Source organism: Streptomyces sp. SYSU D01066-1 (assembly GCF_054956795.1).
In genome coordinates, this window is the sequence record NZ_JBUDHV010000015.1 from 57672 (window position 1) to 115118 (window position 57447).

The following is a 57447-nucleotide window of genomic DNA, read 5'->3' on the forward strand; positions in this document are numbered from 1 at the left end:
CTGTCGGACCCCGGCGCCCCGGTGGAGCTCCAGCAGCTCGGCAAGACCCTGCTCGCCACCAACGAGCGCAGCGAGCAGCTGGTCGAGGGGCTGCTGCTGCTCGCCCGCAGCGACAACCAGATCGTGGAGCGCAAGCCGGTCGACCTCGCCGAGGTCGCGACCCAGGCCGTCGACCAGACGCTCACCGAGGCCGAGGCCAAGGGCGTCGAGCTGCGCGGCCGGCGCGCGCCCGCCGTCGTCCAGGGCAACGGCGTCCTGCTGGAGCGCATCGCCCTGAACCTGGTGCAGAACGCCGTGCGGTACAACATCGCCGAGGGCGGCTGGGTCGAGGTCACCACCGAGGTGGAACACGGCCAGGCGGTCCTCGTGGTGACGAACACCGGCCCGGTGGTGCCGGCGTACGAGATCGACAACATCTTCGAGCCGTTCCGGCGGCTGCGCACGGAGCGGACCGGCAGCGACAAGGGGGTCGGCCTCGGGCTGTCCATCGTCCGTTCCGTGGCGCGGGCGCACGGCGGCCACATCTACGCCCAGCCGCGCGAGGGAGGTGGGCTCGTGATGAGGGTGACCCTGCCGGTCTGAGGCGGTGCGCCGATCTGAGATCATGACGCCGATCGCCGCTCCGAGGTCCGGGCTTGTTCGCTTTGCGCGGAATTCCCGGGCCGCGACCCCGGCGCTCTTCTGTGTGATCGATCACAGCGACGCTTTTCCCGCCGTCTACTCTCCGTGGCCGGAAACCCGGCCGTAAAGCCGGGAAAGTCCGGGTTTTCAAGGGTCTTGATCACGGGAAGTACACGGTGAGACGCCTTTGGCGTGAGGTATTCGGACCGTGTACGGTCCCCATCGCCATCCAAGCCGATCACTCGAGCGGAGTCCGGTTGGGTGTCGATTGAGTAACAGACCTTGATGTGAGGCAAAATCTCCGCCTCGGGTCGGGCACAAGTCCGGCCTCTCACGCGTTACGTGCGCTGGAGACACCGCAGACACCCAGAGGGGGAGAGCGACATGGCAACCGATTACGACACTCCACGCAAGACCGACGACGACGTCGACTCGGACAGTCTCGAAGAGCTGAAGGCCCGCCGGAACGACAAGTCGGCTTCCGCCGTGGACGTCGACGAGTTCGAGGCCGCCGAAGGCCTCGAACTTCCCGGAGCCGACCTCTCGAACGAGGAGCTGGCGGTCCGGGTACTGCCCAAGCAGCAGGACGAGTTCACTTGCATGAGCTGCTTCCTGGTGCACCACCGCAGCCAGCTGGCCCGGGAGAAGAACGGCCAGCCGATCTGCCGCGACTGCGACTGAGGCGGGGTCGGCCGTGACTGGCTCGACCCCTCCCTGGAAGCGCCGCTTCTCCAAGCGGGGAGCGGACCAAGGGCCGTCCGACGGCCCCCACCGCGCGCGTGACGACGAGCGGGGCCCGGCCCTCCCGGGGACGGCCCCGCTCGAACCGGCTGCCGACCGGACTGACCTCCCGGTGCCGGTACCGACCGAGGTGCCCGCTGCCCGACGCCGGGCGGCGGTGCTCCGGCAGAAGGCGACGGCGGGCGCCCGCAAGGGCGGCGACCGCGCCAGGGCGGCCCTGGCGCACCTCGCCGACCGCGTCATCGAGATCGCCCCGCGGGTCCCCGTACGGGACCTGGCGACGCTCCGCCGGCAGTTCCCCGGCCTCGGGCCCGAGGAACTGGCCGACCGGCTGGTGGCCGGTGCCACCAAGGCCACGGCGACCGTCGGCGCGGGCGTCGGCGCGGCGGCGATGCTGCCCGTGCCGCCCGCCATGCCCACCGAGCTGGCCGCCGAGGTGACCGGTGTCGCGGCCATCGAGCTGAAGCTGATCGCCGAACTCCACGAGGTCTACGGCGTACGCCCGCCCGGCGGCCTCACCCAGCGCAGCACCGCGTATCTGAACGCCTGGTCCGACGAGCGCGGCATCGACGTCACCAAGCCGTCGACGTTCGGCACGGCCGTGAACGGCCACCTGAAGCGCCAGCTGCGCCAGCAGATCATGAAGCGGATGGTGCGCAACCTGCCCAATCTGATGCCGTTCATGGTCGGAGCCGCCGTCGGCGCGGTCATGAACCGCCGCGACACCCACAAGCTCGCCGCCCGCGTCCGGGCCGACCTGCGCAGGAACCAGGTGCCCTGGGAGGAACTGCCCGCCCTGCCGCCCCTGGAGACTCCGCGGGACGCGCTGGAGCTGGATGTCCGGGAGCGGGGCGAGGAGGAGGACCGCTGACGCGAGGGCCGGGACCGGCGTCGCGGGAAGGCCGCCGGCCGGACGGCCCGGGAGCGGCGTCGCGGAAGAGGGCCGCCGGCTGAGGACCGCTGACGCGAGGGCCGGGAGCGGCGTCACCGGCGGGCCGCCGACCGCGCGGGCCGGGACCGGCGTGACGGGGGAAAGGGCCGCCGGTCAGGTACGCCCGGGAGCGGCGCGACGGGCGAGGCCGCCGACCGCACGGGCCGGCAGCGGCGCGACCAGATGGCCGCCGCGGCGACCGGGAGGGCAGCGGCGCGGCGGGAAGGGCGAGGCCCCGGGAAGCCGCTGGCTACGCGGCGGCCTTCGCCGCCGCCAGCGCCTCGGCCAGCCGCTCGGGCTCGCGGGTCGACAGGTACAGGTACGGCGTCGGGTCGTCGGGGTCGGTGACCTCCACGCGCAGCGCCGTCGGGATGTAGGCGCGCAGCAGCAGGAAGGCGCGGGTGTCGGCCTTGTACGTGCGCCAGGCACGGGCCTCCTCCGCGTCCATCACCGTCGCCTCGCCCAGCGCCGTGACCGGGATCCTCGCCTCGCCCGCGATCAGCGAGCCGCCCACGACCCGGATGCGGACCGAGCCGTACGAACTGGCGACGACCGCCGCCGCGGCCGTGCCGCAGGCCAGGCCGCCGAGGATCGGGAGGGTGCCGAAGGGCACCAGGACGACGGCGATCGCGAGACCCACCAGGAAGCACAGCAGCCACGCGGAGCGGGGCGTGGTGAGGCGTTCTTCATACGGGGCGGCGGAGAGCTGCATGGAGCCAAGCTTGGCACGGGTTCGCGGCGGATCCGCAGCCAGGTCGGACAGGTAAGGTCTGCGCCTGTGAGTGGTACTTCCCCGGCCCTTCAGCCCCCCGCTGACGCGGTGGAACCCGTACGGCACCCCGACGCGCCCGCCCCCGGCGAGCTGCTCGGCGCCCACTACGGGCAGTGCTTCGGCTGCGGCGGCGACCAGCCCCACGGACTGCACCTGGCGGCGCGGGCCGGCGAGGGCGTGACGATCACCGCCGAGTTCACCGTCCAGCCCGCCCACCAGGGCGCCCCCGGCCTCGCGCACGGCGGGGTGCTGGCCAGCGCCCTGGACGAGACGCTGGGCTCGCTCGGCTGGCTGCTGCGCACGATCGCGGTGACCGGGCGGCTGGAGACCGACTTCCTGCTGCCCGTGCCGGTCGGCGCCACCCTGCACCTGGCGGCCGAGGTGACCGCGGTGGCCGGCCGCAAGATCTACTCCACCGCCACCGGCCGGATCGGCGGCCCCGACGGCCCCGTCGCGGTCCGCGCGGAGGCCCTCTTCATCGAGGTCAAGGTCGAGCACTTCACCGACCACGGCCGGCCGGAGGAGATCCGGGCCGCGCTGGACGACCCGGACCAGGTGCGCCGGGCCCGCGCCTTCGAGGTGAACCCGTGAGCCGCGCCCCGCTGGAGGTCCTGCTCCGGCGCGTCGATCCGGACGTACCGCTTCCGACGTACGCGCACCCCGGGGACGCGGGCGCGGATCTGCGGACCACCGTCGCGTGCGCACTGGCGCCCGGCGAGCGGGCCGTCCTGCCCACGGGGGTGTCGGTCGCCCTGCCGGAGGGGTACGCGGCCTTCGTGCACCCCCGTTCCGGCCTCGCGGCCCGCTGCGGTGTCGCCCTCGTGAATGCCCCGGGGACGATTGATGCCGGGTACCGTGGGGAGATCAAGGTGATCGTGGTGAATCTCGACCCGCGCGAGGCCGTGCGGTTCGAGCGCTTCGACCGGATTGCCCAACTGGTCGTCCAGCAGATCGAGAGGGTCCGCTTCCGCCAGGTCGCGGAACTTCCCGATGCGGCACGGGCCGAGGGGGGCTTCGGGTCCACCGGCGGACACGCCGGCGCGGACCCGGCAAGCGGCACAAGCGGTCGGGCCGTCGAAGGCGGTCCGACGGGTGGGAATCGATACGCTTCGGTCGTATCCGACCGGGAAGGACAGTGACGTGTTCGGACGTCGCAAGAAGAAGGGTGCCGCCGAGGGCGCGGCCGGCGAGGCCGAGCAGGTCGTCGACAGCGTCGACACCGAGGCGGACGACGAGGGCACCCGCGTACGGCTGGAGCCGGAGCCGCGGCCCGACGGACCCTGGGACAGCACCGAGGTCCGTGACCCGGCCGAGGGCCGGGTGGACCTGGGCGGCCTGTTCGTGCCCGGCGTCGACGGCATGGAACTGCGGGTGGAGGTCGCGGGCGACGCGATCGTCGCGGCCACCGTCGTGCTGCGCGACAGCGCCATCCAGCTCCAGGCGTTCGCCGCCCCCAAGCGCGAGGGCATCTGGAGCGAGGTCCGCGAGGAGATCGCCTCCGGCATCACCCAGCAGGGCGGCATCATCGACGAGGTCGAGGGTCCCCTCGGCTGGGAGCTGCGGGCCCAGGTGCCGGTCAAGCTGCCGGACGGCACCAGCGGCTTCCAGGTCGTGCGGTTCGTCGGCGTGGACGGCCCCCGCTGGTTCCTGCGCGGTGTGATCTCCGGGCAGGGCGCGGTGCAGCCGCAGGCGGCCGGCCTCCTCGAACAGATCTTCCGGGACACGGTCGTGGTCCGCGGCGAAGGCCCGATGGCCCCCCGCGACCCCATCGTGCTGAAGCTGCCGAACGACGCGCAGATGGTCCCCGAGGGCGTCCAGCAGGAAGAGGGCTCCCGCTTCGCCGGCGGCATGGGCCAGCTCCAGCGCGGACCGGAGATCACCGAGGTCCGCTGACCGGTGTCGCGCGGCGGCGTGCCCCGGCGGGACACGCCGCCGCGAAGGGCCGCGTACCCGGTGGGGTACGCGGCCCTCGTCGTCGGCGCGGGGACCCGCCCTTCGCGTCAGGGTTGCGTCAAAGACGCCTCGGGCGTCGCGGTCCGCCCGGTTCGTCCCGGCCGCCGGCCGTAGGGTCGACGCTGCCGGCAGCACCCGGCGGACAGCGGAGGACGAGGGGGACATGGGACGCGGCAGGCTTCGGATCTACCTCGGCGCGGCGCCGGGCGTCGGCAAGACGTACGCCATGCTGTCCGAGGCGCACCGGCGGGTGGAGCGCGGCACCGACTGCGCCGTGGCCTTCGTGGAGCACCACGGCCGTCCGCGCACCGAGGTGATGCTGCGCGGTCTGGAGCAGGTGCCGCGCCGGACGGTGGAGTACCGCGGCAGGCTCTTCGAGGAGACGGACCTGGACGCGGTGCTGGCCCGGCGCCCCCGGGTGGCCCTGGTGGACGAGCTGGCCCACACCAACGTCCCCGGCGTGCGCAACGCCAAGCGCTGGCAGGACGTGGAGGAACTGCTGGCCGCCGGGATCGACGTCATCTCCACCGTCAACATCCAGCACCTGGAGTCGCTCGGCGACGTCGTCGAGGCCATCACCGGAGTACGGCAGCGCGAGACCGTGCCGGACGAGGTGGTGCGCCGCGCGGACCAGATCGAGCTGGTCGACATGGACCCCGAGGCACTGCGCCGCCGCATGGCGCACGGCAACGTCTACCAGCCCGACAAGGTCGACGCGGCCCTGTCGAACTACTTCCGCCCCGGCAACCTCACCGCCCTGCGGGAGCTGGCCCTGCTGTGGGTGGCCGACCGGGTCGACGCGTACCTGAAGCAGTACCGCAGCGACCACCGGGTGTCGCGGATCTGGGGCTCCCGGGAGCGGATCGTGGTCGGGCTGACCGGCGGCCCCGAGGGCCGGACGCTGATCCGGCGGGCCGCGCGCCTGGCGGAGAAGGGCGCCGGCGGCGAGGTGCTCGCCGTCTACATAGCCCGCGGCGACGGGCTGACCTCCGCCTCCCCGAAGGAACTGGCGGTGCAGCGCACCCTGGTCGAGGACCTGGGCGGCACCTTCCACCACGTCGTCGGCGACGACATACCGGCCGCCCTGCTGGACTTCGCGCGCGGGGTCAACGCCACCCAGATCGTGCTGGGCTCCTCCCGCCGCAAGACCTGGCAGTACGTCTTCGGCCCCGGCGTCGGCGCCACGGTCGCCCGCGAGTCGGGACCCGACCTCGACGTGCACATCGTCACCCACGAGGAGGTCGCCAAGGGCCGCGGACTGCCCGTGGCCCGCGGGGCCCGGCTGGGCCGGTGGCGGCTGCTGTGGGGCTGGCTCGCCGGCCTCGGCGGCCCGCTGCTGCTGACGCCCGTGCTGGACGGCGTCCACCTCGGCCTCGCCAACGACGTCCTGCTCTACCTGGCGCTCACCGTCGCCGCCGCGCTGCTGGGCGGGCTCTACCCGGCGCTCGCCTCGGCCGCGGTCGGCTCCCTGCTGCTGAACTGGTTCTTCACCCCGCCGGTCAGCCGCATCACCATCTCCGACCCCGAGAACATCCTGGCGCTGGCGGTGTTCGTCGGCGTCGCCGTCTCCGTCGCCTCGGTCGTCGACCTGGCCGCCCGGCGCACCCACCAGGCGGCCCGGCTGCGCGCCGAGTCGGAGATCCTCTCCTTCCTCGCCGGCGACGTGCTGCGCGGCGAGACCAGCCTGGAGGCCCTGCTGGAACGGGTGCGGGAGACCTTCGGCCTGGAGTCGGCCGCCCTCCTGGAGCGCGAGAGCGACGTGGCGCCCTGGACCTGCGCCGGCCGGGCCGGCCAGGGACCGCCCGTCGAACGCCCCGAGGACGCGGACGTGGACATGCCGGTCGGCGACCACATGGCGCTGGCCCTGACCGGCCGGGTGCTGCCCGCCGAGGACCGCCGGGTGCTCGCCGCCTTCGCCGCCCAGGCCGCCGTCGTACTGGACCGGCGGCGGCTGCGCGAGGAGGCCGACCGGGCCCGCGCGCTGGCCGAGGGCAACCGCATCCGCACCGCCCTGCTGGCCGCCGTCAGCCACGACCTGCGGACCCCGCTGGCCGGGATCAAGGCGGCCGTCTCCAGTCTGCGCTCCGACGACGTGGCGTGGTCCGAGGAGGACCGGGCCGAGCTGCTGGCGGGCATCGAGGAGGGCGCCGACCGCCTCGACCACCTGGTGGGCAACCTGCTCGACATGTCCCGGCTCCAGACCGGCACGGTCACCCCGCTGATCCGCGAGACCGACCTCGACGAGGTGGTGCCGATGGCACTGGTCGGGGTCGCCGAGGCCGACGTGGAGGCGGACATCCCCGAGACGCTGCCCATGGTCGCCGTCGACCCCGGACTGCTGGAGCGGTCGGTGGCCAACCTGGTCGAGAACGCCGTCAAGTACAGCCCGCCCGGCACCGGAGTCCTGGTCGCCGCCAGCGCCCTCGGCGACCGGGTCGAGGTCCGGGTCGTCGACCGGGGGCCCGGCGTGCCGGACGAGGCCAAGGGCCGCATATTCGAACCCTTCCAACGGTACGGGGACGTCCCGCGCGGCGCCGGGGTCGGGCTCGGCCTGGCCGTGGCCCGCGGTTTCGCCGAGGCCATGGGCGGCACCCTCGCCGCCGAGGACACTCCCGGCGGCGGCCTCACCATGGTCCTCACGGTGCGCGCGGCGGGACCGGCCGTCCGGCCCCGTGGTGCTTCCCCGAGCGAAAGGCAGGCCGCCCGATGACCCGGGTGCTCGTGATCGACGACGAGCCGCAGATCGTGCGTGCCCTCGTGATCAACCTCAAGGCGCGCCAGTACGAGGTCGACGCCGCCCACGACGGCGCCACCGCGCTCCAGCTCGCCGCCGCCCGCCACCCCGACGTGATCGTCCTCGACCTGGGCCTGCCCGACATGGACGGCGTCGACGTGATCAAGGGGCTGCGCGGCTGGACCCGGGTGCCCGTCCTGGTGCTGTCCGCCCGGCACTCCTCCGACGAGAAGGTGGAGGCGCTGGACGCGGGCGCCGACGACTACGTCACCAAGCCCTTCGGCATGGACGAACTGCTGGCCCGGCTGCGGGCCGCGGTCCGCCGGGCCGAGCCGGTGACGGACGGCACGGACCACGTGATCGTGGACACCGGCGGCTTCAGCGTCGACCTGGCCGCCAAGAAGGTCGTCCGGGGCGGCGAGGACGTACGGCTGACCCCCACCGAATGGCATCTGCTGGAGGTGCTGGTGCGCAACACCGGGCGGCTGGTCAGCCAGAAACAGCTGCTCCAGGAGGTGTGGGGGCCGTCGTACGGCACGGAGACGAACTACCTGCGGGTCTACATGGCGCAGCTGCGCCGCAAGCTGGAGGCGGACCCCGCCCACCCGCGGCACTTCGTCACCGAACCCGGCATGGGATACCGGTTCGAGAAGTGAGCGTTTTGGCCGCCTCCCCGGCACGAGCCTGGCCGTCGGCGCTGTCGGCGCGTCCCGGTACGCTTCAGACATGAGTGTTGTTCCTCGTTCCGGCAAGCCGGTGGGCCGGTTCCGGCGCATGTTCGACCGGCTCTCCTCCTCGCAGGAGGACCTGGAGTCGGAGGAGCTGCGGGAGGACGCCGAGACCACCGGCTGCACCCGCATCGGCGACTGCCAGGACCGGCAGATCGTCACGGTTACTGGTACCTTGCGCACGGTCACGCTGCGCCCGCGGGCGGGAGTCCCGGCGCTGGAGGCCGAGTTGTTCGACGGCTCCGCGGCCCTGGACGTCGTGTGGCTGGGCAGGCGTTCCATCACGGGCATAGAACCGGGACGCAAGCTCATCGCATCGGGCCGGATCTCCATGAGCCGGGGCCGCCGGGTGCTGTTCAATCCCAAGTACGAACTGCGACCCCTCGGACGGGAGTAGCCGGTGACGTCCCTCGACAAGCCGACTGAGGACATGGAAGACACGGAAGCGGACGATGCCCGGGCGGTGACGGAGGCCGCCCTCTTCGAAGCCTTCGGCGGCGTGCGGGGCATGATCGAGACGGTTCTGCCGGGTCTGCTCTTCGTCACGATCTACACGGTCGACAAGGACCTGCGCATGTCGGCGATCGCGGCGCTGGCCGTGTCGGTGGTGCTGGTCGTGGTCCGCCTGGCGATGAAGGACACCGTCAAGCACGCCTTCAGCGGTGTCTTCGGGGTGGCCTTCGGCGTCGTCTTCGCGATGATGACCGGGAACGCCAAGGACTTCTACCTGCCCGGCATGCTCTACACCCTCGGGCTGGGCCTGGCGTACATCGTCACGACGCTCGCCGGTGTCCCGCTGATCGGCCTGGTCCTCGGCCCGGTCTTCAAGGAGAACCTCTCCTGGCGCACCCGCAACCCGGGCCGCAAGAAGGCGTACGCCAAGGCCAGTTGGGCCTGGGGGCTGATCCTGCTGGCCAAGTGCGCGGTCCTCTTCCCGCTGTACTGGTGGGCGGACACCACCCAGCTCGGCTGGGTCCTGGTGGCCCTGAAGATCCCGCCCTTCCTGCTCGCCGTCTGGCTGACCTGGGTCTTCCTGGCGAAGGCGCCCGCGCCGATCGACGTGTTCGCGGAGATGGAGGCGGAGGAGGAGCGGCGGAAGGCCGAGGAGGCGGAGCGGGCCGCCTCCGGCGCGCACCCCGAGGGCGGCCGTCACCGCAAGGGGTGACCACAGCGCCCCGAAGGGCGCGCGGAACCGCGCGACCAGCCACGACGCACCCGCGACTGGCGTGACACCGCGGGCCGGGGGGCGCCCGGAACGCTTCGGGCACCCCCGGCCCCGCTCAGTCGGCGGAGCCGTCCCGCCGGGCCGACAGCAGGTCCTCCAGCTGTCCCTCCCGGTCCTGCGCCGCGACGAAGAGCAGCTCGTCGCCCGACTCCAGCGAGTCCTCCTGCGACGGCGCCAGGACCCGGGTGCCGCGGATGATGGTGACCAGGGACGTGTCCTGCGGCCACTGCACATCGCCGACCCGCGTGCCGGCCAGCGCGGACTCCTCCGGCAGCGTCAGCTCCACGAGGTTCGCGTCACCGTGGCTGAAGCGCAGCAGCCGCACCAGGTCGCCGACGCTCACCGCCTCCTCGACCAGGGCCGACATCAGCCGCGGCGTGGAGACGGCGACGTCCACGCCCCACGCCTCGTTGAACAGCCACTCGTTCTTCGGGTTGTTCACCCGGGCGACGACGCGCGGGACGCCGTACTCCGTCTTGGCCAGCAGCGAGACCACCAGGTTGACCTTGTCGTCGCCGGTCGCGGCGATGACCACGTTGCAGCGCTGCAGCGCCGCCTCGTCCAGGGACGTGATCTCGCACGCGTCCGCGAGCAGCCACTCCGCCATCGGCACGCGCTCCACCGAGATGGCGGTCGGCGCCTTGTCGACGAGGAGCACCTCGTGACCGTTCTCCAGCAGTTCGCCGGCGATCGAACGGCCGACCGCGCCGGCTCCGGCAATGGCGACCCTCATCAGTGACCGCCCTCCTCTTCGGGACCCTTGGCGAACGCCGCCTCGACCTTGTCGACCTCGTCGGTGCGCATCATCACGTGCACCAGGTCGCCCTCCTGCAGCACCGTCTGCGAGCTGGGCAGGATCGCCTCCCCGAGCCGGGTGAGGAACGCCACCCGCACGCCGGTCTCGTCCTGGAGCCGGCTGACCTTGTGGCCGACCCAGGAGGCCGCCGTGTGGACCTCGGCGAGCTGGACCCCGCCGGTGGGGTCGCGCCACAGCGGCTCGGCGCCCGAGGGCAGCAGGCGGCGCAGCATCTGGTCGGCCGTCCAGCGGACGGTCGCGACGGTGGGGATGCCCAGGCGCTGGTAGACCTCGGCGCGGCGGGGGTCGTAGATGCGGGCGGCGACGTGCTCGACGTCGAACATCTCACGGGCCACCCGGGCGGCGATGATGTTGGAGTTGTCACCGCTGGAGACGGCGGCGAAGGCGCCTGCCTCCTCGATGCCCGCCTCGCGCAGGGTGTCCTGGTCGAAGCCGACGCCGGTGACCCGGCGGCCGCTGAACGAGGAGCCCAGGCGGCGGAAGGCGGTGGGGTCCTGGTCGATCACGGCGACCGTGTGCCCCTGCTGTTCCAGGGCGTGGGCGAGAGCGGAGCCCACGCGCCCGCAGCCCATGATGACAATATGCATCGCGTCACACCGTGCTTCCTGCGGGCCCTGTGGCAGGCCTTCCGACCTGTGTGGCTGTCGTGCTCATGTCTCTCTTTCGGCTCACCTGGCGGCATGGCGCGGCCAGTGCGCGGGCCGCGGGGGACCATCATGCCGGTGACCGTCGGCCCTGACCCCTCCAGGGGGCCGGGACGCCGGGTTCCCCCGTCCGGGACCAACGTATCGGCGGGACGCGGAGCGGGGGAGGGCTCGGGGGCTACGGACGGGCCGAGGACCGGCGGCGGCCGGTGAGCCCGCGGCGCTCGCGGCGCCCGATGAGCCCACGGCGCCCGGTGGGCTCGCGGCGCCTGGTGAGCCCACGGCGTCCGATGAGCCCGCGCCGTCCGATGAGCCGCCGACGACCGGTGGGCCGCCGCCGGCCGATGCTGCGCACGCTGGCGCGTGTGAGGAATCCGAGGCCGACGAGTGCGGCGATCGCACCGATCAGCTCTGCGTGCGCGGGCATACGGCCTCCCGGACGGCGGCGAAGGGCCGCTGAAGTGGCGAAATTCGCAGGGGCGGAACGAGTTTTGTCATATAGGCACACCAGGCTCGTCACCTGCGGAATCCGCAGCCGCGCGGCCCGGTCATTTCACCCGGAGAGCAGAGGGCGGCCGTAGCGGGGGTGGCGGGTGGGCGCCCCCCCGTTCGAACGCTTACGATCCTCTGTTGTGTCCAAACTGACCGACGTGCCCAAACGGATTCTGATCGGGCGCGCACTGCGCAGTGACCGGCTGGGCGAGACCCTCCTGCCGAAGCGGGTCGCCCTCCCCGTCTTCGCCTCCGACCCGCTCTCCTCCGTGGCGTACGCACCCGGCGAGGTGCTGCTGGTCCTCTCCGTCGCGGGCGTGTCGGCGTACCACTTCAGCCCCTGGATCGCCGTCGCGGTCGTCGTGCTGATGTTCACCGTGGTCGCGTCCTACCGGCAGAACGTCCACGCCTACCCGAGCGGCGGCGGCGACTACGAGGTGGCGACCACCAACCTCGGCCCCAAGGCCGGCCTGACCGTGGCCAGCGCCCTGCTGGTCGACTACGTCCTCACCGTCGCCGTCTCCATCTCCTCCGGCATCGAGAACCTGGGCTCGGCGGTCCCGTTCGTCGTCGAGCACAAGGTCTTCTGCGCCCTCGCCGTCATCGTGCTGCTGACGCTGATGAACCTGCGCGGCGTCAAGGAGTCCGGCAAGCTCTTCGCGATCCCGACGTACGTCTTCGTCGTGGGCGTCTTCACCATGATCGCCTGGGGCGTGTTCCGCGGCGCCGTGCTCGGCGACCACATGCGCTCCCCGACCGCGGACTACGAGATCAAGCCCGAGCACCAGGGCCTGGCCGGCTTCGCGCTGGTCTTCCTCCTGCTGCGCGCCTTCTCCTCCGGCTGCGCGGCGCTCACCGGCGTGGAGGCCATCTCCAACGGCGTCCCGGCCTTCCGCAAGCCCAAGTCCCGGAACGCGGCGACCACCCTCGCCATGATGGGCCTGCTCGCCGTCACCATGTTCTGCGGCATCATCGGCCTGGCCATGGCGACCGACGTCCACATGGCCGAGAACCCGGCCGCGGACCTGCTGCACAACGGCGCCGCCCTCGGCGCGGACTACGTCCAGCACCCGGTGATCTCCCAGGTCGCCGAGGCCGTCTTCGGCAAGGGCAGCCTCCTGTTCGTCGTCCTGGCCGCCGCCACCGCGCTCGTCCTCTTCCTCGCGGCGAACACCGCCTACAACGGCTTCCCGCTGCTCGGCTCGATCCTCGCCCAGGACCGCTACCTGCCCCGCCAGCTGCACACCCGCGGCGACCGCCTCGCCTTCTCCAACGGCATCGTGCTGCTGGCCGGCGCGGCGATGCTGCTGGTCTGGATCTACGGAGCCGACTCCACCCGCCTGATCCAGCTCTACATCGTCGGCGTGTTCGTCTCCTTCACGCTCAGCCAGATCGGCATGGTCCGCCACTGGAACCGCCACCTGGCCACGGAACGCGACCAGACCGCCCGCCGCCGCATGGTCCGCTCCCGCGGCATCAATGCCTTCGGCGCCTTCTTCACCGGCCTGGTCCTGGTCGTCGTGCTCTTCACCAAGTTCACGCACGGCGCCTGGGTCGCCCTGCTCGGCATGTGTATCTTCTACGCCACGATGTCCGCCATCCGCCGGCACTACGACCGGGTCGCCGAGGAGATCGCACCCCCCGAGGGCCCCGACACCGACGACGTGGTGCGGCCCTCCCGGGTCCACTCCGTGGTCCTCGTCTCCAAGATCCACCGCCCGGCGCTGCGCGCCCTGTCCTACGCCAAGCTGCTGCGCTCGGGCAGCCTGGAGGCGCTCAGCGTCAACGTCGACCCGGCTGAGACCAGGACGCTGCGCGAGGAGTGGGAACGGCGCGGGATCGACGTACCGCTGAAGGTGCTGGACTCGCCCTACCGCGAGGTCACCCGCCCGGTGATCGAGTACGTCAAGAGCCTGCGCAGGGAGTCGCCGCGCGACGCGGTGTCGGTGATCATCCCGGAGTACGTGGTCGGCCACTGGTACGAGCACCTGCTCCACAACCAGAGCGCCCTGCGGCTGAAGGGCCGCCTGCTGTTCACCCCGGGCGTCATGGTCACCTCCGTCCCCTACCAGCTGGAGTCCTCCGAGGCCGCCAAGCGGCGGGCCCGCAGGCGCCAGGACTGGAACGCGCCCGGCGCGGTCCGGCGCGGCCCGGCCCACGACCCCCACCACGACCGGGCCAAGGAGTCCTCGCAGTCGACGTAGACTGGTGGGCTGTTGTCGTCACCCGTCCCCTTTTCACTGGAGTCACCCCGCCATGCAGGCAGAACAGAACACGTCGCCGGCCGGGTCACTGGTGGGGGAGGAGTACGAGGTCGAGGTCGGCCCCGTCGCCCACGGCGGCCACTGCGTAGCACGCACCGCCGAGGGCCAGGTGCTGTTCGTCCGGCACGCGCTGCCCGGTGAGCGGGTCGTGGCCCGGGTCACCGAGGGCGAGGAGGGCGCCCGCTTCCTGCGCGCGGACGCGGTCGAGATCCTGGACGCCTCCAAGGACCGCGTCGAGGCCCCCTGCCCCTTCGCCGGGCCCGGCCGCTGCGGCGGCTGCGACTGGCAGCACGCCAAGCCGGGCGCCCAGCGCCGCCTCAAGGGCGAGGTCGTCGCCGAGCAGCTGAAGCGGCTCGCGGGCCTCACCCCCGAGGAGGCCGGCTGGGACGGCACGGTGATGCCGGCCGAGGGCGACAAGCTCCCCGCCGGCCAGGTCCCGGCGTGGCGCACGCGCGTGCAGTACGCCGTGGACGCCGACGGCAACGCGGGTCTGCGCCGCCACCGCTCGCACGAGGTCGAGCCGATCGACCACTGCATGATCGCGGCGCCGGGCGTCTCCGAGCTGGGCATCGAGAAGCACGACTGGGCGGGCATGGAGACGGTGGAGGCCATCGCCGCCGCCGGCTCTCAGGACCGCCAGGTGATCCTCACGCCCAGGCCGGGAGCGCGGCTGCCCCTGGTCGAACTGGACCGCCCGGTGTCGGTCATGCGGGTGGGGGAGAAGGACGGGGGCGTGCACCGCGTCCACGGCCGCCCCTTCGTGCGCGAACGCGCCGACGGCCGCACCTACCGCGTCGGCAGCGGCGGCTTCTGGCAGGTCCACCCGAAGGCCGCCGACACCCTGGTGACGGCGGTCATGCAGGGCCTGCTGCCGCGCAAGGGCGACATGGCGCTGGACCTGTACTGCGGGGTGGGCCTGTTCGCGGGCGCCCTGGCCGACCGCGTCGGCGACACGGGCGCGGTCCTGGGCATCGAGTCCGGCAAGCGGGCGGTGGAGGACGCGCGGCACAACCTCGCCGCCTTCGACCGGGTGCGGATCGAGCAGGGCAAGGTCGAGGCGGTACTGCCGCGCACGGGCATCGCGGAAGTGGACCTGGTCGTCCTGGACCCGCCGCGGGCCGGCGCCGGACGGAAGACGGTGGCGCACCTGGCGTCGCTGGGCGCGCGGCGGATCGCGTACGTGGCCTGCGACCCGGCGGCGCTGGCCCGGGACCTGGGGTACTTCCGGGACGGGGGGTACCGGGTGCGGATGCTGCGGGTCTTCGATCTGTTCCCGATGACGCATCACGTGGAGTGCGTCGCGATCCTTGAACCGGCCGCGAAGGGCTCCTGACCTGCGGTTTTGTGCGTGCGCAGTATGTGCGTTGTGGGCGTTACAGGCGATATCTTGACGCTGAAATGACGCTCGTGACGCTCATTTGACGCTCGTTCTGATGGAGCGTCACATGGCTTATGTGCAGGTCGGGCCCCTGTCGAGGCGGTGAGGTGCCGATGGGGCGCCGAAGGCCAGCGACGCTGAGCGGCAGAGCTGCAGGGTCCTGCTGGTCAGCACGTCTGCTTGCTTACCTGGGTGTGCGGTTTAGCTTCGCCGTGCCGCGTCCGCTTTCAGCACCATCTTCGCCCCCTGGTCAGCCGAGTCGGCGAAGTCCCGGAGTGCGCGGGAGACCCGGCTGAGGAACTCCACAACGGTCGGCGGGGGTGTCCTGCTTGGCGCTGGTGCGGAAGGTGGTGTTCTGGGCCACGGTCGGCTCCTCGGGCAAGGGGTGCTGGGTGTGCTGCGCCCACTGTGGCACCGCGGACGGACATGTCGGTCGGAAACACGACACCTCCCACCCGACCTGGGCAGGGGACTCTGGCACCAGGTGACCCAGTGAGGGGCGGTCAGCGGTGGCCGATAGATCACGCCTCATGCTTCCTGCGGCACGAGAAGTGCTCGGGCAGCCCTTCGGGGCCTGGAAGGCTTGCGGGCTGACCGCAGCCGAAGCGGCAAAGCGGGATCGCTTGACCTGACGCGTCGACCGGAACCCTAGCGGCCTCGGTTTCCCGGGGGCGGGACTCAAGGACGATCGCGCGGCTGCCACGTCTCTGCTTCGGTTCAGCCCGCACCCCTGAAGCTGGACGGTCTTCGGTGCACCTGTCGTGCCGCTCCCCCTGTCGTACGGATGGCTGGCGCTCCTTGTCGTCCAGGGCGGGTCCGTTCGCCTCGAGGTACTGCTGCCACTGCTTTGCGGGGAGCCAACCGTGGTGGCCGCCCCGCTGGAACGGGATCCGCTCACCGGCCGCAGCTTCCACGATGAATCGGGTGAGGGTCAGGCCGCCTTCCCCTGTGAAGGTGCTCGACTGATGGGCGGGCACGAGGACGCGGTGCCAGCCCCCGCAGTACCCGGCGTCGGTGGGGTTCTCCGGGTCGTAGGGCTTCTCCGGGCACCGGGTGAGCGCGCCGTTTTGGCTGCACTGGCCCTCCTCCAGGACGAAGTTGCCGTCCTGGACCGCGATGGGGTTCTTCTGCACGCGGATGACGGAGGCCGGCAGGTTGGGCGTGCGGACGTAAGGGACGGTGCCGATACCTGCGTGGTCGGGATCGGCGAAGTCCCAGACCGATTGGATACCGCCGCGGCGCCGGAACCCCTCCCGTGCACGCATTCCGCGGGCTGTCTGGGCGCTCAGTTGAGGCTCGTAGCCCAGGACGATGCCGTTGGCACCGTTGATGCGTACATCGAGGCGCGCGTGCCCGTCTGCGGTCTGCGACTCGATGTCTGCGTGGAAGCCGTGATCTTCGGAGTCCTTCGCGACGCGTTCCTTGCGGGCGAGATGCTCGTCGGACTCGTGGCTGATGGGCTTCTCCCCGGGTCTCCGGTAGTGGGAGGCAAGCCATACGCCGTCACGCTGGACGAGGTACATGGAGACGCGCCGGCCGCGGAGGCCCCGGCAGTCGGGGCAGATGAGCCCGCGCTTTTCGACGGGGACACGTCCTCGCATGCGCAGGAGCACGTGCAGGAGGTCTTGGCCTTGCGGGACGCCGAGGTCGGGGCGGTCCAGGTCGAGGTTGCGGCCGGCCGGTTCGTAGTAGACGGGATTACGGAAGAGGTCTTCGTCGCTGTCGACCTGAAGGTCGTCGTCCATCGGTGCTCCCCGCAGCCGCCACGAGTAGGACTCACAACGCTACGGGGAGGGTGTGACAATCGGGGCTGAGCTGCGGAAACAGGGCGCACTGAGAGAGACAGGGGGCAGTGGGCCTACAGCGGGTCAGGTCCGACAGCTCGCTGCGCTTTCTCCGGATCCTTTCGCTCGTAGCTGCTGTGCGGTGAACAGGGAGGGAAGACCGGGCCATGCCAGGTAGGAGCGGCTGTGCCCGTGGCGGAGTGTCTCGATGCCCATCTCCATGACCTCGACGCGCTTCTCACGGCTCATGAGCGAACGGCAGTCCCATCGGTGGAGCGGGCTCGTGCTGGATCCCATGGCATAGGTCTTGCCCTCGTCGAGCTGCGCCTTCCACCGGGCAATGTCCTCGCGGGAGCGTTGCCGCAGGCTGCGAAGCGAGGCGCAGTCCTGGCAGACGCGTCAAGCTCTGCCCCGCCTCGGATGGCCGAGGAATTCGTCGGCGTACAACGCCGGTTCGAGGTCATCCCCGGCGCTCAGACCAAGTGGACTGGGGCGACGAAGGTAGAATTCTCCAATACTCCGCCTGGTGAGCCAGCGTACGTCCATCCTGGGTGCATGACTCAGTCCGAGCCCTCGTTGGCTCCGCGTAGCACGCCGAGGATTACGGCGGTGACGCGACGCGACATCTTTGACTACCTACGCGGCGAGGGCGGGCCCTGGTGGGGACGGCTCGACGAGCTTGACTTCCTGGAGGGCCTGTACGACCTGGACGGGTTGCCGTCGACGGACTCCCGGTTCACGACGGCGCGTGGCGACATCATCCAGCACCGGATCAACAATCCGTTGGACTTGCCGGACGACTGGGTCTTCGAGGACCCCCGCTTCCAACTCGTCGAGGGTCCTGATGAGACGCTTCTCGCCTTCCTGGCACGGCTTGTTCATCCAGAGGTACAGCCCGATGGCGACCAGTCATCCCGACGAGTCGAGGAGCTGAACCGCCTCCTCGGGCCCGACGGCTGGACCTTCCGGGCCTTCGAGTTCCTGTCGGGTCGGCCGATTTACACACCGCTCCCCACGCCGGCCACTGGCCCGATGGTCTCGCTGCCGCTCGCCGACGACGACACCGGCAAACTCGACCTAGTCCTCGGGCACACCTACAGCCTCCTCGATCGAGACGGTGAGAAGGTCGCCCGCGACCTGCTCCGCCCGGCCGTCCTCACGCTGCGCCGTGACGGTGGCATTCACCACCCCATGCCCGGTGACGGATGGACGGTCGATACGTACGAGGCGGTCCTCACCGTGGACCGAGCTCTGCTGCCCGCGTTCACAAAAGCGGTCACCGACGCGATCTGGCAGCGACTCGAATCCGTGCTCACCAGGCTTCAGCGTGAAGATGTTCAGTCCCTCGTGATCGAAGGTGACATTGGGCCCCTGCCAGCCGTCCCACCGGACTGGAGGAACCAGACGGCCGAGGCCGATCCACCCGTCGTTCGGCGTCTCCGCATCGGTCTGCCGACCACGGAGTTCAACGTCGCACTGCAGGACTTCTCGGATCTTGAGATCCGCGGCCACGGATTTCCCTACTTCTACGACACGCGCAGAGGGCGCCTGATCACCGAATTCCTCCTCGACGACCGGCCGCAGGTAGCCACGTTGTGCCATGTCACCCTCATTAACAAGGACGGCGTCCTCTCACCCAGGATCAAACTGTGGAAGAAGGACAAGACCAAGGCTGCGAGGACAGCGGCCATGGAGGCGATTCCTGGCACCGAGGCCCCTCAGATCGTCAAGGCGCTCGTTGACACCAGCGATGTCCACGAGAACTTCTGGAAGGTCATCAGCTTCCTCCAGGGCTGCGTCGGGCTGGACCTCCCCGGTAGCAGCCTGCGGCTGGTTGTTGGCGACGAAGCCGAGTTGGCTCGGCTCCTCGCCGACCAGGACCGCACGACGCTCCTCGAAGCCGTCAGGACCGCTGTCGGCGGTGCCCTCACGGAAGAGGACATCCGCCTGATCAGCAACCGCAAGTCACAATTGCAACGGTTCAGACAGCTGTTGGCCGACCCGGAGTTCTTCGAGCGGGAGCGCGGCCGGGTGGCAGGACCGGAAGCGGTCTGGCAGGGCTTCTTCGAGGAAAATCCGTGGATCTTCGGGTACGGTCTCACCCTCGTCGCTTGTGGCCCCCTCGATGACGGCAAGCTGGAGCGCATCACGACTGGCGCCAACATCTTCACGGGGGCGGGAAAGCGTAGTGATGCCGTCATGCGCTCCAAGGGCTTCATCAGCAGCCTGCTGTTCTGCGAGATCAAGACGCACGGGACACCCCTGCTGGCCAGCGTGCCGTACCGGTTGCCAGACGTCTACCAGGTCTCCAAGGACGTCGTCGGCGCTGTGGCGCAGGTGCAGAAGACCGCACACAAGGCCCTACGCCTGGTCAGCGGTGAACTGCACAGGCACTACCGGGACGACGGCGCTCCGACCGACATCGAAATCTCCACCGCCCGCCCCCGGCAGGTACTGGTGATCGGAAGCCTCAGCGAGTTCAGCGACGGCATCGCGGCGAACCCGGAGAAGAGCACCTCCTTCGAGCAGTACAGGCGATCTGTCCAGGACGTCGAAGTCATCACGTTCGACGAGCTCTACGAACGGGCCCGCTTCATCGTGGAGGACCGCTGAGGCGCACCCGACCGCACCGAGGCGTGACCTGATCCCCTGGTCCGCGTTTTCGGCCGCAGCCATGGGGTCCTCGGCTGGGCGGCTAGCGGACATGGGGGCATACCGCTGTCAGTGCCCGTGGGGATGATGGAGCAGTCAGATGCGATTGGGGCGTTAAAGGGGGCGGCGTTGTTTCTGAGCCGTGTGAGCGTTTCCGGGTTGCGGGCGAGTGCGGAGGGGGCGATCGAGTGTGAGCTGCCGGGACGTTTCAGCGTCCTGATCGGTGCGAACGGCGCGGGCAAGACGACAGTCATGGATGCTTTGTACCTGGCCCACACCAGCCGCTTCCCACACCTGCCCCGCCTGGGGACTGCGGTTCTGGGAGCTGATGGCAGCCCCGGCGTAGAGGTGCAGTACAGCCTTGAGCAGGACGTTGCAGCCGAAGGACCTCTGGGTCAGCAGATCCAGCAATCCTGGCGTCATATGTCGGACGGTGTAGCGCAGAAATGGTTCACAGAATTTCAGCGCAATCTGGGAACAGTTCGCGCCAGGGTGGACCGCAACCGAGTGCATGACACGGCACTGGGCACGGACCCCTTCAAGTTGATCTACTTGCCGGCGTGGCGGCATCCGCTTGACGAGCTGGCCCGTCGCGAGACCCGCATCCTCATCGAGTTGCTGAGAGCGGAGCAGCAGCGACTTGACGGCAGCCGCAGCCTCGTGCCGCTGCGCGTCAAAGCGTCCCGACTGCTGGAGAACTTGGCCAAGGATGGACTCATCGAAGCAGTCGAAGAACGCATCGGCAATCACCTGGCCTCTCTGTCCGCAGGAGTGCAGCGGCAGTGGCCTTACGTGCGAGGCCAAGTCATAGACGACTCCTACCTTGCGCGCGTCCTTGAGCTGATGCTGGCCGTCATAGAAGGCCGGGCCGCGGCCCGGCCGCTGGAAGTCTCGGGCCTCGGGTACGTCAATCTGCTCCACATCGCGGTGACTCTTGCCGCGATACCTGACTCCACCCGCCGTGCCCAGGCAACGGAGGAGCCGCCCCACAGTGGCGAAGCATCTGGAGACATGACGGACGAAGACGAGCAGCGCCTGGCCCGGGAACGCCTGGAGCAGGCTGCTGCGGAAGCGGAGTCCGAGGCTGATTCGTTCTTCCCCAGCACCCCCTTCCACGCCACAGTGATCATCGAGGAGCCCGAGGCCCACCTTCACCCTCAGCTGCAGCACGCGCTCGTCCGCTATCTGCGCAAGGCCGTACGTCAGCGTCCGGAACTGCAAGTGGTGCTGTCCAGCCACGCGACGGACGTCATCACCTCTTGTGATCCTGAACAGCTCGTGGTGTTGCGGCGCGCTGCGGACGGCAGCAGAGTCTGCCGTCCGATCACCAAGATCCCCATGATCAAGCGTGCCGAGACGCTGCGTATGGCCCGTCTCCACATGGATGCCAGTCGGTCCGCCGCGTTGTTCGCCGAGCGACTCGTGGTGGTCGAAGGCGTGACCGAAGCCGCCATCATCCGTGACTTCGGCAGGGCATGGGCCGGAAAGGACCCAGCGAAGCACGCCTTCATCGATGCTCTCAGCATCGTCTACACCGGGAACAAAGTCGGTCCGTGGACCTCCCGTTTCCTGGCCACGAAGGGGGCCGAGATTTGCACACGATTGGCCGTGCTGCGCGACAGTGACAAGCCATTCGATGAGCAGCCAACCGACCCGGAATGGCTGGATGGCCACGACTCAGAGGTTGTACAAGCCTTCATCAGCCACCCGACGCTGGAGCCGTCCATCACGGAGGGCAACGAGCGTCTCATAAAGCTTGCCCTGACTGACATCAGAGCGGAACCGCTCACCGAACCGGTCACTGACCGAGTTGTTTACGACTTGTTCAAGAGTGCCCGCAAGGGCAAGGGAGGCGCCCCGGATACACCGGCGGGTCCCCATGCGAAGGACAAGGGCGCGTTCGCGGATGCCCTCGCCGTTCGCCTCGCCGACGCCATCGAACGTGACGAGCCCATCCATGTTCCGGACCACCTGGTGAAGCTCTTCGACTTCCTCTACCCGCGGCCCGTGGTGGAATCGGAGAACGAACCCGAGGAACAACAGACACCGAAGTCACAGACACCGACGCAAACCTGGCCCACGGCTCCTGAACCCTTCTTTTATAGCCCCAGTGCCGTTCCGTCTTCTGATCTTCCGCCAGTGGGAGCTTGGCCGGCCACTGCTTCTGGCCCTGCTCCTAGTGATCCGTGGGCAACTAACCCATGGAACACCGACGCGTGGGCAACCAAACCTGCGACGACGGACCCGTGGGCAACCAAACCTGCGACGACGGACCCGTGGGAGGAGTTGGATGGGGACACAGAATGACATCGCCGGCAGACTCACCGGTGAACAAATGGTCGCGGCCGGAACGCCGCACCGCCGCGTGTACATCGAAGCAGCGCCGGGTTCAGGAAAGACCGCCGTGGCCGCACAACGCTTCGGCATCCAGCGCTTCCACGGGGGCGACCAGCGTGCCGTGCTGGCCGTGAGCTTCACCCGCTCCGCCACCGCTGAGCTACGTCACCGTGTGCTCCGTCAGTGGGGCCCGGATGTACTTGCTTGGCCGCACCGCATTGTCACGCTGGACACCGTCGTCTGTGACCTGCTCAGTTACTTGCTGGATGCGGGGCACATCTGCTGGCCAGGCGGACACCGCAGTCTCACCGTCATCGACTCCTGGCCAGTGCATCTGCCCACCAAGTGGTCACGCATAGAACCAGTCGTGGCACTGGCCAGCAATCAGGTCGTGGTCCAAAGCCTGCGACGGAGCACCCAAGCGAACAGACCCAGCAGACAGGACGTCGCCGCGGCTCTGGCCGAAGGCTTCTGCACCCATCAGGACGCTCGCACTCTCCTCGAAGCGGCGATGGCATGTCAAGGCGCCCGCGACGCGGTCTTGTCCCGTCTCGCGAATACCGCAGGCGCACTGATCGTCGACGAGATCTTCGACGCGAATGCCTTCGATCTCTCCCTCGTGCGGCTCGCGGTGGACGCCGGGCTCGAAGTCACCGTCGTCGGTGATCCGTGGCAGGCCCTCTACGGCTTTCGAGGAGCTCGACCCGATCTCGTACCGGAGTTGGTACGCGATGCCCAGTTCGTCCAGCGCCCACTGCGAAGATCCTTCCGTTGGACAACTGACGGGCAGAAGCGCCTGGCGGATGAGCTGCGGGCCGGCCATGGAGTGATCCTCCCGCCGGGGCAAGCGGAGGACATGGACGTCGTGTTGTCGTTGCAGTGGAAGACTCTGTGGAGCTCTGGACCCCACGTCCTTCCGCTGGCGTACGGATCCGCCACGGGACAAGTGCACGAAGCAGCTTGCACGCTCCTGCTCAGCGAAGTGACGAAGCAAAAATTCGGAGTCGACGCCACATTCCACAAAGAGGCACTCATCGCGCTCGGAATTGACGCTGAAGCATTGGAGCGCATGAGTCCCAACTTGCAGCAGCTCATCACTGATTTGGCGGGATCGGCCAGAATCGCGGAGATCTGGTCAGACCTTAATGAGGTCGTCGGGGCCGAGACTCGGCGAAAACTCCCGAAGAAGAGAAATCATCACCACACGGCACGTCTGGAGAACCTCCGTGTCCGTCTGCATGCCGATAGGAATCGGCTGATCCCTGGTCTCACGGCTCACCAGGCCAAGGGCCGCGAGTGGAACAACGTCGGCGTTCTCTTGGCCAAGTCAGAGCGTGAAACTCTGGCAGCAGGGCTCGTCCAGACCAGGGAAGATCATCGCACGCTCTATGTGGCACTGACCAGAGCCAAGCAGGCGACCCACAGGATCGCGGACAGCGTGTCCATCAGCGTTGAGATTGAGGCGCCTTGACACCGCCTTGAGGTAGGTGACCCCGGAAGGGTCGGCTGCCAGCGCTTGTGCTTGAGACGGAGCAGGCGTTTAGAAGGCGCCTGCTCTATCCTCGCGTTTCCTGGCCACAGGGGCAGGTATGGGTGGGTTCGGGCAGATTCGCCAACAGCAGACACATTGAGTCCCATACGGACTGGATTAACTCGGCGAAGGAAGCAAACCTAGAGCGGTCTTCGGAGAGTGGAACCTGCTCTCTGCGCATCAACTGGGTCCGCGATAGGTGCGTCGCGGGCGCAACATAGCCGACGATCGCCGGTTGGCCAAACCGGCGCTTCTCCGGACCATTGAATGACCAGGGGGCGCCGACGCGTCCCGATGTCTCGTGTGAGGAGTCATGTAGCTTGTCGAAGCTGGCAATAGACGAATCGTCCTTGCTCTCTGCGAACCGTGTTCGCGCCCTTCTGGAGTGGATCCAGGCGGAATCCTCGGGGGTCGTTTTCCCCTTTCTCGCCTTCATGGCGGGCACCGCACTTTCGCCGGGCGAAGCGGCCTCGGTTCGGGTGCACGAAGTGACGCTCCCGGAAGGGGAGTTCGGGGAGGTGCTGGTCCGTGCCGGCGAGGGCCGGAGGGTTCCTGTCTCCCCGGACATCGTCGGTGTTCTGAGGCGCTGGATCGACGAGGCGGATTTGGAATTTGAGGATCTGCTGTTCCCGGCTGAGCGGGGTGGGTCGTTGGCGTCCTCCGAGTACAAGAGGGCGTGGAGGCAGGCTCGCCAAGCGGTGTTGAGCCCGGGCGAGGTGCAGGCGGGCTTGGGGGAGCAGGTCTCCAGCCTGCGTGACTCCTGTCTGGACCGGTGGCTCGAGGCGGGCGTTCCTGCGTGGGGTGTCGCCGAGTGGGGTGGAGTGAGTGCGAGCTGGGTTGCGGTGCGGTACCCGCACCGCTTCCGGCTGGAAGACATCGAGATCGACTGGGACCACCTGGAAGAGATCCTGCGCCTTCCGGACATCCCCAAGCGGTAGTCTCCCGTCCCGCGCTCCGAGCGCAGGACCGCAGCCGAGCACATCCCGAACGTCGGCGGTCCACGCCACACGCGACCGTGTCACATCGCCGGGCCCCTCAGCGATCTGGTCCCACTGCCCTGACAGGGCCGGTTGACCTGCGCCGTGGACCGCCGGCAACCCGGCTGAATCTTCGCCTGATTGGCCTTTCCCCCTCTGTTTCCGAGGACTCGCGCATGCCCCCTGCCCATCTGCTGTCCATTCCCGCTGTTGCCGCCGCCCTGGACGTCGACCGCCGCACCGTCTACCGCTTCATCGCCGCCGGAGACCTCCCCGTCGTCGACCTGCGCACAGGGACCGAACGCTCCCGCGTCCGTGTCCCTGCTGCCGGGCTGGAGGAGTTCATCGCCAGAAGGCTGGTTGTTTCCCCGCGTCCCCGCCGCTGATCGCTCGCCCGCAGTTTGGCCCTCACCGTTTCCGAACGAAGGAGTAGTACCGCGTACCTGCGCAAATTGAAGACCGGCAAGTGGCAGGCGACCGTTCGCAACCGGGCCGGCGACCGGTTCAGCGAGTCCTTCCCCCTCAAGGCCCAGGCGCGGGCCTGGGGCATCGAGCTGGAGACCCAGTTCGCCCGTGGAACCGTGCGCGACCCGCGGGTCGGCGAGATCGCGTTCCGGGAGTGGCACGACCGGTGGTGGAACGCCCGCATCGTCGAACCCCATACGCTGCGGGGAGACGCGTCCAGCATCAAGAACCACGTCATGCCGTACTGGGCTGACTGGGAGATGCGGGCCATCACCCGCATGGACGTCCAGAGCTGGATACGCTCCCTGGTCGAGAAGGGCGCAGGCCCTGCCGCGATTAGACGGGCCTACAACCTGACGTCGTCCATCATGCGCGCTGCTGTCGACGACGATGTGATCGCGGTGAGCCCGTGCCGCAGCATCGATCTGCCGCCCATCGCGGTCAAACCGCCGCAGTGGTTCACGCCCGACCAGGCGCAGAGCATCCTCGACGGACTCGCCCCCGCCTGGCGGACGATGTGCCTGCTCGGCTTCTACACCGGACTGCGCTGGGGAGAGCTCTCCGGCCTGCACCGCCATCGCATCGACACACGCCGCTCCCGCCTGTTCGTCGTGGAGGTCAACACCAAGAGCGGCATCAAGGAGTACCCCAAGAGTTCCAAGAGCCGTCGCGAAGTCCCGCTCCCGCCCCACGTCCTGGAGGCCCTCGAACGCCATATCCACCGGCTCGACCGCGACGCAGTGGTCTTCACGACCATAACCAAGGGCCGCTCCGGGCGCCTCCTCGCCGACAGCAACTGGCGTCGGCAGACCTGGTGGCCTGCTGTCGAGGCTGCCTACCATTTCGGCGACGACGGTGAGTTGCAGCTTGTGCCGCACTACTCGCCGCACTCCATGCGCCATACCTGCGCTTCGTGGCTCGTCCAGAGGGGAGTCTCGCTCTACGAAGTTCAGCACCTTCTCGGCCACGAGAGCTTCCAGACCACCCAGCGCTACGCCCACCTCCAGCCGGACGCCCATAAAGCTGTGCTGGGAGCCTGGGAACGCATGGAAACCCCGCTCACCGTCGTCGCATGAACGTTCCTTCGCCCTGTCCTCCTTGGACAGGGCGAAGGCGTTTCCCGGTTACATAGGGCCGGGTCACGTTCGCGGCTCGGTTGGCCGGTCGTCGGGAAGCGTCCAGCGGCCGTCAGCGTCGAACGGCCACGGGCGGGCGTAGACATCGATCTTCGCCTTAAGCATCCTGGCTACAGGCAATCCGCCGGCCCGGGCGATCCCGCTCGTCGGCACGACCGTTCAGCGTGCGTCGGGCCGGTGTTCGGTGATCCAGCGGGCTGCCAGGAGGCCCGAGGCGGCGGTGAGGACGGCGGCGGCGATGACGGTGGCGTTCAGGCCGAGGGCGTCGGCGAGGATGCCGGCGACGAGGGCTCCGGCGGCGTAGCCGATGTCGCGCCAGAATCGGTAGGTGCCCAGGGCGTTGGCTCGCCAGGCGGGGTGGGCGTGGTCGGAGATGGAGGCGATGAGGGCCGGGTAGACCATGGCGGTGCCCAGGCCCAAGAAGACCGCGGACAGGATGCCCGCGAGTAGCGGCCGGTCCAGCAGGGCGAGGGCGAGGACGAAGCCGACGGCCTGGACGAGCATGCCGTAGACGATCAAGGGCTTGCGGCCGATGCGGTCGGCGAGGTGGCCGGTGGGGATCTGTCCGAGCCCCCACAGGATCGGGTAGAGGCCCTTGATCAGGCCGACGGCGGCGAGTCCGAGGCCGTGGTCGGTGAAGAGCAGAGGGAAGACGCCCCAGGTGAGGCCGTCGTTGAGGTTGTTGATCAGCCCGGCCTGGCTGGCGCCGCGCAGGGAGCGGTTGCGCCAGGAGGTCCGGGTGAAGGTGGCCTTCAGGCCGGTGTCCTCATCCGTGGGCAGGGGCTTGGTGTGGTTGGCCAGTTCGAGGGCGACGTGGGCGGCGGTGTCGCGAACGACGAAGGCGAGGGCGAGGCCCGCGATGACGAAGATGATGCCGATGAGTTCGGGGACGGGGCGCAGGCCGTAGCTGGTGGCGAGGTAGCCGGTGAGCAGGGCGGTGACGCCGACTGCGGTGTATCCGGCGGCTTCGTTCAGGCCGGTGGCGAGCCCGCGGCGGGAGGGGCCGACGAGGTCGATCTTCATGTTGACGGTCATCGACCAGGTCAGGCCCTGGTTGAGGCCGAGCAGCACGTTGGCGGCGACGATCCAGCCCCACGAGGGTGCGTAGGCGAGGGCGAAGGGGACGGGGATGCCGAGCAGCCAGCCCGCGACGAGGAGCTGCTTGCGGCGGAAGCGGGCGGTGAGCGCTCCGGCGGCGAGGTTGGTGAACGCCTTGGTGAGGCCGAAGGCGATGATGAAGGAGAAGACGGCCAGGTCGCTGGTCAGGCCGAAGGTCTCGGAGCCGATGAGCGGGACGGTGGTGCGCTCTAGGCCGACCAGGCCGCCGACGCAGATGTTGACGATGACCAGCAGGGTGAACTGAAGCCAGTTCTCCCGTAGCCCGAGCCGTACGGGCCGCCTGGCGGCGTCGGTCGGCGTCGTGGTGGTGGGTGTGGTGTTCACGGGCGGGTGTCCTCCGTGCCCTGGGCGAGCTGCTGGCCGTGGGCGGCGGTGTAGTCGGCCGGTCCGCCGTCCAGAACGGCGATGTCGGTGTGGCCGGCGCGCTCAAGGAGGCTGGCGGCGGTCATGGCACGCTCGCCGTGGCCGCAGGCCACGACCGGGCCGGCCGGTGCGTCGGCAGCGGACTCGCTCAGGGCGCCGAGCTCGATGTGCAACGAGCCAGGGACGTGTCCGCCGGCGAACTCGGCTTCCTGCCGGACATCGAGGTAGGGGCGGCCAGCGGCACGGTCGGCGGTGAGGAACGCGGTGGTGGCCTGCGCGTTGCCGTCGGCGAGCCAGGCGTCCATGCCGCCGGCGAGGCGGCCGGCGAGATGCTCGTGGCCGATCTTGTACGCCTGCCAGACGATCTCGCTCAGGTCCTGGTCGTCGCCCGCGACGAACGCGAGTGGCGCGGTGTCGGGCAGGAGCCAGCCGAGCCAGGTGGCGAACTGCTCGCGCAGCGGGAGCGACAGAGATCCAGGGATGTGGCCGGTCGCGTAGTCGGCGGCCGGGCGGACGTCGACGACATGGCCGCCGTCGGCCATCAGGGCCCGTACCTGCTGCGCGCCCAGGGCGGGCAGCACCGGCTGGGCGGTCAGCACGGCCGGGCCACGCCGGTTGATCTCGCCGAGGCGGTCGAAGTACGCCGGGTAGGTGCCCAGGCTCGCGGTCAACTGGGCCACAAAGGTGTCCTCGTCAGGGGCGGCGAGCAGCGGGTTGGCCTGCTTCTGCGCGCCGATGGTGGTGGTGCGCTCGGTGCCGGGCGGCGCCGAGCAGAAGGACCCGGCGCCGTGCGTGGGCCACACCGCGGTCTCGTCCGGCAGCGCGGTCAGCCGCTTCAGCGACCGGTACTGGGCACGGGCCAGTTCCTCGGTGCGGTCGGCACCCAGGAGGTCGGTGCGGGCGGCGGAGTTCACGATCAGCGAGCCACCGGTGAACACCCCGAGCTCCCGGGCGCCGTCGAGCAGCAGGAAGGACACGTGCTCGTCGGTGTGCCCGGGGGTGGCAAGGGCCCGCAGGGTCAGTCCGCCGAGGTCGACCTCGTCGCTGTCGGCCAGGCGCTGGTGGTCGAAGGCCCGGCGCCCGGCGGCGGAGGCGAGGATCGTGGCGCCGGTGTCGTGGCCGAGTTGGAGGGCGCCGGAGAGGAAGTCGGCGTGCAGATGCGTGTCCGCCGCGAACGCGACGGTCAGCCCGCGCCGCTCGGCTGCCGCCCGCAGGGCGCGCAGGTCGCGGCTGGCGTCCATGGCCAGGGCGCGTCCGTCGCCGAGGTCGAGCAGGTAGGCGCTGTTGCCCAGTCCTTCGTCGACCAGCGGTATGAGGTGATCGTCCGCGAAGCCCACGGCGTCCTCCAGGATCTCGGGAACGGGGCGTGTGGTCACACCCACCAGACTCAACTACAATAATCCATGGATTTATGGAGGATGCCATGTCGGAGAACACGAAGAGCGCGACGAAGGCGCGGCTGTACGACGCGTTCGCGGCCAGCGGCAAGGCGCTGGCCAGCGGAAAGCGTCTGGAGCTGCTGGATCTGCTGGCCCAGGGCGAGCGCACCGTCGACGCGCTGGCCAAGGCCGCCGGGCTGAACCTGACCACCGCCTCGGCGCATCTGCAGACCCTGAAGCAGGCCGGTTTCGTCGCCACCCGCCGCGAGGGCGTGCGCATCCACTACCGCCTCGCCGGCGACGACGTCGCCCAGCTGTTCGCGCTGCTGCGCAAGGTCGCCGAGACCCACCAGGCCGCCGTCCCCGCCGCCCGCGATGCCTACCTCGGCCAGGACACCGCCGCCGAGGTCAGCCGTGAGGAACTGCGGGTCCGGATCGCCGCCGGGGACATCGTCGTCCTCGACGTGCGGCCGGTCGAGGAGTACCAGGCCGGGCACATCCCCGGCGCTCTGTCCATCCCGGTCGACGAGCTGGCCGACCGGATCGACGAGCTGCCCGAGGACACCGAGATCGTCGTCTACTGCCGCGGGGAGTACTGCGTCCTGGCCTACGACGCGGTACGGCTCCTGACCGACCGCGGACGGCGCGCGATCCGCCTCAACGACGGCATGCTCGAGTGGCGGCTGTCGGAGCTGCCCGTCGACGCCTCGGACCTCACGTGACCCGCCCGGGCGGCGACCTCCCGCCGCACCCGGGCCTGGCCGAGGGGCCCGTCTATCTGGACTACAACGCCACCACCCCGGTCGACCCGCGGGTCGCCGAGGCGATGACGCCCTACCTGGCCTGCTTCTTCGGCAACCCCTCCAGCAACCACCCCTACGCCGCCACGCCACGCTGGGCCCTGGCCGAGGCCCGCGCCCAGGTCGCCCGTCTGATCGGTGCGCGGCCCGGGGAGATCGTGTTCACCGGCTCGGGCTCCGAAGCCGACCTGCTCGCCCTGCGCGGCGCGGTCCTGGCCTCCGGCCGCCCGCACCCGCATGTGATCACCCAGGCCACCGAGCATCCCGCCGTCCTTCAGACGTGCCGAGCCCTTGAGCGGCTGCACGGCGCGCGGGTGACCGTGCTGCCGGTCGACCGCGACGGGCTCGTCGAGCCGGACGCCCTGGCCGACGCATTCACCGAGGACACGGTGCTGGTGTCGATGATGGCGGCGAACAACGAGACCGGCGCCCTCCAGCCGATCACGCAGCTCGCCTCGCTCGCCCGTGAGCGCGGGGCGCTGTTCCACTGCGACGCCGCCCAGGCCGCGGGCAAGATCCCCCTCGATGCCGGCGACCTGGGCGTGGACCTGCTGACGATCGTGGGACACAAGATGTACGCGCCCAAGGGCGCCGCCGCCCTGTACGTACGCGACGGCGTGAGCCTGGAGCCGGTCATCTACGGCGGCGGGCAGGAACGGGGCCTGCGCGCGGGAACGGAGAACGTCGCCCTGGCCATCGCGCTTGGCACCGCCGCGCGGCTCGCGGCCGAGGAGCTGGCCTCCGGTGCCCCAGCCCGCGTCGCGGCTCTGCGCGACGATCTCCATCAGCGGCTGGCGATCGGTCTGCCCGGCCGCGTGCACCTCAACGGGCCGGAGAAGAACCGCCTGCCGAACACCCTGAACGTCAGCGTCGACGGCGCTCTCGGCCATGAGGTCCTCGCCGCCGCCGGTGGGATCGCGGCCTCGACCGGATCGGCCTGCCACAGCGGCACCCACACCCCCTCCCCGGTGCTCACCGCCATGGGCCTGGACGCGACCCGCGCGCTCGGCACGCTGCGGCTGTCCCTGGGCCGCTGGACCACGGCCGAGCAGATCGAGACGGCGGCAGCAACCCTCATCCGGGCGGCTGGCGCGCAGTGACCGGGCCGAGCGGCCCGACGCAAGAAGATCCGACGAGCAGCAGGAGAGGCATGACCGAGACCAGCGCGCACGGACTGTCCACCCGCAGTGTCCACGCCGGCGAGCGCCGCGACGCCGAGGGGGCCGTCCACACCCCGCTCTACAACCACTCCACCTTCGCGTTCGACACCACCGCCGACCTTCTCGACGTCGTCGAAGGCCGCAAGGCCGGGAATCTGTACACCCGCTATGGTCTCAACCCCACCATCCGCTCCACCGAGGCCAAGCTCGCCGACCTCGAAGGCGGCGAGCAGGCCCTGGCGTTCTCCTCCGGTATGGCCGCCGAGGCCGCCACGTTCCTCGCGCACTGCCGTACCGGTGACCACATCGTGTGCATCGGCGAGGTCTACGGCGGCACGTTCGAACTTCTCGGCGACAACCTGCCGCAGGTCGGCATCACCACCACCTTCCTGCGCGCCGATGAGGTCGGCCGGCTGCCCGAGGTGCTGACCGGCCGGACGCGGATCGTGTTCTTCGAGACCCCGGCCAACCCCACCCTGACCGTCTTCGACATCGCCGCCATCGCCGAACAGGCCCGCACGGTCGGCGCGCTGACGGTGGTGGACAACACCTTCGCCACCCCGGTCAACCAGAACCCGCTCGCCCATGGCGCGGACCTGGTCGTGCACTCGGCGACCAAGTACCTCGGCGGGCACTCCGACCTGACCGCCGGCGTCCTGACCGGCCCCGCCGAACACCTCGCCCCGGTGATGGGGTGGCGCAAGAACCTCGGCCAGGTCATCGCCCCCGAGACCGCCTTCCTCCTTGCCCGCTCCATCCGCTCCCTGCCCGTCAGGGTCCGCGCGCAGAACGACACCGCCGCGGCCGTCGCCGCCTTCCTGCAGACGCACCCGCGGGTGACCCGCGTCCACTACCCGGGGCTGGCCACCGGCGAGCAGAAGCGCATCGTGGATGCGCAGATGCGCGGCGGGGGCGGCATGCTCAGCGCCGTCCTGGACGCGACCGCGGAACAGACCGCCGCGGTGGTGGACCGGCTGCGGCTGTTCGCCATCGCGCCCAGCCTCGGCGGAGTCGAGTCCCTGGTCACCCAGCCCATCACCACCACCCACCACGGCCTGGACCCGGCCGAGCGCGCCCGCCGGGGCATCACCGACAGCATGATCCGGCTCTCCGTCGGCCTGGAAGACGCCGACGACCTGATCGCCGACCTCGCCCAGGCCCTCGACAGCGACTGACCCCGCTGTTCCGCCACCGGCCCGCACCGCCGTCCTCGGACACCGGGCCGGTGTACAACCGCCCCCTGCCGGGACCGGCCAGTTCCCCTCCCACCGGTCCCGTACCGCTCACCGCCGCTTTCGGAAAAGAGACATGACCAGCACCGCGTCCGCCCGTACGACGGGCTCCATACCCGACCCCGCGCAGGCCCAGCGCCGCATTCTGCGTGTCCTGGTCGCCTCGCAGATCCTGAGCGGTGCGGGTCTCGCCGCCGGCGTCACCGTCGGCGCTCTCCTCGCCCAGGACATGCTCGGCACCACCAGTCTCGCGGGGTTGCCCAGCGCCCTGTTCACGGCCGGCTCCGCGCTCGCCGCTATCACCGTCGGCCGCATCTCGCAGGCCCGCGGACGCCGCCCCGGCCTCGCCGCCGGATACCTCACCGGGGCTGTCGGCTCGGCCGGCGTCATCACCGCCGCCGTCCTGGACAACCCCGTCCTGCTGTTCATCGCCCTGTTCGTCTACGGCGCCGGCACCGCCACCAACCTCCAGGCGCGCTACGCCGGAGCCGACCTCGCCCCGGCCGGCCACCGCGCCCGCGCGGTCTCCACCGTCCTGGTCGCCACCACCCTCGGCGGCGTCGCCGGACCGAACCTCGCCGCCCCCGCCGGCACCCTCGCCGAACACCTCGGCATTCCCAGCCTCGCCGGACTCTTCGTCCTCTCCGGTGCCGCCTACGCGCTGGCCGCGCTCGTCCTCGCCCTGTGGCTGCGTCCCGACCCGCTGCTCCTGGCCCGTGCCGTCGCCCAGGCCAAGGAAGCCGACACCGCGACCGGCCCGGCCGCCGACGGCGGTGACGCCGACACCAGCGAGGGCCGCGGCGGCGTGGTCCTCGGCGCGCTGGTCATGGTCCTGACCCAGCTCGTCATGGTCGCGATCATGACGATGACACCGGTCCACATGCACGACCACGGCCACTCCACCGCCGCCTCCGGCCTCGTCATCGGCATCCACATCGGCGCCATGTACCTGCCCTCACCCCTGACCGGCTGGCTCGTCGACCGCTACGGGCGTATGAAGATCGCCGCCGCCTCCGGCATCACCCTGCTTGCCGCCGGCATCCTCGCCGCCGCCGCGCCAGGCGACTCCGTCGCCCTCCTCGCGCTCGCCCTGGCCCTGCTCGGGCTGGGCTGGAACTTCGGCCTCGTCTCCGGCACCGCGATCATCACCGACACCGTGCCGCTCGCCACCCGCGCCCGGACCCAGGGACTGGTCGACGTCTCCATCGCGATCGCCGGCGCCACCGGCGGCATGGCCTCCGGCATCATGGTCGCCGCCACCAGCTACCCCGCCCTCGCCCTCACCGGCGCAGCCCTCTCCCTCGCCCTCCTGCCCGCCGTCGCCGCCACCGCCTACCGCCGATGAACCCCATCGACCCCGACACCCCCGCGCCGAACATCACCGTCGACGGCACCGGCCTGCTCTGCGTCACCCTCCTGCTGCGCCTGCGCAACGAGATCGACGGTGCCGAGCCGGGCACCGTCGTCCATGTCGTCGCCACCGACCCGGCAGCCCCGCTCGACCTGCCCGCCTGGTGCCACATGACCGGCCACCACTACCTGGGTCCCGTTGCCGATGACGAACGGCCGGTGTTCGCCGTCCGGTTGGCCGCCGATGCCCGGCCGACCCGGACAGCCGCCCCCTGGCACCCCGTCAGGGAAAAGGGGTAGTCGAAGGCGCACGGGCCTTCTCCGGTGAGTGAGCCGCTGAGCCGGACGGTCGCCGTCAAGGTCCGAGCGCCGCCGCGCTCCGGATGCCCGGCCCGCGGGGGCACGCTCGGCGGCGCCGCCGTGACCTGCCACGAGCCGTTGACAGTCCGGTGCGCGCGGCGCCCACCCGGCCGCGCCCGCCCCGGCAGCACGGGCGTCGGATCCCTCGCCCTCGCGATCACTCGCTCCACGGCCGGTACGGTCCGCGGCAGCCGGCATCGTGCTGGATCCCGGCATCGGCGAGTGCACGTCCGAGTGCCGCGTGCCGGCCGGCCCTGCCGTCACGCGCCGTCCAGGGCGATCGTCGCGCCGGTCCGGGCCGGGACCGCGCGCGCCGGACGCTCACGCGGTCCCGGCCCGGCCGCCCTCACCGCCGCGCCGACGACTTCCCACGGTCCGCGAGCGCCCGGCCGCCGATGAAGGCGGCATCGTCCTGGCGCATGCCCGGGACGACGGTGAGCGCCCTCGCCAGGGTGGCGGGCAGTGTCTGGTGGACGGCCTCAATAAGCCCGTCGATGACCGGGGCCGTCGCCGGGCCCAGGACGGGGTCGATGACGACGGTCTCGGGGTTGAGCATGAGGAGGCCGCCGGCGATCGCCATCCCGACGGTCCGGCCGAGGTCGGTGAGCACACCGCGGACCGTCGCGTCTCCCTGGACAGCGAGTGCGACGACGTCGAAGAGATCGAGGTCCTGGCCGTAGCGTGGGCGGAGCACGTCCAGGAGGTGCCGTGCGTTCGCGACGGTACCGAGGCAGCCGCGCCCTCCGCAGGCGCAGAGCATGCCATGCGGGTCGACGCGGATGTGCCCGATCTCCCCGGCGGCGCCCAGGGCGCCCCGCAGGACGTGTCCCTGGACGACCACCGCTCCCGCGACGATGTCCCCGAGGCGCAGGTACAGGACGCTGTGCCGGCCGCGGGCGGCTCCCGCGCTCGCCTCTCCCAGAGCGGCGAGGTTGATGAGGTTCTCGACCTGGGCCGGGACGCCGAACCTGTGCGACAGGGCAGCCGCCAGGTCGGTGGTGAGCCAGGCGGGGTACTCGTCGATCCCGTAGTAGCCGGGCACGTCCTCGCCGAGGAGGGTGACGCCGTGGTCCTGCCGGTAGGGCTGGGGGACGCCGAGGACCATCCGGGAAACCCGCTGGACCGGGTCCCGGCCCGGCACCGCGGTCAGCAGGCGTTCGACCTCCACGGCCGGATCGGTGCAGGTCCACCACTGGAACGGCTCCTTCGCCACCGGCGTGCGCCGTCCGTCCGGGCCTACCTCGCAGACCGCGATGTCCTCGTGGGTGATGAGGACGACGAGGACGCCGCCCGGGGTGTCGGGCAGGTGCAGGGCGTCGGCGGTGGGGCCGCGGCGCCGTGCCTCCTCGGTTCGTGGTCCGTCCGGGAGACGGCCGGATGTCTTCTTCTGCGTCAGCAGGCCGCGGGCGAGCAGGCGTGCCACCGCGCCGCTGACGGTCCGCCTCGGGATGCCGGACAGCTCCGTCAGCTCGGCCCGGGTCAGCGGGCCGTGCGCCGCGATCAGCTCGATGAGGCGGCGTTCGGAAGCGCGTGGCGCGGGTGAGGTGGACACCTCGGGATGCTAAGCGGCCCACGCACCACCTGGCCAGGATGGCCTGGTAAGTGACGCAACCGTGGCCCACCAGGGCGTTGACGAGCGGATACGGCCACCGAAGGATGGCGGCCTAGCACCCACCCCTTCGCGGCCCCGCCGGGCAAGGCGCAGGACACCCGCCCATTGAAACGATTCATCAAGATGTCCCCCTTGCCACGAGCCGCGACTTCAATGACCCGATGGAGAGTCACCGTGCCGACGAACCGCAGGAACTTCCTCAAGAAGGCGGCCAGCACCGCCGCCCTGGGTGCGAGCGGAGGGCTCATCGGCTCCACCGGCACCGCCGCCGCGGCAGGCGGCACCCCGCCGGACCTGTCCCACCTGGGCACCCTCCGCGCGGCGGACGCCTCGTCCGCCCTCGCCGGCTCCGGTCTGCTGAACGGTTTCAGGAAGCCGCCCGCCGAAGCGCTGCCGCGCGTGTGGTGGCACTGGATGGACGGCAACATCTCCAAGGCCGGGATCGCCAAGGACCTGGAGTGGTTCCGCGAGGCCGGTGTCGGCGGCCTGGTGAACTTCGACGGTGGCTTCGGGCTGAAGCAGATCGTCGATCCGCCGGTCACCTACCAGTCCGCCGAGTGGCGGGACGCCTTCAAGTTCGCCATGGAGAAGGCCGCCGACCTGGGCCTGGAGGCCGGGGTGGCGGCCTCGCCGGGCTGGTCGGAGACGGGTGGGCCCTGGGTCGCCGCCGAGGACGGTATGAAGAAGGTGGTCTGGTCCGAGACCTGGGTCGACGGGGGCCGCACCGTTCAGGTGACCCTGCCGGAGCCGACGGACGTCGCCGGGCCCTTCAAGGACTACCCGGGTGAGGCGGACGTCCGTTACTACAAGGACGCCCGGGTCTTCGCCTACCGCGTCGCCGACGGCGCCCGGCCGCAGAGCGAACTGAAGCCGCTGATGTACGCCTCCGCCACCAAGGCGTCCGCGACCGCGCCGGTGGTGAGCGGCGGCAGCAAGGGTGTGAAACTCGACAGCGCCAAGCTCTCCAGCGGCTCCCTGAAGGACATCACCAACCTCGCCCCGCCCACCGCGGACGAACCGACCTGGATCCGGATCGAGTTCCCCCGCGCCGTCACCGTCACCGGCCTGAGCATCGCCGCCGGGACCTCGGCCGCGCTCCAGGACGTCACCGAGTACGGCACGGTCGTCGAGGTCTGGGCGAGCAAGGACAACCGGAGCTACCACCAGGTGGCCGAGGGCGTCTGCGGTGACGAGCAGCGCACCCTGTTCCTGCCGCGCACCGAGGCCCGCTACTTCAGAGTCGTCCTCAAGGCGCCGGGCAAGCCGGCCGAAGTGCCGTACTACCTGCCCCAGCCCACCGGCACCGAGCCCGTCCCGCTGCGCTCCCTGGTCCTGCGCACCGCGCCGACCGTGCACCGCTTCGAGGCCAAGGCGGGCTTCGTCCAGGCACCGGACTACTACCGGATCGACACTCCGGAGGAGGGCTCGGCGAAGGCCGTCGCCACCTCCGGGGTGATCGATCTGACCGAGAAGATGGACGCCAAGGGCCGGCTGCGCTGGAAGGCCCCGCGCGGCACCTGGGTCGTGGTCCGGCTCGGCGCCGGACTCACCGGCCACCAGAACGGTCCCACCACCGAGGCGGCCACCGGCCTGGAGGTCGACAAGCTCGACGCCAAGCGGGTCCGGGCCTACCTCACCACCTACCTGGACAACCTCCAGAAGGCGACCGGCAAGGACAACATGGGCGCCCGCGGTCTGACCGCCCTGCTCAACGACAGCTACGAGGCCGGTCCGCAGAACTGGACCGACGGCATCCTCAAGGAGTTCCGCACCCGGCGCGGCTACGACGCCGGCCCCTACCTGCCCGCGCTGACCGGCACGGCGGTCGGCGGAGCGGCCGAGTCGGACCGCTTCCTGTGGGACTGGCGGCAGACCATCGGCGAACTGCTCGCCGAGAACCACTACGCCGTCGTGCACGAGGTCGCCCACGAACGCGGCCTGAAGCTCACCTACGCGGAGGCCCAGGAGAGCAGCCGCGCCATCACCGCCGACGACATGGACATCCGGCGCCACGCCGACGTGCCCATGGGCGCCAGCGGCAACCCGTGCGCGCCGGGCGACCGGCTGGGGGAGCGCTACCTCGTCGACATGCGGGGCGCGGCCAGCGTCGCCAACATCTACGGGCGGGACTTCGTCGCCTGCGAGGCGTTCACCTTCGGCGCGCGCCACCTGATGCCGGGCGACCTGCGGCCGACCGCCGACCAGATCCTGCTCTCCGGTGTCACCCGTTTCATGATCCACACCTCCGCGCACCAGCCCCAGGACAAGGGCCCCGGCGTCACCCTCGGCGGCATCGGCTGGTTCTTCAGCCGCAACGAGACCTGGGCGGACCACGCCAAGCCCTTCACCACGTACCTCGCCCGCTGCTCGTACGTCCTCTCCCAGGGCAGGGCGGTCAAGGACGTCGCCTACTTCTACGGCCAGGAGGCCCCCGCCCCCGCGCTCTGGGGCCCCAGCCGCCGCCGGTCGGACCTCCCGCTGGGCCACGACTTCGACTACGTCAACGCGGACGTGCTGCTCAACCGGCTCTCGGTGAAGGACGGCCGGCTCGTCACCCGGACCGGCATGTCCTACGGACTGCTGTACCTCGGCGGTGCCTCGGAGCGGATGACCGTGCGGGTGCTGCGGAAGATCGCCGCGCTGGTGGAGGCCGGCGCCGCGGTCGCCGGGACCCGGCCGGTGGCCAGCCCGAGCCTGGCCGACAGCGACAAGGAGTTCCGCGCTCTCGTGCGCAAGCTGTGGGGCGAGGAGGACGAGCGGGACCGGGTGGTCGGCGCGGGCCGGGTGTTCGGCGACGTACGGGCCGAGGAGGCGCTGTCCGCCCTGGGTGTCGTCAAGGACTGGGACTACGCCTTCGACGCCGACGACCCGCTGGGCTGGATCCACCGCACGACCGACGGCGCCGACGTGTACTACGTCGTCAACCGGCGGGCGGTGCGCACCGCCCTCGATGTGAAGCTGCGGGCCACCGGCAAGGCCGTCGAACTCTGGGACCCGGTCACCGGCGGCGTCAGCGCGGCGACCTTCCGGACCGAGCGGGGACGCACCGTCCTCTCCCTCGATCTCGGTCCGTCCGAGGCCCGGTTCGTGGTCGTCGCGCACGGCACCGCGGGCAAGGGCACCGCCGAGGCAGCCGCCCGCCGGGTCGTCGGTGTGGTGGAAGGGGACTGGAAGGTCACCTTCCAGCAGGACCGCGGGGCGCCCGCGTCGGTCGCGCTGGACTTCCTCCAGGACCTGTCGCAGCACCAGGAGGCGGGCGTGCGCTACTTCTCGGGCACGGCCACGTACACCAAGACCTACCAGGCACCCGACCGCGTCAGCGGTGGGCGGGTCTGGCTGGACCTCGGCGAGGTGCACGACATCGCGCGGGTGAAGGTGAACGGCGCCGACGCGGGGACGGTGTGGTGCGCGCCGTACCGGGTCGACGTCACCGACGCCCTGCGGTCCGGGGCCAACAAGATCGAGGTCGAGGTCACCAACAGCTGGTACAACCGGATGATCGGGGACCTGCAGCCGGAGACGAAGACCCCGGTCACCACCTTCGTGGGCCAGTTGTGGGACCTGACCGCGGAAAGTGCGCTGGAGCCCGCCGGCCTGGTCGGTCCCGTCCGGGTGGAGGTGGTGCGGTGACGGCCGGCTGAGGACGGGGCGGGGTGCCCGGTCGGTCCGACCCGGCACCCCCTTCCAGGACTCCCGCCTACATGTGGACGGCGGGCGCCGCCGACTCGTCGTGCCGGGGCACACCGCGCTGGTACAGCAGCACGGTCGCCACGAGCCCGACGGCGAAGATGGCGGCCGTCCAGCCGTAGGTGGCCGAGTAGCTCTCCACGGACGCCTGCGCGATCGCGGCCGGGCTGGTGCCCGGGTGATCGGCCAGGTAGTCGGCCGAGGCGCTGGAGGCGATCGTGGTCAGCAGGGCGGTGCCGATGGAACCGCCCACCTGCTGCATGGTGTTGACACCCGCGGAGGCGACGCCGGCGTCGTGGTGGGCCACGCCGGAGACCGCGAGGTTCATGGCGGTGGCCATGATCAGACCCATGCCGAAGCCGGTCACCACGAGCTGCGGCAGGACGTGCGCGGCATAGGAACTGCCGACCCCGAGGGTGGTCATCCACAGCAGACCGAGGGCGCCGATGGCCATACCGGCCGGCACCACGGGCTTGGGGCCGATACGGGGCACCAGCACGTTGGTGGCCAGGATGGTGCCGGTCATCATCGCGCCGACCATGGGCAGGAACGCGAGGCCCGTCTTGACGGGCGTGAAGCCCATGATGATCTGCATGTAGTAGGTCAGGAACAGGAACACACCGAACATCGCGGCGCCGATCAGCAGCACCGAGACGAAGGACGCGCCGCGGTTGCGGTCGGCGAGGACGCGCAGCGGCAGCAGCGGGTGCGCCGCCCGGGTCTGCCACCAGGTGAACACGGCGAGCAGGACCGCGCCGGCCACCAGGAAGCCCCAGGTCTGCGCGGAGGTCCAGCTGTGCGACTCGGCGTTGGAGAAGCCGTAGACCAGGCCGAACAGGCCGGCGGAGACCAGGACGGTGCCGGGGACGTCGAGGGCGACGTCACGGTTGCGTCCGTCGTGCTTCAGCAGCAGGAAGGCGCCGACGAACGCCACGACGGCGAAGGCGACGTTGACGTACAGCGTCCAGCGCCAGGTGAGGTACTCGGTGAGCAGCCCGCCGAGCAGCAGCCCGATCGCGCCGCCGGCCCCCGCGATGGCCCCGAAGACGCTGAACGCCTTGGCGCGGTCCTTGGGGTCGGTGAACGTCGTGGTGAGCAGGGAGAGCGCGGCGGGGGCGAGCAGGGCGCCGAACAGGCCCTGGAGCGCGCGGGCGGCCACCAGCAGTTCCAGGCCGGGGGCCGCGCCGCCGATGGCGGAGGCCGCGGCGAAGCCGACCAGACCGATGAGGAAGGTGACCTTGCGGCCGAACAGGTCGGCTATCCGACCGCCGAGCAGCAGCAGGCTGCCGAAGGCGAGGGAGTAGGCGGTGATGACCCACTGCCGGGCGCCGTCGGAGAAGCCGAGGTCGGCCTGGGCGGTGGGCAGCGCGATGTTCACGATGGTCGCGTCGAGCACCACCATGAGCTGCGCGATGCCGACGAAGGCCAGGACCCACCAGCGGTGGTCGGCCGGGCGCGCGCCCGCCTGGGCGGGTGCCCGGGTTGCAGTGGACTGCGACACGGAGTGCTCCTGAGAAGTCGAGGATGCGCGCGGCGGGCGGGCCCGGACCCGCGCGAAGATGAAACGGAAGCGTTTCATCCACCATAGGGGTGGCCAGGGATGAAACGCAACCGTTCCATCCCTGGCCACCCGGGGTTTCTCTCCAGGCAGCCGCCGGGTCCGCCCCGGTGGGACGGGCCGGACCGGCCCGCCCGGTTCTCCAGGCAGCCTTTTTTCTTTCCGTTTCTCGGAATTCAGTGAGTGGGAAAAAGGCCCGCACCGACGTATTGACTCGCATTCTGCCGACGAATCTATAGTGCCGCCCACTGCCTTTCCTGCGACGAAGGAGTCGTTGTGACTGTCGATCCCGCATGGTCGTACTCGCCGCTGCCCGGCACCGGAAAAATGCGAAAGGCGCTGGCTCTGTTCGCCTGGAACCTGCCCGGTCTGCTGCTGGTCGTCTGCGCGGTGTCCAGCGGAAAGCTGGAACCGCGCATCGTGGCCGACCTGCCCACGTCCCACCCGGACTGGTTCTCCCTGACTTTCGTGCTGGCCACCTTGCTGGGGTGCCCGGCGGCCATCAGGATCGGCGAACTGTACGGAAAACGGCGGGCCGTCGAGGTGGTCTGCGCGGTCGGCGTGGCGGGCCAGCTCGTCACCCTCGCCGCCCCGGGCTTCGGCGTGGCGCTGGCCGGGCACGCCCTGGCCGGCCTCTACGTGGCGGTCGGCCCGGTCAGCCTCTTCGCGCTCGGGGACTGCTTCCCGGGGCGCCGCAACTTCGTCCTGTGCGTCCTGGCGGTCATCGTGATGAGCGCCGCGACGGCGGCGCTGACCACGGCCGTCACCCCGGCGCTGCTGGACGCGGCCGGCTGGCGCGGCATGTCGGCCCTGCTGGCCGGGCTGATCGCCGTCGCGGCCCTGCTGCTGCGGACGGTGCCGCGCCACCCGGCGACGGGCGTCCGCTTCGCCGAGGTGGGACTGGCCGCCCGGCTGCTGGACGGCGCCGGTCCGGCGCTGCTCGTCACCGGGCTGGTGATGGGCACCAAGTGGGGCTGGGGCTCGGCGTTCGTACTGACCGCCCTCGGCGTCGGTGCCGGCCTGGTCGCCCTCCTGGTGCTGCGCGGCGTGCGCGGCAAGGCGGCGGCCGTGGCCGTCTGAACGAGGCCGGGGTGCCGGTCAGGTGTGCAGCAGGGCCGGCATCACCCAGTCGTCGATGAACCGGGCGAGGTAGTCCGAGTCCAGCAGAGTGCCGTCGAGCGCGGGGCGGCTCATCACCAGGCTCCGCATGGTCTGCGGCAGGAACTCGGCCGCCGCGGGCCGGCGGGTCAGCTCCCCGCGCTCGACCGCCCGGTCGATGAACCGCATGACGTGCTCGGTGTCCGGCTGGAACAGCGCCGTCCGCACCGCGGCGGCCAGCTCGTCGTCGGTGAGGATGGCGTGGCTGAGGGCCGCGTAGAGCCGGCTGTCCTCGGTGGCGTGCCGGGCCAGGCGCGCGGCCACCGTGATCAGGTCGCCCCGCAGGCTGCCGGTGTCCACCTCCGTGGGCCGCACCGGGCCGCTGCTGCGGACCGCCGCCGAGACCAGCCCGGCCTTGCTGTGCCAGAGCCGGTAGAGCGTCGCCTTGCTGCAGTGGGCGCGCGTCGCCACGTCGTCCATGGACAGCGCCTCGTAACCGGTGTCGCTGAGTGCCCGGAGGGTGGCCGCCAGCACCTCCCGCTCGCGCTCCGCGGTGACCCGCGGGCGTTTGACGGGGGCAGCTGCCTCGTCCGTGGCCACAGACGCCTCCTGGATGAAGTGGAACGGTCCCGTACGCAAACTAGGCCGGTGGTCGATGGAACGCAAGTGTTTCATCGACCACCGGTCCGAGTGTGTGGCGTCCGGCCGGTACGGGGCTCAGGACTGCTCCACCACGCGTCCCGCCCGCGAAGCCATCGCGCGCAGCCAGATGTGCGCGGGGTCCCGCTCGTGGGCGGGGTGCCACCACAGGGACTCCAGCAGGTCACCCAACTCGAAGGGCAGATCGGCGACGGTCACGCCCTGGCCGGCCGGATGCAGCCGGGCGACCCGCTCCGGCATCAGCCCGATCCGGTCGGTGCCGCGCACCAGGTGGGGCACGGACAGGAAGTCCTCCGTGCTGACCGAGGTCCGTATGCGCACCCCCTCCTGGGCCAGCCGCGGCATCGTGGACAGCGCCGAGAAGGGGTGCTGGTAGGCGAAGACCCAGGGACGGCTGGACAGCTCCTCCCGGTCCAGCGTCCGCTCGGCGGTGTCGGAGGAGACCACGCAGACCCAGCGGTCCCGGTACAGCTGCAGCATGGGCACGTTCACCAGGACGCCCTGAGGCAGCACGATCGCGTCCACGGCGCGCAGCGAGTCGGAGGCCCGGTGCACGAACTGGGCCGTGCTGTGGTGGAAGGTCAGCCGCACCCGCGGGGCCTGCTCCTGGATCAGGTCGGCCAGCACCCGGCCGAAGACCGGCAGGTGGCAGTCGGCCACCACCAGGGTGAACTCGTGTTCCGACTCCGCCGGATCGAAGTCGGCGCGGGTCTGGAAGACCCGGTCGGTCCAGCTCAGGGCGAGGGAGGTCTGCTCGGCGAGGCGTTCGCCCAGAGCGGTCAGCTGGTAGGAGTTGCCCACCCGGGTCAGCAGTTCGTCGTCGAAGTGCCGGCGCAGCCGGGCCAGCGCGGCGCTCAGGCTGGGCTGACTGAGCCCGAGGCGCTGCGCGGCCCGGGTCACGCTGCGTTCCTGCAGCAGGGCGTCCATGGAGACGAGCAGGTTGAGGTCCGGGCTCACGTCCCACCCCTTCGTGAGGCATCAGCTGCATCTATAACGGACATCAGCGAATTCAGCTTCCCTGATGAAATTCAGCCCGGCAAGACTAGGGCACCGCGAGCCCAGGGACACAGCCGCACCTGGCTCCGCGTTCTCGGCAGGGCGTCCGGCCCGCCGTACCGACGCGTTGAAAGTCACGAAGGGCAGGGACGCCGATGTCGTCGTTTCACGTTCTCATCGCCGGCGGAGGAATAGGGGGCCTCTGTCTGGCACAAGGTCTGAAGAAGGCCGGGATAAGCTGCGCCGTTTATGAGGCGACCCCCGGCGTCATGCGCACCGGATACCGGCTGCACATGAACGCCACCGGTGGCGGCGCGCTCAAGGAGTGCCTCCCGGAGAACCTCTACGAGCTGTACATGCAGACCTCGCGGATCAAACCGCGCCGCGAACTGTTCGTCATGCTGGACGACCAGTGCCAGGAACTCGGCACCCGCCCGCACATCGGACCGCCCAACGACCCCGACCGCCCGCACACCGCGGTCAACCGGCGCACGCTGCGCCAGATCATGCACACCGGGCTGGAGGACATCGTCCACTTCGGCCACACGGTCACCGGCTACGAGGAGGACGGCGACCAGGTCCGGCTGCTCTTCGCCGACGGCACCTCCGCCACCGGCGACGTGCTGATCGCCGCGGACGGACTGCACTCACCGGTCCGCCGTCAGCGACTGCCGCAGGTACCCACGGTCGACACCGGCATGCGCTCCGTCGCGGCCTGCGTCCCGCTCACCGACGACCTGGTCGCCACCCTGCCCGAGGCCCTGTTCGACGGCTTCGTGCTGGCGAGCTCGGCGGACGGGGTCAACTTCTCGTTCGGCGCCTGGCAGCCCCGCCGCCCGGTCGCCGAGGCGGTCGCGGACCTCGCCCCGGGCGCGGACATCGACCACGTCGAGCCGTACATGATGGTGCACTGCGGATTCCAGGAGGGCAGTCCTTACCTGGCCGGCATCCCCGACCTGTGGAAGGCCACCCCCGAGGAACTGCACCGGGTCATGCGCGAGGCCGTCCGCGGCTGGCACCCCGGCGTGGTCGAACTGGTCGAGCACGCCGACAGGTCCACCCTCGCGCCCATGTCGGTCCGCCGCCTGGAGCCCGTCGACACCTGGGAGATCGGCCGCGTCAGCTTCCTCGGTGACGCCATCCACGCGATGCCGCCCTCCTTCGGATCCGGCGCCAACACCGCGCTGCGCGACGCGTCGTCCCTGGCCGGCGCCCTGGACCGGGCGGTCAACGGCGGCGGCGACCTGCTGGCGGAGATCGCCGCCTACGAGGAGGGCATGCGCGCCGAGGTCTGGCCGATCTTCCGCGCCTCGGCCGACCCGCGCTCCTTCAGCCAGGCCGACTTCCTGCCGGACGACGTCCCCGTCGCAGGCCGCTGACACCCGCACCCACCCCCCGTACACACTTCTCTGGAGAGCACCATGCCCGTGGTCGAGGACATCGAGTTCACCGTTGACGGCATCACCCTGCGCGGCTGGCTGACCCGCCCCGACGATACCGAGGGGCCGCTGCCCGTCGTCATCCTCCAGGGCGGCCTCGGCGGACCGGCCGAGTCGATGAAGTTCCAGGCCAAGGCGTTCGCCGAGCAGGGCCTCGCCTGTCTGGCCTACGACCACCGCTGCACCGGCTACAGCGGCGGCGAGCCCCGCCAGATGTTCGACCCCTGGCAGCAGTGCCGCGACCTGCGGCACGTCATCACCCACCTGACGCTGCGCGACGACATCGACGGCGACCGCATCGGCCTGTGGGGGGTGAGCATCGGTGGCGCCAACTCGATGTTCGTCGCCGCCACCGACACCCGCGTCAAGGCCGTCTCCGCCATCATCCCGCCGGTCAGCGGCTGGAGCGCCCGCCAGCTGCAGCCCGCCGACACCCTCGCGGAGCTGGAGGCGCTGATCCCGGTCGACCGCAAGGCGCAGGCCCAGGGCGAGCCGGCCCGGACCATCCGCCTGCACGGCGAGCCCGCGCCCGGCGACCCCGTCATGTTCAGCGACGAGGAGGGCCTGGAGTTCGTCGAGAAGATGATCCACGACCTCCCGAGCTTCAGGAACGCCATCACCATCTCCACCCTGGACCACCTCTTCGAGATGGAGGTCCGCGCCTACGCCGAGCGCATCACCCAGCCCACCCTGATGATCCTCGCCAGCGAGGACACCGTGGCACCGGTGGAGGAGGCCCGGGAGATGTTCGGGCGCATCCCCGAGCCGAAGGAGCTCATCGAGTACCCCGGCCAGCACTACGAGATCCTCTCCAACCACTTCGGCGAGATCATCGCCCGCTCCGCGAAGTGGATGGCCCGGACGCTCACCGAGTAGCGCCGCCCGCTGTCCGCACCCCCGCATGCCCGGACCGTTCCCGGCCGGGCGTGCGGACCCGCCCGCGCGCCGATCCGCCACCGGGCGCCGCCCCGCCGAGAGGACCCCAGGACGTGTCCCACCCCGCCCAGCCGGCCGCCACGCCGGCCGAGCTGAGGAAGGTGCTGCTGCCGCTGGTCGGCGGCGCGTTCCTCGTCGTGCTCAACGAGACGATCCTCAGCGTCGCCGTCCCGTCGATCATGCGCGACCTGGACGTCAGTGCCAACACCGCCCAGTGGGTCACCAGCGCCTACATGCTGACCATGGCGGCCGCCATCCCCGCCAGCGGTTTCCTGCTGCGCCGCATGGGCGCCCGGCAGCTGTTCGTCGTCGCCATGGTCCTGTTCAGCGCCGGCGCCCTGATGGCCGCGCTGTCGTACACCTTCCCGCTGCTGGTCGCCGCCCGCGTCGTCCAGGCGTGCGGCGCCGCGGTGATGATGCCGGTGCTGATGGCCACCGTCGCCGCCATGGTGCCGCCCGAGCGGCGCGGCACCGTCATGGGCACCGCCACCATCGTCGTCGGCGCCGCCCCCGCCCTGGGCCCCGCCACCTCCGGCTTCGGCCTGAGCCTGGTCGGCTGGCACGGGGTGTTCTGGACCGCGCTCGGCGTCGCCCTGCTCATCCTGCTGCTCGGCCTGCGTTCGCTGCCGCCCCGGCAGGCCCACGAGCCCGTGCCGATCGACTGGTGGTCGGTCGCCCTGTCGCTGCCCGCGTTCGGCGGCATCGTCCTCGGCCTCAGCCTCGTCGAGAGCGACGTGCCGGCCGCGATCGCCTGCCTGGCGGCCGGACTCCTCGTCCTGGCCGGGTTCGTACGGCGCCAGCTGCACACCGCCCGTACCGGCCGCGCCTACCTCGACCTGCGCACCTTCCGCTCCGCCGGCTTCACCGCGGCGATCGCCGCGATGGCGGCCACCAGCGTCATCCTGTTCGCCACGGTCAGCATCGTCCCGCTGCTCATGCAGAACGTCCTCGGGGTCAGCACCGCCGTCACCGGACTCGCCATGCTCCCCGGCGGCGCGATGATCGCGATCCTCTCGCCGGTGACCGGCCGGCTCCACGACCGCTTCGGCGCACCTCGGGTCATCCTCCCGGCCGCCTGCGTCGTGCTCGCCGCCACGGTCGCCTTCACCCAGATCCCCCGGTCCGCGGGAGCGGCCGCCTTCTCCGCCGCGTTCATCACCCTGCACATCGGTTTCGCCGGGCTGTTCACCCCGCTGATGACCCTCGCCCTCAGCTCCGTCTCCCGGGAGCACCAGCCCGACGCCGGCGCGACCTTCAGCACCACCCAGCAGCTCTTCGGCGCGGCCGGCGCGGCCGGACTCATCGCGATCATGCAGGGCATGTCGACCCACGGCAGCGAGGTGACCGTCCGCGGTGTCCACGGTGCCTTCACCGCCGCCGCGGTCAGTGCGGCGGCACTGCTGGCGATCACCGTCTGGATCACCCTGCGGACCCGCCGGGACCGGGCCGCCGGCGAACCCGACACCCGTACCCGGCCCGTGGAGCCGGCAGCCGGCGGCTGACGGGCCGTCCCCCTCCCGGACGTGCCGGCCCGCCCGTTCGAACGGTCGTAGCCATGTATGTGAAGACCATCAAGAAGACGAGCAAGTCCGGCACCGTCCGCTACCTGCACCTGGCCCACAACGAGTGGGACCCGGTCGTCGGCCGGTCGGTCCCGAAGGTCCTGTACACCTTCGGCCGGGAGGACCGGCTCGACCACGCCGCCATCAGGCGCCTGATCGGCTCACTGTCCAGGCTCGTGACGGCGGAGGAGGGCCCCGCCCGGCCGCCGGCAGCCGACCCGGGGCCCGGCCGAGGCGACATCCGGCTGCTCGACCGCCTCTGGCGGTCCCTCACGATCGACACGGCGATCCTCGACCTCGCCGCGGACACCCACCGGGACCCGGCCGGCCGGCAGGCCGTCGAACGGCTGCTGTTCGCGCTCGTCGCAGCCCGGACCCTCGCACCGTCGGCCCGGCTCCTCGACTTCGACCGGCTCCCGCGCGGACACGGCCACGAGGTGCCCGGCACGGCCGACGAGGGCTCCCTCACCGGGCTCGCGCACTGGATCGACGACGTGCGCGGCGAGTTGGAGAGCCGGATCGTCCAGGCGGTCACCGCCCGTCGGGACGTGGACACCAGCCGGGTGATCCTGCATGACAGCAGCCTGTACTTCGAGACCGGGCGGCGGCCCGGACAGCGACTGACCACCGTCCCCGTCACCCTGGCCGTCACCCGGGAAGGCGTACCGCTGTACTGCAGACCGCAGGAGCACGACGGCACGGCCCACGCGTGCGAACCGCCTCCGGCGGGACTCCTGGCCACCGCTGTCATCCGGATCCACGAACACACCGGGCGCGAGGGTAACGTCCCGTCCCGACCGGACGCACCCGACGCGTCCCCGGCCGTGCGGGCCGCTCCCGGCGCCCGCGTTCCGGACGTCGAGACGGCGCTGAGCCGTCCGGGGCGGTACCGCGGCCTGACGCCCACCGTGCGCGTCAAAGAGGTACGCGACGGCACCTTCGGCGGACGGCTCGTCCTCTGCCACGACCGGGTCCGCGCCGCGCAGGACGGCGCCGCGCGGCTGCGCCTGCTCACCGAGGTGCGGGACGCGATCACCGCCACCGACGCGCTCGGCGACCGGGAGCGGAGCGCGATCCACGCCCGGCTCGCCGGCCATCCGCGGCTGGCGCCCTACGTACGGGTCACCGCGGCCGGCCGGCTGCGCGTCGACCGGACGCGGGTGCGGAGCGCCCAGCGGGCCGACGGCAAGTTCCTCCTGCACTGCCCGGACGACTCGCTCAGTGCCGAGGAGGTGGCCAGGGCTTACCTGCGGCTGCGGGACACCGACCGGCGGTGGGCCGACCTGCGCCAGGTGGTCGACCTGCGCGGGTGGCCGCACGGGACCGGTGTGGGCGTGCGCGTCCACCGCTTCCTGTGCTGGCTGGCCCTCCTGCTCGCCTGTCTCGCCGAGACCGGTGAGCAGCCGCGACCGCCTCGCCGAGGCGGCGGGCCGGTCTGAGCGCCCGCGGACGCGGGCGGCCGACGGCCGGCCCCCCGTGCCGGCCGCCCCGGCGCGGGCAGCGGACGCCGCGCCGCACCGGCGTGGGTCAGTCCAGGCCGTGGCCGTCCGTCGTCAGGGACCGGGCGAGCCGGTCGAGGTAGGCGCGGTAGTCGGCGACGAAGTCGAGGCGGCCCTGGGACAGCGCCCACTGCACCTGGAGGCCGTCGGAGACGGCGAGGATCTCCCGGGCCACCTGGTCGGGGTCGGTCCCGGGCCGGAGCCGGCCGGCGGTGAGCGCCCCGCGCAGCCCCGTGGCCAGGGCGCGGGCGGCCCCCTCGTAGCGGGCGGTGAAGAAGGCGTGGGCCGGGTGGGCGGCGTCGGTCGCCTCCACGGAGAGCCGGGCGAAGAGCTCGATGAGGCCCGGTTCGGTGAGGTTGTGCGCGGCCAGCGCCAGGACGGCCCGGAACTGCTCGCGGACGTCGTCGTGCGGCACCGACCCGTGCACCTTGAGGTAGTTGCGCTCCTCGCGCGCCTCCAGGACCGCCATCAGCAGCTTCTCCTTGCTGCCGAAGTGGTGCAGGACCACGGTGGCCGACGTCCCGGCGTCGGCGGCGATCGCGGCGAGGGACGAGTTGAGGTAGCCGCCGCGGGAGAAGCGGGCGGTGGCCGCGTCGAGGATCGCCGCGCGCCGGGCGTCGGCCGCGGCGTACGTCCCCGAGGACCGCCGCCGCCGCCTCGGCCGGCCGGTCGGTTCCTGCGCCACGGTCGCATCCGGTCTGTTCTCCATCGGCACCAGAGTAACGATCCGCGCGGTGTGACCTGTGACGCCCGATAAAAGTATTGGACCTATTCAGTTTTTATTCTACTGTTCACGCACCCGCCCGCCGTCGTGCTGGGCCAGAGCCGCTGGAGCGTGCCATGAACGACCAGGACACGGTCGGCAGACCGGCTGTCACCGCCACCGGAGACACCCCCGAAGCCGGCACCGGAGCCGACACCTCCCGTCCCGCCGTCTCGTCCGGCGCCTTCATCACCGGACTGATCGCCGCCCAGTGCCTGTCGTTCGCGGCGGTCTTCACCCCGATCCTCGTGTCGCTGTCGCTGCGCGTGAGCGAGCTGGAACCGCAGCACAAGACGGCCTCCCTCAGCCGGGTGCTGGCCGTCGGCGCGGTCCTCGCGCTGATCGCCAACCCGCTGTTCGGCGCGCTGTCGGACCGCACCACCTCCCGGTTCGGCCGCCGCCGCCCCTGGCTGCTGGCCGGCGCCCTGGTCGCCGCCCTCGGCACCCTCCTGTGCGGCACCGCCGGGAGCATCGGCACGCTGACGGTGGGCTGGGCCGTCACCCAGCTCGGTGCCAACGCCGTGTACGCCGCCCTGCTCGCCACCATCCCCGACCGCGTCCCCGAGCACCTCCAGGGCCGGGTCTCGGGCGCGGTGGGGATGACGCTGTACGTCGCCATGGTGCTCGGCACCGTCCTCGCCCAGCCGCTGCTGCACCACACCCTGCTGCTGTTCCTGGTGCCCGGACTGCTCGGCCTGGCCGGTGTGGCGGCGCTGGTGTGGCTGATGCGGGACGACGCCCCCGCCGACCGGACGGCGCTGCCGCCCTTCCGGTTCGGCGCCTTCCTGCGCTCCTTCTGGGTCTCGCCGCGCCGTCACCCCGACTTCGCGTGGAACTTCTGCGGCCGCTTCCTGATGTTCTGCGGCATCTCGACGATGACCGGCTACCAGTTCTACTTCGCCGTGGACCGGCTGGGCCAGAGCGTCACCGAGGCCTCCTCGACCGTCGCCGTCGCCGCCGTGGTCACCATGGCCGGCACCGTCGTCGGCTCGCTGGCCGGCGGCTGGCTGTCCGACCGCACCGGCCGCCGCAAGGTGTTCGTCTTCGCCGCGGCGCTGATCTCGGTCGTCGGCCTGGCGCTGACCGCGTACGCCGGCACCACCGCCTCCTTCTGCGTCGCGGTCGCCGTCTTCAGCCTCGGTCTGGGCTCCTACATGGCCGTGGACACGGCCCTCGCCATCGGCGTGCTGCCCGACCGCGCCCAGGCGGCCAAGGACCTCGGGGTGCTCAACATCGGCAACACCCTGCCGCAGTCGCTGATCCCCGCCGTCGCCCCCGTCCTCCTCGGCATCGGCAGCGCCGCCGGCACCAACTACGGCGCGCTGTACCTGTTCGGCTCCGCCTGCGCGCTGGCGGGCGCCTTCGCCATCCACTTCGTCCGCGCGGTCCGCTGAACCGCCCACCACCCCCCCACCTTCGAAGGAACGAACCACCCATGCGCTACCGCGACAGCCGACTGCCCGTGCTGGAGCGGGTCGAGGACCTGCTGCCCCGGATGACCTTGGAGGAGAAGGCCGGTCTGCTCTTCCAGACCATGGTCACCCTGCACCCCGACGGCACGCTCGTCGACGACCCGGCCCAGGCCCCGGCGGCCCCGGCCCGGACGATGATCGGCGAACTCGCCATGAGCCACTTCAACGTGCTCGGCGCGGCCGGGCCCCGCGAGATGGCCGAGTGGCACAACCGCCTCCAGGCCCTCGCCGAGGAGACCCGGCTCGGCATCCCGGTGACCCTCTCCACCGACCCGCGCCACTCCTTCACCGACAACCCGGGCACCGCGATGCGCTCCGGCCCGTTCTCCCAGTGGCCCGAGACCCTGGGCCTGGCGGCCGTCGGCGACCCCGACCTGGTCCGCCGGCACGCGGACACCGTGCGCCGCGAGTACCTCGCCGTCGGCCTGCGGGTCGCCCTCCACCCCCAGCTGGACCTGGCCACCGAACCCCGCTGGTCCCGGATCTCGGGCACCTTCGGCGAGGACGCCGACCTCACCGCGCGGCTGGGCGCCGCCTACATCGAGGGCCTGCGCGGGCCGGGCGGCACCCTGGGTCCCGACAGCGTCGCCGCCATGGTCAAGCACTTCCCCGGCGGCGGACCGCAGAAGGACGGCGAGGACCCGCACTTCGCCTACGGCCAGGACCAGGTCTACCCGGGCGGGCGTTTCGACTACCACCTGCGGCCGTTCGAGGCGGCCGTCGCCGCGGGCGCCACCCAGATGATGCCGTACTACGGCAAGCCGGTCGGCACCCCCTACGAGGAGGTCGCCTTCGGCTTCAACCGTGACGTCGTCACCGGCCTGCTGCGCGAACGGCTCGGCTTCGACGGCATCGTCTGCACCGACTGGGCGATCATCAACGACCATCCGATCATGGGCGAGCCGCACCCCGCCCGGGCCTGGGGCGTGGAACACCTCAGCCCCTCCGAACGCGTCCTGAAGGCGCTGCACGCCGGCGTCGACCAGTTCGGCGGCGAGCACTGCCCCGAACTCGTCGTCGGCCTCGTCCGCTCCGGACAGCTCGCCGAGTCCCGCCTGGACCTGTCGGTGCGCCGGCTGCTCGCCGAGAAGTTCCGCCTCGGCCTGTTCGACGACCGCCGCTACGTCGACCCGGACGCCGCCGAGGCCACCGTCGGCCGCGCCGACTTCCGCGCCGCCGGCGCCGCCGCCCAGCGGCGTTCGGTCACCGTCCTCAAGCCGGGTCCGTTGCCGCTGACCGGCCGGCCCCGGCTGTACGTCGAGGGAGTCGACCCGGCGGCCTGCGCCCCGTACGGCGACGTCGTCGAGGACCCGGCCGGCGCCGACCTGGCCGTGCTGCGCCTGGGCACCCCCTACGAGCCCCGGCCGGGTCTGTTCGAGTCCTTCTTCCACGCGGGCCGGCTGGACTTCCCCGAGGAGCGGCTCAAGGAGATCCTCGCCCTGCTCGACACCGTCCCCACGGTCGTCGCCGTCCACCTGGAGCGGCCCGCCGTCATCCCGGAGATCGCCGACCGCGGCGCCGCGCTGCTCGCCGTCTACGGCGCGTCGGACACCGCCCTGCTCGACGTGGTCTTCGGCCGGGCCCGCCCCGAGGGACGGCTGCCGTTCCAGCTGCCGCGCTCCATGCGGGAGGTGGAGTCGGGCCGGCCCGACGTCCCCCAGGAGAGCGCCGACCCGCTGTTCCCCTTCGGCCACGGGGAACCCGCCCCTGACCGCCCGCAGCGCTGAGCACCTCGCTGCGCGCCCCGCCCGGCGGAGCACGTCCGCCGGCCGTACAGAAAGAAGCACCCATGCCACCGGTCAACCCCCCGACCAGCCCCGCCGAGCAGCTCCAGTGGCTGGTCGACCGCGCCGCGATCAGCGACCTGCTCATCGACTTCGCCCGTGCCCTGGACGACAAGGACTGGGCGGGGTACGCCGCCAACTACGCCGAGGACGGCGTCCTCGCCATCGCCCCGGGCATCTCGCACACCGGCCGGGCGGGCCTGGACGAGTTCGTCGCGGGCAGCCTCGGCCGGTACGCGGGCACCCACCACCTCAGCACCAACCACGCCATCACCGTCGACGGGGACACCGCCACCACCCGCTCCTACCTGGTGGCCGCCCACGTCCTGGACGCCGACGACCCCTTCCGGCACGCCGACGGAGCCGGCTGGTACCTCTGCCGGCTCCGCCGTACCCCGGAGGGCTGGCGGTTCACCCACGTCACCCTGGAGATCCGCTACCTGTCGGGCGAGCCCCTCATCCACTGAGCGCGAAGTCCGCGGCGGCCCACGCCACGACGGTCCGGGTGGACTTCCGCGGCACCCGTCCGGGGACGGCCGCCCGCCCGTCCGAGAGCACCCGCGTCCCGCAGCCCAGCGCGGTGGAGACCGCGTCGGTTGTTCCACGGGGGCCGGGTGGGAGCCGTCCGGCGCGGGGCCGACGTGGTCGACGCACCCGCGGCCACCCGCCGGACCCCGTTCCTCGTCGTGCGTGGACGGCGTCGCGGACAGCAGCAGGCCGGCGGCCCGGCCGCCGGGGCCGGGGCGTCGCGGTAGGTGCCCAGCCGGTCGCACGGGCCGTCGACGGCGAGCCGGCGGCCGGACTCGGACTCGGTGGCGTGCACGCGGTGCGTCCCGTAGGACTCCATCGGCTCGGCCGGACGGGTCACTTCGGCGGCTCGGTCCTGTGGGACGTCATCAGGAGCCCGGCGGCGTCGATGCCCGGGGTGCGGCCGGCGGCGACCGCCAGCCTCTCCGACAGCCGCGGGACCTCGGACACGAGGTCCGCGCCGGTGCCGCCCGGGCCGACTCCGACAGCGGGCGGGCGGGGACCGGGCACCCCGGGCCGGCGCCGGTGCTGGGCGCCGACCGTCCTGCCGGGCCGGCGTCCGGTCCGGCCCGCACCGCGGACGGTCAGATGACGCCCTGGGCCGTCATCGCCTCCGCGACCCGCAGGAACCCCGCGGTGTTGGCGCCGAGCACGTAGTCGTCGCCGTCGCCGCCGTAGGTCTCGGCCGTCTCGCGGCACCGCGCGTGCACCTGCCGCATGGTCTGCGCGAGTGTGCTCTCCGTCCGTTCGAAGCTCCAGGAGTCACGGGCGGCGTTCTGCCGCATCTCCAGAGCGGAGGTCGCCACCCCGCCCGCGTTGGCCGCCTTGCCGGGGCCGAACAGCACCCGGGCGTCGCGGAACACCTCCACCGCCTCCGGTGTGCACGGCATGTTGGCGCCCTCGGCGACGGCCAGCACGCCGTTCTTCACCAGGGCCACGGCGTCCTGCTGACGCAGCTCGTTCTGGGTGGCGCACGGCAGGGCGATGTCGCAGGGCACGTCGAACACCGAACCCCGCGCGGAGAACCGGGCGGTGGGCTTCGCCTCGGCGTAGGCGGCGAGGCGGGCGCGGCGCACCTCCTTCACCTCCTTGAGCAGCGCGAGGTCGATGCCGTCCTCGTCGACGAGGTAGCCGGAGGAGTCCGAGCAGGCGACCACGCGTCCACCCAGGGCGTGCGCCTTCTCGACCGCGTACAGGGCGACGTTCCCCGACCCGGAGACCACCACCCGGCGCCCGTCGAAGTCCTGACCCCGGGTGGCGAGCATCTCCTGGGCGAAGTACACGGTGCCGTAGCCGGTGGCCTCGGTACGGGCCTGCGAACCGCCCCAGCCGACCGGCTTGCCCGTCAGCACACCGCTCTCGTAGCGGTTGGTGATCCGCTTGTACTGGCCGAAGAGGTAACCGATCTCGCGGCCGCCCACGCCGATGTCCCCGGCCGGCACGTCGGTGTGCTCGCCGAGGTGCCGGTACAGCTCGGTCATGAAGGACTGGCAGAACCGCATCACCTCACCCTCGGACCGGCCCTTGGGGTCGAAGTCGGACCCGCCCTTGCCGCCGCCGATCGCCATTCCGGTCAGCGCGTTCTTGAAGATCTGCTCGAAACCCAGGAACTTGACGATGCCGAGGTTCACGCTCGGGTGGAAGCGCAGGCCCCCCTTGTACGGGCCGAGCGCGCTGTTGAACTCCACCCGGAAACCGCGGTTCACCCGTACCGCGCCCTGGTCATCCACCCACGGCACCCGGAACATGAGCTGACGCTCCGGTTCGCACAGCCGCTCCAGCAAGCGGCTCTCCGCGTACTCCGGCCGGGCCCGGAGTACCGGTTCGATCGCGGTCAGGACCTCACGCGCGGCCTGGTGGAACTCCGCCTCCCCCGGGTCGCGCCGGCACAACTCGGCGTAGACGGACTCGATGTGGGCGCTGACGTCCATGGGTGTGCTTTCTCCCTGTGGTTCCCGTAGTTCACAGCCGCTGGGTGGCCCAGCCGATCAGGGCGCCGCGCAGGGCCGCCAGGAGACGGGTGGCCGCCTCCTCCTCGCTGCGCCCGCTCTTGATGAGGTCGAGGATGTCGCGTGGGTCGAACAGCGCGTTCCAGAGATACAGGGCCTCGTCGCCGAGGTCGCCCAGGCCGAGTTCCTCGGTGGTCTGCCGCAGTGGTTCGGCGAGCGCCTCGGCCTGCGGGACGAGGTAGCCGGTGTGCTCCCGCAGCCGCTCCAGGTAACCGCGGTGGGAACGCATCTGGGCCATCGCGCCACCGTGCTCCAGGACCAGGGACACCCAGTACCGGGACACGGCCTCCAGCCTGGCCATGCCCGTCACGGTCCGCTGGGCGCTGAAGTCCCGCAAGTCCTCGCCCACTTGGGCACGGAACGCGTGCAGTACCTCCTCGACGGAGGAGAAGTGGCGGTAGGCCGTCGCGGTGGACACCTCGGCGTGCTTGGCGATCTCGGCCAGGCTGACCGGCTCCGGGGAGTTCTCGAACAGGAGCGCGGCGGCCTTGATGAGGTGCCTGCGGTTGCGCTCGGTGTCACTGCGCATGGGGCGACTTCTCCTCGCGTCGGGGGTGGTGGTCACCGCAAGGCGGCGAAGCCGAGGGCGAGTCGGCGCACGCCCTCGGTGATGGCCTGCGGGCTGGCAGCGTACGACAGGCGCAGGTGTCCCTCACCGCACGCGCCGAACTCACTGCCGGGGCGGACCGCCACGCCGTGCGACCGCAGGGCGGCGACGACCTCCACCGACGGCAGGTCCACGTCGTAGCGCGGGAACTGGTAGAACGCGCCCTCCGGCGAACTGAGCGTCAGGCCGGGGATCCCGGCCAGCGCGTCCCGCATGATGTCGCGCCGCTGGACGTACGCCTCACGCATCCGCCGCACGTCCGCCTCGCAGCTCTCCACCGCGACCAGCGCCGCGTCCTGGATGAAGGTGTTGACCGAGCCGTTGAACGTGTTGTGGATGCGGGCGGCGGCCTGGATCAGCTCGGAGGGGCCCCAGAGGTAGCCCACGCGCCAGCCGGTCATCGCGTAGCTCTTGGAGAAGGTCTGGCAGTACACGGTGCGCTCGCGCAGCCCGTCCAGTGAGACCGCCGAGGTGAAGGGCCGGCCGGTGAAGTCCAGCGCGGAGTACGCCTCGTCGGAGATGACGATGGTGTCGGTGCCGTCGAGCAGCCGGGCGAGCGCCTGGAGTTCCTCGCGGCTGTGCACGATGCCGGTGGGGTTGACGGGGTTGCAGAAGACGAAGAGCCGGGCGCCGGTGAGGGCGTCGGCCAGCCGGTCCAGGTCCCAGTGCAGGTCCGGTCCGAGCGGCACCGGCACGACCACCCCGCCGGCCATGCTGACCAGGTCGGCGTAGAGGGAGTAGGTGGGGTCCGGGACGACGACCCGGTCACCCGGGTTGACGACAGCGAGGATCGAGGCGGCGAGACCGGCGGTGCCGCCCTGGGTGATCAGGACGTCCCCGGCGCTCGCGGGCGCTCCGGCCAGTGCGGTCAGCCGCTCGGCCAGCGCCTCGCGCAGGTCCGCCTCGCCGAGCAGCGGCGAGTAGTGCGTGCGGCCGTCGCGCAGCGCCCGGAAGGCGGCCTCGGTCACCGCCTCGGGGGTGTCGAAGTCGGGTTCGCCCATGGCGAGGGAGACCAGGTCGCCGCGGGACTGCGGCTGCTGGGTGCGGCGGGAGGCGGCGGCGATCCGGGCGACGGCGTCGGCCGCGGTGAAGGCGGGGGTCGGTGCGGTGAGGGTGGGGGGCATCGGAGCTCTCCTGGTGGCGGTCGCGGTGACGGGTGTGCGGGCTTACGGCCGGGCGTCGGCGGGAGCGCCCGCCCAGCGGCTGATCTCCAGGTCGCCGGAGGTGTCGCGCTGCCGGGTGGGGGCGACGACCATCTCCTGGAGCACGACCCGCTGGGGCAGGGTGACGGC

General features: G+C 71.2%; 47 protein-coding genes (2 of these 47 running past the window's edge). 32 read left to right on the top strand and 15 right to left on the bottom strand.

Annotated features, from left to right (window positions below):
* The 3 genes from ACY1JF_RS16725 to ACY1JF_RS16735 all read left to right on the top strand — a co-directional run.
* Positions 1–582, top strand: the 3' portion of a protein-coding gene (locus tag ACY1JF_RS16725; protein WP_462705926.1) for a sensor histidine kinase. Its footprint begins 648 nt before the window's first position; only the last 582 of its 1230 coding nucleotides appear in the window; the start codon falls outside the window, past its left edge; the stop codon is at positions 580–582.
* A 423-nt stretch (positions 583–1005) separates the two neighbouring features.
* The gene (locus ACY1JF_RS16730) at positions 1006–1302 is read left to right on the top strand and encodes a DUF4193 domain-containing protein (protein WP_003993510.1); all 297 of its coding nucleotides are present in this window, start codon (positions 1006–1008) and stop codon (positions 1300–1302) included.
* Positions 1303–1315: 13 nt separating this feature from the next.
* The gene (locus ACY1JF_RS16735; protein WP_462705927.1) at positions 1316–2233 is read left to right on the top strand and encodes a hypothetical protein; all 918 of its coding nucleotides are present in this window, start codon (positions 1316–1318) and stop codon (positions 2231–2233) included.
* A gap of 310 nt (positions 2234–2543) precedes the next feature.
* Here the strand turns inward: ACY1JF_RS16735 and ACY1JF_RS16740 are convergent, their stop codons facing one another.
* Positions 2544–3005, bottom strand: a complete 462-nt coding sequence (locus ACY1JF_RS16740) for a DUF3093 domain-containing protein (protein WP_462705928.1) — start codon at positions 3003–3005, stop codon at positions 2544–2546.
* A 66-nt stretch (positions 3006–3071) separates the two neighbouring features.
* Between ACY1JF_RS16740 and ACY1JF_RS16745 the strand changes: the two genes are divergently transcribed.
* From ACY1JF_RS16745 to ACY1JF_RS16775, 7 genes are all read left to right on the top strand, one after another.
* On the top strand, positions 3072–3656 hold the full coding sequence (locus ACY1JF_RS16745; protein ID WP_462705929.1) for a PaaI family thioesterase: 585 nt from the start codon (positions 3072–3074) through the stop codon (positions 3654–3656).
* A complete protein-coding gene (gene dut / locus ACY1JF_RS16750; RefSeq protein ID WP_462705930.1) occupies positions 3653–4204 on the top strand; it encodes a dUTP diphosphatase in 552 nt (183 codons plus the stop codon). Before ACY1JF_RS16745 ends, dut begins: the two co-directional genes overlap by 4 nt.
* 1 nt (position 4205) lies before the next feature.
* Positions 4206–4958, top strand: coding sequence for a DUF3710 domain-containing protein (locus tag ACY1JF_RS16755; RefSeq protein WP_462705931.1), 753 nt, complete (start codon positions 4206–4208; stop codon positions 4956–4958).
* 223 nt (positions 4959–5181) lie between these two features.
* Positions 5182–7728 carry an ATP-binding protein gene (locus ACY1JF_RS16760; RefSeq protein ID WP_462705932.1) on the top strand — a complete coding sequence of 849 codons (2547 nt, stop codon included), beginning with the start codon at positions 5182–5184 and terminating at the stop codon, positions 7726–7728.
* Positions 7725–8408: a response regulator gene (locus tag ACY1JF_RS16765; RefSeq protein WP_462705933.1), complete on the top strand. Its 684-nt coding sequence runs from the start codon at positions 7725–7727 to the stop codon at positions 8406–8408. Before ACY1JF_RS16760 ends, ACY1JF_RS16765 begins: the two co-directional genes overlap by 4 nt.
* A gap of 70 nt (positions 8409–8478) precedes the next feature.
* Positions 8479–8877, top strand: a complete 399-nt coding sequence (locus tag ACY1JF_RS16770; protein WP_462705934.1) for an OB-fold nucleic acid binding domain-containing protein — start codon at positions 8479–8481, stop codon at positions 8875–8877.
* Positions 8878–8880: 3 nt separating this feature from the next.
* Positions 8881–9645 carry a DUF3159 domain-containing protein gene (locus ACY1JF_RS16775; RefSeq protein WP_462705935.1) on the top strand — a complete coding sequence of 255 codons (765 nt, stop codon included), beginning with the start codon at positions 8881–8883 and terminating at the stop codon, positions 9643–9645.
* Between the two features lie 115 nt (positions 9646–9760).
* Here ACY1JF_RS16775 and ACY1JF_RS16780 read toward each other — a convergent pair whose 3' ends face one another.
* The gene (locus tag ACY1JF_RS16780) at positions 9761–10438 is read right to left on the bottom strand and encodes a potassium channel family protein (RefSeq protein ID WP_462705936.1); all 678 of its coding nucleotides are present in this window, start codon (positions 10436–10438) and stop codon (positions 9761–9763) included.
* Positions 10438–11109: a potassium channel family protein gene (locus ACY1JF_RS16785; RefSeq protein WP_462705937.1), complete on the bottom strand. Its 672-nt coding sequence runs from the start codon at positions 11107–11109 to the stop codon at positions 10438–10440. The genes ACY1JF_RS16780 and ACY1JF_RS16785 overlap by 1 nt, the downstream gene beginning before the upstream one ends.
* Before the next feature lie 689 nt (positions 11110–11798).
* Here ACY1JF_RS16785 and ACY1JF_RS16790 point away from each other — a divergent pair.
* Both ACY1JF_RS16790 and ACY1JF_RS16795 read left to right on the top strand, forming a co-directional pair.
* Positions 11799–13862 carry an APC family permease gene (locus ACY1JF_RS16790; RefSeq protein WP_462705938.1) on the top strand — a complete coding sequence of 688 codons (2064 nt, stop codon included), beginning with the start codon at positions 11799–11801 and terminating at the stop codon, positions 13860–13862.
* A 52-nt stretch (positions 13863–13914) separates the two neighbouring features.
* Positions 13915–15255 carry a class I SAM-dependent RNA methyltransferase gene (locus ACY1JF_RS16795; protein WP_462705939.1) on the top strand — a complete coding sequence of 447 codons (1341 nt, stop codon included), beginning with the start codon at positions 13915–13917 and terminating at the stop codon, positions 15253–15255.
* A 566-nt stretch (positions 15256–15821) separates the two neighbouring features.
* Here the strand turns inward: ACY1JF_RS16795 and ACY1JF_RS16800 are convergent.
* Positions 15822–17045 (bottom strand): hypothetical protein, encoded by a 1224-nt coding sequence (locus tag ACY1JF_RS16800; RefSeq protein WP_462705940.1) that lies wholly within the window; start codon positions 17043–17045, stop codon positions 15822–15824.
* Positions 17046–17693: 648 nt separating this feature from the next.
* Between ACY1JF_RS16800 and ACY1JF_RS16805 the strand changes: the two genes are divergently transcribed.
* From ACY1JF_RS16805 to ACY1JF_RS16830, 6 genes are all read left to right on the top strand, one after another.
* Complete coding sequence (locus tag ACY1JF_RS16805) at positions 17694–19697, top strand: Shedu anti-phage system protein SduA domain-containing protein (RefSeq protein ID WP_462705941.1); 2004 nt, start codon at positions 17694–17696, stop codon at positions 19695–19697.
* Positions 19698–19820: 123 nt separating this feature from the next.
* Positions 19821–22043, top strand: a complete 2223-nt coding sequence (locus ACY1JF_RS16810) for an ATP-dependent nuclease (RefSeq protein ID WP_462705980.1) — start codon at positions 19821–19823, stop codon at positions 22041–22043.
* Positions 22027–23544 carry a UvrD-helicase domain-containing protein gene (locus tag ACY1JF_RS16815; RefSeq protein WP_462705942.1) on the top strand — a complete coding sequence of 506 codons (1518 nt, stop codon included), beginning with the start codon at positions 22027–22029 and terminating at the stop codon, positions 23542–23544. The genes ACY1JF_RS16810 and ACY1JF_RS16815 overlap by 17 nt, the downstream gene beginning before the upstream one ends.
* Before the next feature lie 380 nt (positions 23545–23924).
* Positions 23925–24542: a tyrosine-type recombinase/integrase gene (locus tag ACY1JF_RS16820; RefSeq protein WP_383257227.1), complete on the top strand. Its 618-nt coding sequence runs from the start codon at positions 23925–23927 to the stop codon at positions 24540–24542.
* Between the two features lie 215 nt (positions 24543–24757).
* On the top strand, positions 24758–24967 hold the full coding sequence (locus tag ACY1JF_RS16825; protein WP_385952218.1) for a helix-turn-helix domain-containing protein: 210 nt from the start codon (positions 24758–24760) through the stop codon (positions 24965–24967).
* Between the two features lie 66 nt (positions 24968–25033).
* Positions 25034–26122: a tyrosine-type recombinase/integrase gene (locus ACY1JF_RS16830; RefSeq protein ID WP_383257231.1), complete on the top strand. Its 1089-nt coding sequence runs from the start codon at positions 25034–25036 to the stop codon at positions 26120–26122.
* Positions 26123–26341: 219 nt separating this feature from the next.
* On the opposite strand, the gene ACY1JF_RS16835 is transcribed toward ACY1JF_RS16830, so the two are convergent.
* Both ACY1JF_RS16835 and ACY1JF_RS16840 read right to left on the bottom strand, forming a co-directional pair.
* Positions 26342–27625, bottom strand: coding sequence for an MFS transporter (locus ACY1JF_RS16835; RefSeq protein ID WP_383257234.1), 1284 nt, complete (start codon positions 27623–27625; stop codon positions 26342–26344).
* Entirely contained in the window at positions 27622–29040 is a 1419-nt protein-coding gene (locus ACY1JF_RS16840; protein ID WP_462705943.1) for a rhodanese-like domain-containing protein, read from the bottom strand. The genes ACY1JF_RS16835 and ACY1JF_RS16840 overlap by 4 nt, the downstream gene beginning before the upstream one ends.
* Before the next feature lie 47 nt (positions 29041–29087).
* Between ACY1JF_RS16840 and ACY1JF_RS16845 the strand changes: the two genes are divergently transcribed.
* The 5 genes from ACY1JF_RS16845 (at position 29088) to ACY1JF_RS16865 (ending at position 33885) form a co-directional block, all read left to right on the top strand.
* On the top strand, positions 29088–29765 hold the full coding sequence (locus tag ACY1JF_RS16845; RefSeq protein WP_383257239.1) for an ArsR/SmtB family transcription factor: 678 nt from the start codon (positions 29088–29090) through the stop codon (positions 29763–29765).
* Complete coding sequence (locus ACY1JF_RS16850) at positions 29762–30943, top strand: cysteine desulfurase family protein (RefSeq protein WP_462705944.1); 1182 nt, start codon at positions 29762–29764, stop codon at positions 30941–30943. The genes ACY1JF_RS16845 and ACY1JF_RS16850 overlap by 4 nt, the downstream gene beginning before the upstream one ends.
* Before the next feature lie 50 nt (positions 30944–30993).
* Complete coding sequence (locus ACY1JF_RS16855; protein WP_462705945.1) at positions 30994–32178, top strand: trans-sulfuration enzyme family protein; 1185 nt, start codon at positions 30994–30996, stop codon at positions 32176–32178.
* Positions 32179–32311: 133 nt separating this feature from the next.
* Positions 32312–33580: an MFS transporter gene (locus ACY1JF_RS16860; RefSeq protein ID WP_462705946.1), complete on the top strand. Its 1269-nt coding sequence runs from the start codon at positions 32312–32314 to the stop codon at positions 33578–33580.
* Positions 33577–33885, top strand: a complete 309-nt coding sequence (locus ACY1JF_RS16865; protein ID WP_462705947.1) for a sulfurtransferase TusA family protein — start codon at positions 33577–33579, stop codon at positions 33883–33885. The genes ACY1JF_RS16860 and ACY1JF_RS16865 overlap by 4 nt, the downstream gene beginning before the upstream one ends.
* Positions 33886–34291: 406 nt before the next feature.
* Here the strand turns inward: ACY1JF_RS16865 and ACY1JF_RS16870 are convergent, their stop codons facing one another.
* Positions 34292–35497, bottom strand: a complete 1206-nt coding sequence (locus tag ACY1JF_RS16870) for an ROK family transcriptional regulator (RefSeq protein WP_462705948.1) — start codon at positions 35495–35497, stop codon at positions 34292–34294.
* Positions 35498–35731: 234 nt separating this feature from the next.
* On the opposite strand from ACY1JF_RS16870, the gene ACY1JF_RS16875 reads away from it, so the two are divergent.
* Complete coding sequence (locus ACY1JF_RS16875) at positions 35732–39187, top strand: glycosyl hydrolase (RefSeq protein WP_462705949.1); 3456 nt, start codon at positions 35732–35734, stop codon at positions 39185–39187.
* A 67-nt stretch (positions 39188–39254) separates the two neighbouring features.
* Here ACY1JF_RS16875 and ACY1JF_RS16880 read toward each other — a convergent pair whose 3' ends face one another.
* Positions 39255–40745, bottom strand: a complete 1491-nt coding sequence (locus ACY1JF_RS16880) for an MFS transporter (RefSeq protein ID WP_462705950.1) — start codon at positions 40743–40745, stop codon at positions 39255–39257.
* A gap of 384 nt (positions 40746–41129) precedes the next feature.
* Between ACY1JF_RS16880 and ACY1JF_RS16885 the strand changes: the two genes are divergently transcribed.
* Positions 41130–41882 carry an MFS transporter gene (locus tag ACY1JF_RS16885; RefSeq protein ID WP_462705951.1) on the top strand — a complete coding sequence of 251 codons (753 nt, stop codon included), beginning with the start codon at positions 41130–41132 and terminating at the stop codon, positions 41880–41882.
* 18 nt (positions 41883–41900) lie between these two features.
* On the opposite strand, the gene ACY1JF_RS16890 is transcribed toward ACY1JF_RS16885, so the two are convergent.
* Both ACY1JF_RS16890 and ACY1JF_RS16895 read right to left on the bottom strand, forming a co-directional pair.
* Positions 41901–42500 carry a TetR/AcrR family transcriptional regulator gene (locus ACY1JF_RS16890; RefSeq protein WP_462705952.1) on the bottom strand — a complete coding sequence of 200 codons (600 nt, stop codon included), beginning with the start codon at positions 42498–42500 and terminating at the stop codon, positions 41901–41903.
* Positions 42501–42617: 117 nt separating this feature from the next.
* On the bottom strand, positions 42618–43517 hold the full coding sequence (locus tag ACY1JF_RS16895) for a LysR family transcriptional regulator (protein WP_462705953.1): 900 nt from the start codon (positions 43515–43517) through the stop codon (positions 42618–42620).
* Between the two features lie 194 nt (positions 43518–43711).
* Here ACY1JF_RS16895 and ACY1JF_RS16900 point away from each other — a divergent pair, with 194 nt between their 5' ends.
* The 4 genes from ACY1JF_RS16900 (at position 43712) to ACY1JF_RS16915 (ending at position 48932) form a co-directional block, all read left to right on the top strand.
* The gene (locus ACY1JF_RS16900) at positions 43712–44935 is read left to right on the top strand and encodes an FAD-dependent oxidoreductase (RefSeq protein ID WP_462705954.1); all 1224 of its coding nucleotides are present in this window, start codon (positions 43712–43714) and stop codon (positions 44933–44935) included.
* Between the two features lie 42 nt (positions 44936–44977).
* The gene (locus ACY1JF_RS16905) at positions 44978–45871 is read left to right on the top strand and encodes an alpha/beta hydrolase (protein WP_383257273.1); all 894 of its coding nucleotides are present in this window, start codon (positions 44978–44980) and stop codon (positions 45869–45871) included.
* Between the two features lie 113 nt (positions 45872–45984).
* Positions 45985–47433 (top strand): MFS transporter, encoded by a 1449-nt coding sequence (locus tag ACY1JF_RS16910; RefSeq protein ID WP_383257275.1) that lies wholly within the window; start codon positions 45985–45987, stop codon positions 47431–47433.
* A 53-nt stretch (positions 47434–47486) separates the two neighbouring features.
* The gene (locus ACY1JF_RS16915; RefSeq protein WP_462705955.1) at positions 47487–48932 is read left to right on the top strand and encodes a hypothetical protein; all 1446 of its coding nucleotides are present in this window, start codon (positions 47487–47489) and stop codon (positions 48930–48932) included.
* Between the two features lie 88 nt (positions 48933–49020).
* Here ACY1JF_RS16915 and ACY1JF_RS16920 read toward each other — a convergent pair whose 3' ends face one another.
* Positions 49021–49701 (bottom strand): TetR/AcrR family transcriptional regulator, encoded by a 681-nt coding sequence (locus ACY1JF_RS16920; RefSeq protein ID WP_383257279.1) that lies wholly within the window; start codon positions 49699–49701, stop codon positions 49021–49023.
* 131 nt (positions 49702–49832) lie between these two features.
* Between ACY1JF_RS16920 and ACY1JF_RS16925 the strand changes: the two genes are divergently transcribed.
* From ACY1JF_RS16925 to ACY1JF_RS16935, 3 genes are all read left to right on the top strand, one after another.
* Complete coding sequence (locus ACY1JF_RS16925; RefSeq protein WP_383257282.1) at positions 49833–51149, top strand: MFS transporter; 1317 nt, start codon at positions 49833–49835, stop codon at positions 51147–51149.
* Positions 51150–51190: 41 nt separating this feature from the next.
* Positions 51191–52954, top strand: coding sequence for a glycoside hydrolase family 3 protein (locus ACY1JF_RS16930; protein ID WP_462705956.1), 1764 nt, complete (start codon positions 51191–51193; stop codon positions 52952–52954).
* A gap of 62 nt (positions 52955–53016) precedes the next feature.
* Positions 53017–53478, top strand: coding sequence for a nuclear transport factor 2 family protein (locus tag ACY1JF_RS16935; protein WP_383257288.1), 462 nt, complete (start codon positions 53017–53019; stop codon positions 53476–53478).
* A gap of 645 nt (positions 53479–54123) precedes the next feature.
* Here ACY1JF_RS16935 and gdhA read toward each other — a convergent pair.
* The 4 genes in view from gdhA to ACY1JF_RS16955 are tightly spaced (at most 42 nt apart) and all read right to left on the bottom strand, a layout consistent with a single transcriptional unit that may run on beyond the window.
* Positions 54124–55470 carry an NADP-specific glutamate dehydrogenase gene (gdhA, locus tag ACY1JF_RS16940; RefSeq protein WP_383257293.1) on the bottom strand — a complete coding sequence of 449 codons (1347 nt, stop codon included), beginning with the start codon at positions 55468–55470 and terminating at the stop codon, positions 54124–54126.
* A gap of 31 nt (positions 55471–55501) precedes the next feature.
* Entirely contained in the window at positions 55502–56077 is a 576-nt protein-coding gene (locus tag ACY1JF_RS16945) for a TetR/AcrR family transcriptional regulator (protein WP_383257296.1), read from the bottom strand.
* A gap of 32 nt (positions 56078–56109) precedes the next feature.
* Complete coding sequence (locus ACY1JF_RS16950) at positions 56110–57279, bottom strand: pyridoxal phosphate-dependent aminotransferase (RefSeq protein ID WP_383257297.1); 1170 nt, start codon at positions 57277–57279, stop codon at positions 56110–56112.
* Positions 57280–57321: 42 nt separating this feature from the next.
* Positions 57322–57447: the 3' portion of an SDR family oxidoreductase gene (locus tag ACY1JF_RS16955; protein WP_462705957.1), read on the bottom strand. Its footprint extends 663 nt past the window's final position; 126 of the gene's 789 nt are visible here — the last part of the coding sequence; its start codon lies beyond the right edge, outside the window; its stop codon occupies positions 57322–57324.

Excerpts from the sequence above, each read along its gene's own strand:
- ACY1JF_RS16730 (WP_003993510.1), top strand. The coding sequence starts at position 1,006 with ATGGCAACCGATTACGACACTCCACGCAAGACCGACGACGACGTCGAC.
- ACY1JF_RS16740 (WP_462705928.1), bottom strand. The coding sequence starts at position 3,005 with ATGCAGCTCTCCGCCGCCCCGTATGAAGAACGCCTCACCACGCCCCGC.
- ACY1JF_RS16760 (WP_462705932.1), top strand. The coding sequence starts at position 5,182 with ATGGGACGCGGCAGGCTTCGGATCTACCTCGGCGCGGCGCCGGGCGTC.
- ACY1JF_RS16765 (WP_462705933.1), top strand. The coding sequence starts at position 7,725 with ATGACCCGGGTGCTCGTGATCGACGACGAGCCGCAGATCGTGCGTGCC.
- ACY1JF_RS16770 (WP_462705934.1), top strand. The coding sequence starts at position 8,479 with ATGAGTGTTGTTCCTCGTTCCGGCAAGCCGGTGGGCCGGTTCCGGCGC.
- ACY1JF_RS16780 (WP_462705936.1), bottom strand. The coding sequence starts at position 10,438 with ATGAGGGTCGCCATTGCCGGAGCCGGCGCGGTCGGCCGTTCGATCGCC.
- ACY1JF_RS16785 (WP_462705937.1), bottom strand. The coding sequence starts at position 11,109 with ATGCATATTGTCATCATGGGCTGCGGGCGCGTGGGCTCCGCTCTCGCC.
- ACY1JF_RS16795 (WP_462705939.1), top strand. The coding sequence starts at position 13,915 with ATGCAGGCAGAACAGAACACGTCGCCGGCCGGGTCACTGGTGGGGGAG.
- ACY1JF_RS16800 (WP_462705940.1), bottom strand. The coding sequence starts at position 17,045 with ATGGACGACGACCTTCAGGTCGACAGCGACGAAGACCTCTTCCGTAAT.
- ACY1JF_RS16810 (WP_462705980.1), top strand. The coding sequence starts at position 19,821 with ATGATGGAGCAGTCAGATGCGATTGGGGCGTTAAAGGGGGCGGCGTTG.
- ACY1JF_RS16815 (WP_462705942.1), top strand. The coding sequence starts at position 22,027 with ATGGGGACACAGAATGACATCGCCGGCAGACTCACCGGTGAACAAATG.
- ACY1JF_RS16825 (WP_385952218.1), top strand. The coding sequence starts at position 24,758 with ATGCCCCCTGCCCATCTGCTGTCCATTCCCGCTGTTGCCGCCGCCCTG.
- ACY1JF_RS16845 (WP_383257239.1), top strand. The coding sequence starts at position 29,088 with ATGTCGGAGAACACGAAGAGCGCGACGAAGGCGCGGCTGTACGACGCG.
- ACY1JF_RS16855 (WP_462705945.1), top strand. The coding sequence starts at position 30,994 with ATGACCGAGACCAGCGCGCACGGACTGTCCACCCGCAGTGTCCACGCC.
- ACY1JF_RS16860 (WP_462705946.1), top strand. The coding sequence starts at position 32,312 with ATGACCAGCACCGCGTCCGCCCGTACGACGGGCTCCATACCCGACCCC.
- ACY1JF_RS16865 (WP_462705947.1), top strand. The coding sequence starts at position 33,577 with ATGAACCCCATCGACCCCGACACCCCCGCGCCGAACATCACCGTCGAC.
- ACY1JF_RS16885 (WP_462705951.1), top strand. The coding sequence starts at position 41,130 with ATGCGAAAGGCGCTGGCTCTGTTCGCCTGGAACCTGCCCGGTCTGCTG.
- ACY1JF_RS16900 (WP_462705954.1), top strand. The coding sequence starts at position 43,712 with ATGTCGTCGTTTCACGTTCTCATCGCCGGCGGAGGAATAGGGGGCCTC.
- ACY1JF_RS16905 (WP_383257273.1), top strand. The coding sequence starts at position 44,978 with ATGCCCGTGGTCGAGGACATCGAGTTCACCGTTGACGGCATCACCCTG.
- ACY1JF_RS16915 (WP_462705955.1), top strand. The coding sequence starts at position 47,487 with ATGTATGTGAAGACCATCAAGAAGACGAGCAAGTCCGGCACCGTCCGC.
- ACY1JF_RS16920 (WP_383257279.1), bottom strand. The coding sequence starts at position 49,701 with ATGGAGAACAGACCGGATGCGACCGTGGCGCAGGAACCGACCGGCCGG.
- ACY1JF_RS16925 (WP_383257282.1), top strand. The coding sequence starts at position 49,833 with ATGAACGACCAGGACACGGTCGGCAGACCGGCTGTCACCGCCACCGGA.
- ACY1JF_RS16930 (WP_462705956.1), top strand. The coding sequence starts at position 51,191 with ATGCGCTACCGCGACAGCCGACTGCCCGTGCTGGAGCGGGTCGAGGAC.
- ACY1JF_RS16935 (WP_383257288.1), top strand. The coding sequence starts at position 53,017 with ATGCCACCGGTCAACCCCCCGACCAGCCCCGCCGAGCAGCTCCAGTGG.
- gdhA (WP_383257293.1), bottom strand. The coding sequence starts at position 55,470 with ATGGACGTCAGCGCCCACATCGAGTCCGTCTACGCCGAGTTGTGCCGG.
- ACY1JF_RS16945 (WP_383257296.1), bottom strand. The coding sequence starts at position 56,077 with ATGCGCAGTGACACCGAGCGCAACCGCAGGCACCTCATCAAGGCCGCC.
- ACY1JF_RS16950 (WP_383257297.1), bottom strand. The coding sequence starts at position 57,279 with ATGCCCCCCACCCTCACCGCACCGACCCCCGCCTTCACCGCGGCCGAC.